Raw genomic sequence first — 57,671 nt, forward strand, 5'->3', positions numbered from 1 at the left:
TGGGAGAAATCGTCAGCGATGTGTTTCATCCGCTGGTAATTTTGTTAATAGCAGCGGCTGGTTATTTATGGTTTAGAAAGAGGCAGGACTCATGAAATACGTTAAAGGATTTTTCCTCTTTTTATTAGTTGTTATCATTCTGATTTTTGCATACTTTGGAACAATGAAAATTGTTAAAAAAGTTGAATATCCTACTTTGTTCGGCTATGGCAATGCAATCGTAATTTCCGGCAGTATGGAGCCGAACATTTCAGTCAATGATTTAGTGATCACCAAAAAGCAGCCAACTTACAACAAAGATGAAGTTATCTTGTTCCATTCCAATACAGCACTGGTAACACACCGAATTGTTGAGGTAAAAGAGGCGCGCTATCTTACGCAAGGTGATGCGAATAACACAGTAGATGAGTGGCTGGATAAAAGCCAGATAGAAGGCAAAGTTATTTTTGTCATTCCAGCAGTAGGCTTTATCCAAGAATTTTTTTCAACGAAATTAGGAACCATGGGCTTAATGCTGCTCGTTTGCTTTGCGATTATTTTTGCATTCGATGACCATGACGCTGCTAAAACAAAAAAAAGAAGACCGAAACATGTTAAAACATGAAGAGCTTGATTTTATCTTTTATATTACATACAGACTTTTAATTACTAATAGTTAATAAACAAATACTGACTGCAAGGAGAATAAGATGAGATTTCAACGAATAAAGAATCAAAAATTTAAAGATAGCTTGTTTTATCTTATCATTTTTTGTATTGTTGTCATTTGCTTGATTTCAATAACTTCTCCAGCTTTTGCGAAGCTTACAGCCTCTAAAAGTGCGCAAGATAAAGCAAGATTAATCTATTTTCAGCCGACTATTAAAGGCTATGATATTACTAACACAAATTATGCTGAACTTAAAGATTCGAATAGTATTGAATTTGACCAGCAAAAAACTAGCAGAAATTTTCAATTTAGCGTGCTTAATACAAGTGAGGCAGTGATTCATGTCACAGCTATTGAATTAACAAATGCTAGTGGGCTTGAGCTGCCTGATTATGAGATTACATCGGAAACAGATTTTTATTTATCTTCAGGAGAAACAAAATACATTTATATGAATATCAATAGCGCTCAGCCTAGCTATTTTTATGATATTCAAGAAGAATTACATTTGGAATTTATTGCCGAGCAAGTGGATTAAGGATGTGATCGTATGATAAATAAAAAGAGAAAATTATCTTTGTTAGTCCTTTTATTAGTTCTTTGTACTATTTTAACGTATCCAACTGTGAAGGCGAAATTTACTAAGCGTAGAACGTTTTCGTTTTCTGCCGTTACAAAAGAACTACCATTTGAAAGTGTAGCTTTTAATTATACGGGTTCTATAGAAATATACACCCTTCCAAAAGACGGCTATTATGTTTTTCAGGTTTGGGGAGCAAATGGTGGCAGCAGTAGTAATGGTTATAGCGGCGGTAACGGCGATTACTTTACAGTAATGGGTTCTTTTGTAGCCAATCAAAAGATAAACGTCACAGCCGGTGGTCCCGGATACAATGGTTCGGGAGCAACGGGTGGTGCAGGTGGTTACAATGGTGGCGGAAATGGTGGCGATGGTGGCGTATTTGCCAGTTCAGCAGGTGGAGGCGGAGCTGGAGCTACGACGATTTCGTTAAATAATCTCAATAACCGCATCATCATTGCCGGTGGCGGCGCAGGTGGTGGCGCAGGTGGAAACGGCGCCGTAACTTCTGGTGGGAATGCAGGCTTAGGTATTTTTACTGCATTTACACAAGGAAATTACTCTGGTTATTTTAGACCTGGTGAGGCTGGCGTAGGAAGCGGCAGTGTAATCGGCGGAAACTTTGCTGGTGGCGGTGGCTCCACTGTAGGCGGTAAAACTTATGGTGGTGTTATTGACCTGAGTTTTTCTCAAGGGAAAGACGGAGCTGAAGGGGTTGGTGGCGATGCCGGTCACTGGGGCGGCGGCGGTGGCGGCGGCTTCTATGGCGGTGGCGGAGCTAGCTCAACCAACATTATCAGTGGCGGCGGCGGAGCAGGTTCATCGTTTTACAGCGATGTAGTTTCGCAAAGTTTGCCAGTTGTTGTAATTGCTAAACTACCGGGGCTTGTCGATTTTCCAACTAAGCCACGAAATGCTGGAGGCTATGTCATCGTTTCATATATTGGTGATAAATTACCTTAGATGTGCAAAAAAAATACAAAAGGAACGAATGAAGCAAACTTACTTTCATTCGTTCCTGTTTTTTTGATTAAAAACAAACAGCTGCCTATCGTTATATAAAGAATGGTTGGTATGATTTGGTTGATTTGCTATTTTTAGCTAAATTGTGAGTTGATAAGCAGCTGTTTGAAGAGTATGTGTTCTGCAAGCACATGCTCTTTTTTATAGTGTCTGCTTTTTATAAAACGGACACTATCAGGACTAAAAGACTGGATTAAATCGTACTTCAGCCAAAACACTCCGGATAAAATGGGAAATATCGTTGTAAAGTATCTTTGATTTTGTACATATTGACTCAGCTCGCCTTTTTTGGAGTGGAGTAGTTAAAGTAGGTGATCGTTTACTTCCAGTCTTTCAGCTTGTAAACATTGGCAGGTAACAATGAAAAAGGGTATTGGAAAAAAGGATACCAATGTTTACGATATAAAAAGAGCGAAAAAAAGCGATATTGGTCACCAACCAATACCGCGCAAAAGTTCAACGAATTTGCATCCACTATAACTCATTCACTAATTATGAAAAAAACACTAGTATTTCTTACAAAAATTAGGTAAAATGAAATAGTCGATGTACATTGACTTAGGCAACTTGTATGATCAGTTCTGGCTGATTGTACAGGGCTCTGTAAGAGGATTGCTGTCCTTTTGCAGAGTGCCTTTTTTATTTGTTTTCGCTCTAATTACCAAAAAATATTATCAACACAAAAAAATGATATTAGTCAGAAACTAATACCATGAGAAGCGTTCGCTAAATAAATATCAACAAATTCTATATATGTGCAAAAAACACTAGAATTTTTTTCTAACATTTAGTACAATAGAATCAGTCAATAGAAATATTGACGAGGCAAAACTTGTATTATTAGTTCTGGCTGATAATACAGGGCTCTGCGGGATGATTGCTGTCCTCCTGCAGGGCGCCTTTTTTTATTTGTATTGTAATATTATCTTAACTTAAAGGTTAGACTATAGTCAATAAGATATTGCGAAATAGTAAAAAAAGATTGCAAAGAGTAAAAAAGTACGCTCTAACTTTCCTTTAACAGCGCTGTTTTAGGTGAAAAAAATTTTTACATCATCAAAAAGAGTAAAATTTTACTATGGAATAGTTTGAATTAGCTGCAGTTAGTTGAGCGCTGTAATCTTTTGTTTCATATAAAGAAATTGCAGCCCCAACAGTACTGTCATCAATAAAACAAAAGGAATATCAACGATCACAAGGTAATGAGTTGAGGAATGTAGCACTTCTTTCACCCACCAGACCGCTCTTTTATAAAACTGCAGATAGAGATAATTTCCACAAATAATGCCGCAAATACCGCCAAAAGCCAAAATTATCGCAATTGGAGCAAAAAATTCACCAGTGATTTTTAATGCTGAACTACCTAGGTAAGCTTTGATCTGCAGCTCGTCTTTTTCCAATAAGAATTGCTTTTGCAGAAATGAAAATAAATAAAAGGCGACAAATACAAGCATCGCAAGACAGATAATCAGGAATGCAAATTTTAGAATTCCTAAAAAGCTAATCAACGTTTGATCTGTATTATTTTCCAATAAAGCGTTGATGGGATTGCTGTTTTTTAAGGGATTTTCTTTTTCATTGCTTTCAAGCTGAAGCAAAGTCACCCAGCCTCTGGCCAATAAAATGAAAGACAAGGAGTAAAGCATGCCAAAGCTCAATCTAAGTAATGCTGTTCCTTTTTGGCGAAGGATCGTTAAGCCGGCCTCTTCTATAACATACCCAAGTTTATCCATAACGTTCTCCTTTTATCCTGTTTATAGCGTTTGAACACCGTCAATCGTAGTGGTATAGTTGAAATTCTTCAATTAATTGAATCAATTTTTCGGCATAATCTGGATCGGTGGCATAACCGCCGTTTTGTAAAGCTAAAGCTGCTTCTTTGTAATTTTTACTCGTCTTAATGGCCTTGTAGGAATCCCCCTTTAAAAAATCCATATGATCTGCCATGGACTGTTGGATGGTTTCATACTTTTTAAAGGAATCATCAATTGTTATTCGCTGGCCATCAACGTATTCATCAGTAGGCATTACACTTGTTTGTTCTTTATACTCGCCTTTAATACCAAACAGATTATTTGCTTCGGTTGCGAGTTCACTACGACCCCAATCCGATTCTAAAATCGCTTGGGCAATCGTAATACTGGCAAATAAATGTGTTTTCTTTTGCAACTGTTTCGCCTCGTCAGCGATTTCTTCGATAAATTCCTGTTGATAAGCTGTTTCAGGATCAAGCGGTTCTTCTTTTGGTTTAAAAATGAAAAAAAGACTTGTAAAGGAAAGAAGCAAAATTAGCAGTATTGGAATCAGATTTTTTTTTGAGTAAACAACTGGATTCATAAATACCCCTCTTTTCTTTTTTCAGTTGTTTCCAGTATAGTGGTCAAATGTTACAAAAGGATGCCAAAAAAATTAATAATTATTGGACTTTTATAAGAAATACGTCAATTTGATTAAAAGTGAGGGCAATAAATTTACCGATCGTGCTAAGACAAACAGATTGTTTTACAAGCCTGAGGCTAATATAGTATGATCATTTTTGTGAATACCTATAGGGGTATATTTTAAGTAGGTTTATCTATGTATCAATCAATCATGGTCGATGAATTTGAACAGCTGGAAAAGCGCAATAAATTAGCGATTATCGACGTCAGAGAAGAAGACGAATTTGAAGCAGGACATATTAAAGGGGCGAAAAATTTTCCTCTCAGTACACTGCAGGAATCCGCTGAAAAATTAAATCCCGAACAACCTTATTATGTGATTTGTCATTCTGGCGGACGTTCGCAAATGGCCTGCGAATATTTGGCTGCTTCTGGTTATCAGGTGACGAATGTAATGGGCGGAATGTCTGCATGGAAAGGTACTGTAACAGATGAAATGTGATCCTAAATTAGCCAATCGTCTAAAGCGTTCAGAAGGACAAATTCGCGGTGTACTGAAAATGATGGACGAGGGCAAAGAATGTGGGGAAGTGGTCACACAATTATTGGCTGTTCGTTCCAGTATTGATAAAGTTATCGGACTGGTGGTTACTGAAAATATTAAACACTGTTTAACAGATGAAAAGCTTGATATTACTGATGAAGAGCTAGGGAAAGCGTTGGAAATGATTGTTAAAACCAGATAACTTAGCTGTGGGCGGGAAAAAACTAAAAAACAGTTTTTTTCCGCCCACTACTTACGAATAAACGGTGGCCCAAAGTCAGGTTCTTCGGCAATTTCATAAAATTCGATCAATATAAAAAGCATATTGTTCGTCTTTTACTCCAATTGCTCGAACCTAAACGACTTTTGGATCAACCTCTTTTTCATGTGATGCATGACTAAAAAAATGAAAAAGATGTGCTTGTTCGCTTGTAAAAAGAACATATGTTTGGTATCCTGTTACTCATAGGGAGGGATAAGTATGCAGGCATCATTTAACGTAATCAAATGGGATGAACAGCCAATAAGCGAAGACAGAGACGATTTTCCAATCACGCAGGTTCATGCTGAATATGAGCTGGAAGGTGATTTGATCGGCAAGGCATGGGTGGAATATTTACTTTATTATCTGGACAGTAATTTGGAAGACGGACATTTGGCAACTGCCAGAATTGCGGGATTTCTTCATTTTGAAGGCCAATATAAGGGAAAAACAGGAACCTTTACGGCGGCCGAAAAAGGAATATTTGATAAAGGCTTACTGGACTCTCCTGGTATGATTATTAAGGCTGGCGGACAGTTGCAGGCCTTAACAGGCTCTTATCAATATGATTTTATGAAAGATCAAAGCAAGCTGCGCCTTGATTTTAAAGAGATTCACTAAAGTGAGGAAACATAAACGCTTGACTGAAAGAATTAGTAAATAATTAAGCTGCTTTTTACCAAAAGAATTCTCTGCCTTCGTCTTGAAAAGTCTTCTAATTATTGAGATAATGGCTAGGAAAAGAGGGATTCTATGGGACAAATCTGGCTGGAGCGCTTACTGCGTTGGCAGGCAAAGCTTCAAAAGCTGTTAATAGGTCGTTATGCACGTATGGATCAGCTGAACCGTTTTTTGCTGCGTGTCTGTCTGATATTATTAATAGTGAATCTGTTCTTACCGACCACCAGTGCATTTTGGTTAGCTGCAGCTTTACTTATTTGGATGAATTTTCGCTTTTTTTCCAAAAAAATTTATCCAAGGCTGAATGAAAATACGCGTTTTTTAACGAAGCAAAAGCAGCTCAGCAATTATTTTCAACGTAAAAAGACACAATTCGAAGCACGCAAGACCTATAAATATTTCAAATGCCCTTCCTGCAAGCAGCAATTACGCGCACCAAAAGGAAAAGGCAAGATTAAAGTAACTTGTTCAAGCTGTAAGCACCAATTTTATAAAAACGTCTAAGCAGTTTTAAGCCGCTTAGGCGTTTTTGTGTCAAAAGCGAACATTCCTGTTTTTTCTTTACGCGATATTCAGCTTTTTAGTTAACTGCTGAACAAGTTATGCTATAATGAAAAAAACTATTTAGGAGGTAACTGCATGCGCGCAATTTTAACTGTTATAGGAAAAGACAAGGTAGGAATTATTGCTGGAGTGAGCCAAAAGTTAGCAGCATTAAATATTAATATTCTTGATGTATCTCAAACAATTATGGATAGCTATTTTACAATGATGATGGTCTTAGCAATTTCAAAAGAAAATAATGATCTTGAGCAAATTCGTTCAGAGCTTAATCAGTTAGGAACACAATTGGGCGTAACGATCAGCATCCAAAATGAAGAAATTTTCAATACGATGCACAAATTATAAACAACGATGAAAAGAATAATCAGCTTTAGGAAGAGGAGAGAAACTGTTGGAGACAAATCAAATTTTGGAAACAATCCGCATGATCGAAGAAGAAAACTTGGATATTCGTACGATTACGTTGGGCATTTCTTTACTGGATTGTATTGACAGCGACAGTGATCGTGCGTGCCAGAAAATTTACAACAAAATTACACGCTTAGCAAAAAATCTGGTGAAGGTAGGAACGGAAATAGAAGCAGAATACGGTATTCCGATTATCAACAAGCGCATTTCAGTGACACCGATCGGAATTATTGCGGCTGCCAGCCCAGATAAAGACTACGTTAAATACGCGAAGGCGCTGGATCAAGCTGCTCAAACCGTAGGTGTCAACTTTATCGGCGGTTTTAGTGCTTTAGTTGAAAAAGGCTATCAGCATGGCGATGATATCTTAATTAATTCCATTCCTCAGGCGTTGGCTGAAACAGAATTTGTCTGTTCTTCGGTAAATATTGGATCGACCCGGGCCGGCATCAATATGGATGCTGTTCGTCATATGGGCTACGTGATTAAAGAAACCGCTGAAAAATCAGAGATGGGCTGCGCTAAATTAGTGGTCTTTGCTAATGCCGTTGAGGATAATCCTTTTATGGCCGGCGCTTTTCATGGCGTAGGCGAAGCGGATTGTGTGATTAACGTTGGAGTTAGTGGACCGGGCGTTGTCAAACGTGCGCTGGAAAAGGTTAAAGGCGAACCTTTTGATGTGGTTGCTGAAGTTGTTAAGCAGACCGCTTTTAAGATTACACGTATGGGCCAGCTGGTTGGTAAAATTGCTTCTGAACGTTTAAACGTTCCCTTTGGCATTGTCGATCTTTCCTTGGCGCCGACGCCGGCAGTGGGTGACAGTGTCGCTTATATTCTTGAAGAAATGGGCTTGGAAAGTGTCGGAACTCACGGAACAACCGCTGCGTTAGCTTTATTAAATGATGCGGTTAAAAAAGGTGGCGTAATGGCTTGTAATCACGTAGGCGGCTTGTCGGGCGCGTTCATTCCAGTCTCAGAAGATGCCGGAATGATTGCAGCGGTAAATAATGGCGCATTGAATTTGGAAAAGCTAGAAGCGATGACGGCGATTTGTTCTGTTGGGTTGGACATGATTGCCATTCCAGGCGAAACCTCCGCTGAAACGATTGCGGCGATGATTGCTGATGAAGCAGCCATTGGTGTGATTAATCATAAGACAACGGCAGTCAGAATTATTCCGGCAAAGGGAACTGCAGTTGGTGATATGGTGGAATTCGGCGGATTATTGGGGCGTGCGCCTGTCATGGAAGTGAATCACTATGGCTCGACAGACTTTATCTTGCGTGGTGGTCGAATCCCGGCACCTATTCATTCCTTTAAGAACTGATCCAGCTTGTTGAACTTTTTGACTAAAAAGAAGTATGGTATAATAAAGCCAATGATCTTTATTAAATAAAAAAGGAGTTAACAATCGTGGAAATCAAACGTCAGCAAGAAGTCGTAGAGGCTTTTCATTATGATATGCGTACACAAGAAATGGGCGAAGTTGAAACAGACCTAAGAGTCGGCTTTTCGCCCATTGAATCAAAAGATGAAGCTTATCCAAAGGAAAATTCAATCATCGCTGCCCGCTTGGAATTTCGGTTAGTTTTTGATGAGTACATTTTATCAGGCTCTGTCAGCCAAATTAATCATATTATCAATCATAGAATCGAAAAACAAGAGGATATCAGTCAGCAGGAAGTAGATGAGCTGGTTAGTCCGTTATTCAATATTGTGCAGCGAATGGCTTACGAAATTACTGAAATTGCGCTGGATAAACCTGGTATTCAGTTAAATTTCCAATCTTCTGAAGCCGAATAGTAAAATAGCAAGAGCTGGTGATAGCTTCAAACTATCGCGAGCTCTTTTTTTTATCAATAGCCAGACAAAAAAGTACACGAAAAGTGACTAAATCAGTTACAATATAGCTATCACTGAAAATAGCTTTTTTATTTTTAGGGAAACTGTTGAAGAATAGTTTCCGGGAACCTTTACTTCCTTTGATGGACTTGTCATTTATATTATTTAGCTTCACGGGATTGTGTAGCTTATAAATTTAGGAGGGAAAAAAATGACAACACTCATCACTGTTTTAGTGGTACTGGCCTTTGTTTTAGTGTTATATGGCTTTTATCGTATGCAGGTAAAACATATGAAGTTTTCAACTCGTGTGTTTGCTGCTTTGGGTGTCGGTATCGTTTTAGGTGCAATCATTCAATTCGCATTCGGTACACAAGATAAAGTCACAACACAAGCAATGGAATGGATCGGTATTGTAGGTAATGGTTATGTAGCGTTTTTACAAATGCTCGTAATCCCTTTGGTTTTTGTTTCCATCGTTGGTGCATTTACCAAAATGAAAGAATCCAAGCAATTAGGGAAAATCAGCTTTAATGTACTGGCAACACTTTTAGGTACAACTGCTGTGGCTGCTCTGGTTGGTATTGGAACGACTATTTTGTTTGGATTGCAGGGAGCAAAATTTACGGAAGGAACAGCAGAAACGGCACGAATTGCAGAACTTGCGACTCGACAGGAAACCGTTGAAAATCTGTCAATTCCTCAACAAATTTTATCCTTTATTCCAAGAAACGTGTTCGCAGATTTTGCCGGAACACGTCCAACGAGTACGATTGGTGTCGTTATTTTTGCTGCTTTTGTCGGTGTTGCCTATTTAGGGGTAAAACGCAAAGCACCAAAAGAAGGCGAATTTTTCGCTAATCTTATTGACAGTCTTTATAAAATCACGATGCGTATTGTAACGTTGGTATTGCGTTTAACTCCGTACGGGGTGTTGGCGCTAATGACCAATGTTGTTGCGACAAGTGATTTTGTAGCTATTCTTAACTTAGGAAAATTTGTACTGGCTTCATACACTGCGTTAATCATTGTGATGTTGATTCACTTATTGATTTTAGTTGTTGTTAAGGTAAATCCTGTAAATTATTTGAAAAAAGCCTTCCCGGTTTTAAGCTTTGCCTTTACATCAAGATCCAGTGCTGGAGCATTACCTTTAAATATCGAAACACAAACCAAAGCCTTGGGTGTGGATGATGCAACGGCTAATTTCGCAGCAAGCTTCGGGTTATCCATTGGTCAAAATGGCTGTGCAGGCGTATATCCTGCGATGCTAGCAACGATTATCGCACCGTCAGCGGGAATAAATGTCTTTAGCTTAGAATTCATTTTAATGTTGACTGCAATTGTTACAATCAGCTCCTTTGGCGTTGCCGGTGTCGGTGGCGGAGCAACCTTTGCTTCATTAATCGTTTTAGGTGCGATGAACTTGCCTGTAGCGATTGTTGGCTTGGTGATCTCTGTTGAACCATTAATTGATATGGCAAGAACAGCTGTGAATGTCAGCGACAGTATGGTTGCCGGAATTGTGACAAGCTCTCGCATTCACGAACTTGATCGAAATGTCTTAAATGACAGCAACATGGTTATTGAAGAAAATGCATAAATGAGAATTAAATAAAATAAGAGACGATGTCAAAACGAATAATATGTTTTGATATCGTCTCTTTTTGCGAACAAGCGGCAGTCAAAAGATAGAGTTTTCGACAATGATATGCTAATTATTCGAACCTTAACGACTTTGGTCTAAGCTATTTGCTTAATGCCAATCTACAATTAGACCGACGCTGATTTTTTTAATCGGAATCGTTAGACGAATGTTCACTTTAGCTGAAAAGGAAACACAGTGGCAAGGTGCAAGGTTTTTGATCTGTTTTTCTTCAAAATATTCAATTGTTTTCATTCATTGTTCCTCCTCGTCAAACAAATGACATCCGCCTAAAATACCTAAGATCCGTAACCTTTTTTAGTATAAAATGATTTTCATTCATCTTACCATAAGCTATAATAAATAAGAATTTCTTTTTAAAAAGAACAGAGAGAAGAGGGAATAGATGTTTACGAATCAAGTGAAAATTATGTTGTATGTGACAAATGTGGAAGAATCCAGTCAATTCTGGCAAAAAATCGGCTTTGTTGAAAAAGAACGGGAAGCGGTAGATGGTACTTTAGTAGTGGAGATCGCCCAAAGTCAGGAGGCTGAAAGCAGTATCGTGTTGTACGACTTAGCCTTTATTCAGGAGCATTCACCAGAGGTTGCGGGTAATGCGCCATCGTTAATGTTCTTTTCAGATGATGTTCTGAAATTATATCAATCAATGAAAGAAGCTGGTGTTCAGGTGGGAGAACTGGTTCAGCTGCCCACTGGCTTGGTCTTTAATTTTGCCGACAACGATGAAAATTATTTTGCAGTGTCAGGACAGTAGCTCACTCGGAAACTCTAAAAAGCCTTCAGCGTAAAATTGCTGAAGGTTTTTTTATGGAAAAAATAAATACAATCATTTGTAAATGAAATCAGTCTTAAGAAGGATCAACGGCGGCTAAAACCTATGTTATATTAAAGTTGTTATATAAAAAGGGGGAAAAATTGTGACAAAAAAATTAACGAGTTTTCATTTAAAAGTAATTGCTATTATTGCCATGCTTTTGAATCATATGGGCAGTGGCTGGGGGATTAATGAAATTTCACCTCCGTTATTTTTCTTTACAGAGTTTATTGGAAAGCTGACCTTTCCGATTATGGCTTTCTTGTTGGTTGAAGGATATCATTATACGCGAAATGTGAAAAAGTATGCGCTACGTTTGTTTATTTTTTGCCTGCTATCCAGTTATCCGTTTCATCTTTTGTTTTATCCAAACTATCCGTATGTTCCTCTTGAGTTAGTCAATAATATTTTCTTTACGTTACTCATGGGCTTGTTATTGATTATTTCATGTGAAAAGACCACAAGCACGCTAGAACATGTTTTGTTAGTAATCGGTTTTTCAGTTGCGACGATTATGTCTGATTGGAACCTTGTGGGTGTTTTAATGATTTACGGGTTTTACCGTATCAAAAAGCCAAGTGCCAAAAAGATTATTCCACCACTTTATACAACAGGTGTGCTCTTTTTAATTATGTTTTTGACTTATCTTCTTTCAAAAGGTCAGGCTATGCCATGGTATGAACCAATTACTACTTTAGGCACTTTAGGAATGATTCCATTGCTCTTAAGCTATGATGGTACACGGGGCTATTCACCGAATTGGGTCAAATGGGGTTTCTATTTATTCTATCCTTTGCATATGATTCTCCTAGTTTTAATCAGAAGCTTTATGTAGCGCACGAACATGTGTAATAGTCTACAAGCAGTTTTCTCGCTTTTCTCTATTTGATTTCTATATACTAAAAATGTCTGAACAAATTTAGCTATTCGGCATTTTTATACAGAAATGAAAAGCGAGAAAAGAGGAGAAGAAACATGGACTATCGCGTATTGCTTTACTACAAATATACGTCAATTGAAAATCCGGAAGAATTTGCAAAGGAGCATTTGGCTTTTTGTAAATCATTAAATTTAAAAGGTAGAATTTTGGTGGCAAATGAAGGAATTAACGGGACGCTTTCTGGAACGGTTGCAGAAACAGATCGCTATATGGAGGCTCTTTTAGCAGATGAACGTTTTAAGGATACGTATTTTAAAATAGACGAAGCTCCTGAAAATGCGTTTCGCAAAATGTTTGTCCGTCCTAGAAAAGAATTGGTTTCTTTACATTTAGAAGAAGATGTAAATCCGCTTGAGCTGACAGGAAAATATTTAGAGCCGGCGGAATTTAAAGAAGCTTTGCTGGATGAAGAAACGATTGTGCTGGATGCCCGTAATGACTATGAATATGATCTAGGTCATTTTAGAGGTGCTGTTCGACCGGATATTCGTAATTTTCGTGAATTACCACAATGGATCAGAGACAACAAAGAGCAATTTATGAACAAAAAGATCGTCACTTACTGCACCGGCGGCATCCGCTGTGAGAAATTTTCCGGCTGGCTGTTAAAAGAAGGTTTTGAAGATGTAGCCCAGCTTCATGGAGGGATCGCTGTGTATGGGAAGGATCCTGCTACGAAAGGCGAGCTGTGGGATGGCAAAATGTATGTATTTGATGAAAGAATCAGTGTAGAAATCAATCAGGTGGATAAAAAAATCGTGGGTAAAGACTGGTTTGACGGCACGCCCTGCGAACGCTATATTAACTGTGCCAATCCCTACTGCAACAAGCAAATTTTAGCTTCTGAAGCAAATGAAGCGAGATATCTAGGCAGCTGCTCCGACGAATGCCGACATCATCCGGCAAACCGTTACGCAGCCAATCATGGCTTAAGTGAAGAAGAGGTTGCGAAAAGATTAGCAGCACTGACTGCAGTTACTAAGTAAAGACAGCAAAAAGAGCATGAAAGAGACGAGTGGAAAGTATCTCTTTCATGCTCTTTTTTATAACAAGAAATAAAAGATGCCAATAAAAACGACTAAAAACGCCGCATTCACCCAAGTAAATTGAGCCAAAAAGCTTTTACTGCGCTGCGGATAATATTCTCGATAGACTTTAAAGCCGATCAGATTAGCTAAGGAAGCGATCAATGTGCCGAGACCGCCCACATTTACACCCCAAAATAACGCTTGTGCCTGAGTCGTGAACGGTGCAATCAAGATCGCCGCCGGAACATTACTGATTCCTTGGCTGACAATGATACTGCCGAAAAAGGTGCCCTGACTCGTGGTAAATAATCTCTTGATTAAGGCAGAAATCCATTCCAGCTGAGAAAAATTACCAACTGCAATAAAGAAAAAGACGAAGGTCCACAGTAAACGATAGTCCACCTGTTTCACAGTTTTCGGCTGATAGCTGGCTAAGAGCACGGTCGTCAGTGGAATTACAATCAAATAAGAGCAGACATTGAACACACTTAAAAGAATGAATACACCAATAATCGTTAAAAAGCTGAGCTTCTTTTTATCTAACTCAGGAAAAGCTGTTTGCTGAGTTGGTATTGTTTCTTTTTTTACAAAGAAAAAAGCTAGACTTAAAATAAGCAGAGAAAACAACAGTAAAGGCAAAGCCCAACGAAAAAATGCTCCAGCTGACAGCTTATAATAAGAAAATAGAAACAAGTTCTGCGGATTGCCGACGGGGAAAAAGCTGCTGCCTAAATTTGCAGCAATAATCAATATGACAGCCCCAAAGGCCTTGTTTTTAAGCATCGGTAATTTTCGAGTAATCATTAAATAAATTGGCATTAAGGTCAGAATGGCCACATCATTGGTTAAAAGCATCGAACTAAAAAAGGCCAGCAAAGTAATATTTCTGATCAAGCTTCTGGTCGTTTTCGATAAATCAATCAATTTTTCAGCAAAGTAAGTTAAAACACCAAGCTGCTCAATATTTTTAACTAATAGCATTAAGCCGAACAAACAAAAAATTACTTTAAAATCAATCGAAGCCAAGCTGAACGTTCCAAAAAAGCAGCTGAGAACAGCCACAAAAAAAGCAATAGTAAAGAGCCAGTCATTTTTAAAATATGCGCTGATTCGCTTGATAAACTCACCTCCAAAAAGATAAAACTCCTTTACAAATGTACTTTATAACGAAAAATTACGCAAGTAAGATTCGTTGAAAAAAAATGAACGAAAAGTGCGTGGCAACTTTTCGCTCATTTTTTTGATCCAATTAAATATTAAGTACTTTATCCAAGAAGTCCTTGGTTCGTTCATTTTGCGGATTGCCGAAGATTTGTTCAGGCGTTCCATCCTCAAGGAAATTACCGTCATCAATAAACATGACACGATTAGCCACTTCCTTAGCAAAGCCCATTTCATGCGTGACAATAACCATCGTCATGCCTTGCTTCGCTAGCTTCTTCATTACATTCAACACATCGCCGACCATTTCCGGGTCAAGCGCTGAGGTTGGTTCATCAAACAGCATAATATCCGGATTCATTGCCAAGGCTCTGGCAATCGCTACCCGCTGCTTTTGACCACCTGAAAGAGATTCGGGGTAGCTGTCTTTTTTATCTGCTAAACCAACGCTGTCTAAAAGCTTAAGTGCTTTTTCCTTAGCTTCTTCTTTTGACAAACGACCTAAGTCGGTTGGTGCCAAGACAATATTTTCCATAATAGACAAATGTGGAAATAGATTAAAATGCTGGAAAACCATGCCGATATGCTGGCGAATTTTATTAATATTGGTGCTTTTATCTGTTAAGTTCGCGCCATCAATGATGATGTCGCCGCTGGTTGCTTCTTCCAATTGGTTTAAACAACGCAGGAAGGTACTTTTTCCAGAACCGGAAGGGCCGATGATACAAACTACGTCTCCTTCACGAATAGATACGTTAATGTCATTCAAGACAGTATGCTCACCATATTTTTTGACTAAATGTTCAACTAAGATCTTTTCAGCCATTTACTTCACCTTCTTTTCTAAAACTTTTGCGAATTTGGTTAAAGCTGTGATTAAAATGAGATACATCATAGCGATGATAAAGTAAACCATGGTACTTTGCAAATTACGTGCCACGATAATTTTCCCTGTTTGCAGCAATTCAATCAAGCCGATCGCTGAAAGAATGGTCGTATCTTTTAATGAAATAACAAACTGGTTCACGAAGGATGGCAGCATAATTTTAATTGCTTGCGGTAAAATGATCTTTTGCATCGTGCGATTATAAGAAAGTCCCAAGCTGCGAGAAGCCTCCATTTGTCCTGTTGGTACGGCATTAATACCGCCACGGACAATCTCCGAAATATAAGCGCTGGCGTTTAAGGTCAAAGTAATAATTCCGGCAAGAAAAACAGGAATGTTAAAGCCTAAAATCCCCGGTAAACCGAAGTAAATGAAGAAGGCCAACACCATTAATGGAATCCCGCGAATAATATCGACATAAACGGTTGAAATCATACGCAACACTTTGGATGGAGAAGCACTGAACAAGCCGAAAAGAACACCGACAATCAGTGCAAGGATAAATGAAATCAAGGTTAATTGAATCGTCATCCATAAGCCGTTTAATAGACGTTTCCAATTATTTTGAATCATACCGACAAAGGTTGATTCGTCGACCGTTTTTTCTTCACTGCCGTCTTTAATATACTTACCGACGATTTTGTCGTATTCGCCTGTTCGTTTTAGTTCGGCAAGACCTTCGTTAAACATTTGGATCAATTCTGGATTTTTACCTTTTTTTACAGCGAAGCCATATTTTCCGCCTTCTTCACGTGGGATGGGAGTAATTAGCGGCTGCTTTTGGGCAACACCGTAACCGATGACTGGATAATCATCCATCATTGCATCAATTTCACCAATTTCAAGTGCGCTGTATAAGGCATCTGTTGTATCAAGGTATTTCACAGAATAGCCGTATTTATCTTTATTCGCTTCAAGAAAATCTGCACTTTCGGTGCCGATTTTTGCCCCGACCTTTTTATTTTTTAAATCTTCATAAGACTTGATTTTGTCGTTGCCTTTTTTCACTGCGATTTGAATACCGCTGTTAAAGTATGGAGTAGAGAAATCAAAGGATTTTTCCCGTTCCTCGGTAATGGTCATGCCGGCGATCATTGCATCAGCTTGACCGGATTCCACTGCTTGTACTGCTGAACTAAAGCCGATAAATTTGAATTCAATGTTGAAGCCTTGGAGTTCAGCGATTCGTTTCACTAAATCTACATCAATACCTTCATATTCACCATCTGAATTTTGAAATTCAAAAGGAGCGAAGGTTGAATCACTTGCGATAACGTAATTATCTTTTTTAGGTTGAATCTTTTTCATTTTTCCATCGGCTGGTTCATTGCCGGTAGAAATGTAGTCTGCAATAATTTCATCATACTTGCCGGATTCTTTTAAGTTTTTCAAGCCAGCATTGAATTTTTTCAATAATTCTTTGTTTTGCCCTTTTTTCACAGCGAAACCATAAGAGCTGCCGGTTTCCTTATCACCGACTAATTGTAGCTTTTGTCCATTGGTAATGGCATAGCCTAAGACAGGATAGTCGTCAAAAATGGCGTCTGCTTCACCGTTTTCCAAGGCTTGGTATAAGCCGGTGGCATCATCAAAGTTTTTAATTTTATAGTCGTACTTGTCTTGATTTTTCTCAATGAAGGTCGCGCTTTCGGTGCCAACCTTAGCAGCAACCGTTTTTCCTTTTAGATCTTTATAATTTTTGATTTGATCATTGCCTTTTTTGACCGCCATTTGCAAACCGCTGTCAAAGTAGGGTTCTGAAAAGTCAAATGATTTTTTGCGTTCATCGGTAATACTCATACCTGCGATCATTCCGTCAATCTGGTTTGACTGTACCGCTTGAATTGCACTATCAAAGCCTAGTGGTTTGTGGACCACCTTAAAGTCCTGATCTTCAGCAATAGCATGAAGTAAGTCAATATCGATTCCGATATATTTTCCCTCAGAATCTTGAAATTCAAAAGGAGCAAAGGTTAAATCAGTTCCTATATTATATGTTTTTTCCTCAGCGTGAGCCGACTGCCCCAGTGTAAATGTCAGTAGACTTGCCATTACGGCAACGAATGAAAGTAAAAAGTGTTTACTTTTCATAAAATACCTCCTCTATTTGCATATTGAATAATTATATAGTAAAAATCAGGAGGAATACAAGCTTTTAGCTATGTAAAATTAAAAAAAACCATTATTCCTTACATCTTATGTTAGCATATATAACACGGAATCATTTTGAACGTTCAGCTTATATATAGGAAAGAACTAAAAAATTACCCTTAAAAATTTAACATACGCAATTAATTCAAAAACTAGCGAAAATATGTTCGGTATGTTAAAATGAACAAAGAAGTGATCAAATTTTTTTGAATCCTTTTTTTGATTACTGTAAAGAACTTTAGTAAAGAAGGAGGACGTCAGATGATAGAAAGAGAAACCTCCAATACGTTTGACTTAGTATCAAAATATCAGCCCGACGGCGATCAGCCGGAAGCGATTAATCGCTTGGTTGAAGGCGTCGAAGGCGGCGAAAAAGCTCAGATTTTGTTGGGTGCTACAGGAACAGGAAAAACATTTACGATTTCTAATGTAATTAAAGAAGTGAACAAGCCAACATTAGTCATCGCTCATAACAAAACCCTAGCTGGACAGCTTTATGGAGAATTTAAAGAATTCTTTCCCAATAATGCGGTCGAGTATTTTGTTAGTTATTATGATTATTATCAACCGGAGGCCTATGTGCCTTCCAGTGATACCTACATTGAAAAAGATGCCAGTATCAATGACGAGATCGATAAGCTACGTCACTCTGCAACTAGCTCTTTGCTTGAGCGCAATGATGTTATTGTGGTCGCGTCGGTTTCATGTATCTTCGGTTTAGGAGATCCGAAGGAATATAGCGAACAAGTGGTTTCAATTCGTGTTGGGATGGAAATGGAACGGAACCAGCTGTTGACTAGTTTAATCAACATTCAATTTGAACGAAATGATATAGATTTTCAACGTGGCCGTTTCCGTGTGCGTGGCGATGTAGTCGAGATTTTTCCGGCATCGCGTGACGAGCATGCGTTAAGAGTCGAGTTTTTCGGCGATGAGATTGAGCGAATTAGAGAAGTGGATGCATTAACGGGTGAAATTATCGGAGAAACAGAGCATGTTGCGATTTTTCCGGCCACTCACTTTGTGACGAATGAAGATCATATGGAGCATGCGATTGCCCAGATTCAGGCAGAACTGGATGAGCGTTTGGCTGTTTTGCGTAGTGAAAATAAATTGCTTGAAGCACAGCGCTTAGAGCAGCGGACCAATTATGATATCGAGATGATGCGGGAAATGGGCTATACGTCAGGCATCGAAAATTATTCCCGACATATGGATGGCCGTTCTGAAGGGGAACCACCTTATACACTACTGGACTTTTTCCCGGATGATTTTTTGTTAGTTATTGATGAATCACACGTAACTATGCCGCAAATTCGCGGGATGTATAATGGCGACCGGGCGAGAAAACAAATGCTGGTGGATTATGGCTTCCGATTGCCAAGTGCACTGGATAACCGACCGTTACGTTTAGAAGAATTTGAAGAGCATGTTCATCAAGTGGTGTATGTGTCAGCAACACCAGGACCTTATGAGCATGAACAAACCGATACAGTAATTCAACAAATTATCCGTCCGACGGGTCTGTTGGATCCATTGATTGAAGTTCGTCCGATTATGGGACAAATTGATGATCTAGTCGGAGAAATCCATGAACGGGTTGCCAAGGATCAGCGGGTCTTTGTCACCACTTTAACCAAAAAAATGGCTGAAGATTTGGCCGATTACTTTAAGGAATTGGGCATCAAAGTGAAATATCTGCACAGTGACATTAAGACTTTGGAACGTACCGAGATTATTCGTGATTTACGTTTGGGTGAATTTGATGTGCTGATTGGTATTAACCTGCTTCGAGAGGGCTTGGATGTGCCGGAAGTTTCCTTAATTGCCATTTTAGATGCAGATAAGGAAGGCTTCTTAAGAAGTGAGCGTTCTCTTGTCCAAACAATTGGCCGAGCTGCTCGTAATTCAGATGGCCGTGTCATCATGTACGCCGATAAGATTACCGATTCCATGCAACGGGCGATGGACGAAACTGCGCGTCGTCGTTCCATTCAAGAACAGTATAATGAAGAACATGGAATTGTACCAAAAACGATCATTAAAGAAATTAGAGATTTGATTTCGATTTCTAAAACCGCTGATAAAGAAGAAGGCTTCAAGCTTGATAAGTCTTATCATGAGTTAAGTCGTCAAGAAAAAGCGGACTTACTAATGAAATTAGAAAGAGAAATGAGAGATGCTGCTAAAGCATTGGACTTCGAGACGGCAGCTACACTTAGAGATACAATTTTAGAATTAAAAGCAGCAGAATAGTTGCTGTAAATCGGAAGTACAAGTGATTTGCAAGGGTATGTATTAGAAGGAGAGAAATAATGGCAAATGATAAAATCGTTATACACGGCGCGCGTGCACATAACCTAAAAAATGTTGATGTGACAATACCGCGTGACAAAATGGTGGTTGTTACAGGCTTGTCTGGTTCAGGTAAAAGCTCATTGGCTTTTGATACTTTGTATGCGGAAGGACAACGTAGATATGTAGAAAGCTTGTCTGCTTATGCCAGACAATTTTTAGGGCAAATGGATAAACCGGATGTAGACAGTATTGATGGCTTGAGTCCGGCAATTTCCATTGACCAGAAAACAACCAGTAAAAACCCACGTTCGACCGTGGGAACAGTGACAGAAATTAATGATTATTTACGCCTGCTTTTTGCAAGAGTAGGGCATCCGATTTGTCCGAATGATCATATTGAAATTTCCAGTCAATCCGTGGAACAAATGGTCGATAAGGTATTGGATTTACCTGAAAAAACCAAAGTTCAGATTCTTGCGCCTGTGGTTGCTAAGAAAAAAGGTCAACACAAAAAAGTTTTTGAAATGATTCAGCGGGAAGGCTATGTTCGCATGCGGGTAGATGGCGAAACCTATGATGTGAGTGAAGCACCTGAGCTTGAAAAAAATAAAAAGCATGATATTGCGATTGTTATTGACCGAATCGTCGTGAAAGAAGGTATCCGTTCTCGTTTATTTGATTCCTTTGAAGCGGCTCTTCGTTTGGCAGACGGCTATGCGCTGGTTGATGTGATTGACGGCGAAGAAATGCTCTTTAGTGAACACTATGCCTGTCCGTATTGCGGCTTTACTGTGGGCGAATTAGAACCGCGTTTGTTTTCTTTTAACGCGCCATTTGGAGCGTGTCCGGATTGTGATGGCTTAGGCATGAAGCTAGAGGTTGACCGTGATTTAGTGATTCCTGATCCAACAAAAACCTTGCGTGAAGGAGCTATCCTTCCTTGGAACCCTATCAGCTCTCAATATTATCCACAAATGTTGGAGCAAGCAGCAAATAGCTTCAATATTGATATGGATACGCCTTTTAATGAATTGCCGGAAGAACATCAAGAGATTATTTTAAACGGCTCGAACGGAGAGCTATTCCATTTTCACTATGAAAATGATTTTGGCGGAGTTCGGGACGTAGAGGTACCGTTCGAAGGTGTATTACTAAACATTAAACGTCGCTACCAAGAAACCAACAGTGACTTTACAAGAGATCAAATGCGTTTATATATGACTGAACTAACGTGTCAAACCTGTAATGGCTACCGCTTAAATCCACAAGCCTTGTCTGTCAAAATTGACAACACTAATATTGGTCAAGTAACTGAATTAGCGATTAAAAAGGCTATTGATTTCTTTGAAACCCTTAACTTATCTGAACAAGAGCAGACCATCGCCAAACCCATTTTAAAGGAAGTCAAAGACCGTTTGAATTTCTTAAGAAATGTCGGCTTGGATTACTTGACGCTAAGCCGGGCGGCGGGAACACTTTCCGGGGGAGAAGCCCAGCGGATTCGTTTAGCTACCCAAATTGGTTCTAATCTTTCTGGCGTTTTATATATTTTAGATGAACCTTCAATTGGGCTACACCAACGCGATAATGATCGCTTGATTGAATCATTGAAAAAAATGCGTGATTTGGGGAATACCTTAATTATCGTCGAACATGATGAAGATACAATGCGGGCGTCAGATTATCTGATTGATGTCGGTCCGGGCGCTGGCCATTTAGGTGGAGAAATCGTGGCTCATGGAACGCCGGATGAGGTTGCTAAGAACAAAGAGTCATTGACAGGACAGTATCTTTCCGGTAAAAAAGTCATTCCTGTGCCAAAAGAAAGACGCAAAGGCAACGGCAAAAAAATCAAAGTTACCGGCGCTACTGAGAACAATTTGAAAAATGTGACGGTAGAATTTCCATTAGGTGAATTTGTTGCTGTTACCGGTGTATCTGGTTCAGGGAAAAGTACCTTGGTCAATCAGATACTAAAAAAAGCCCTCGCTCAAAAAATTAATCGTAATTCTAATAAACCAGGTAAGCATAAAAGCATTACGGGATACAATAACATTGAAAAAATTATCGATATTGATCAAAGCCCTATTGGCCGGACGCCGAGAAGTAATCCGGCAACCTATACTAGTGTCTTCGATGATATCCGTGATCTTTTTGCTAAAACTAATGAAGCCAAAGTACGAGGCTACAAAAAAGGTCGCTTTAGCTTTAACGTCAAAGGTGGCCGTTGTGAAGCTTGTCGCGGCGATGGAATTATCAAAATAGAAATGCACTTTTTACCTGATGTGTACGTTCCTTGTGAGGTTTGTCATGGCAAACGCTATAACTCCGAAACTTTGGAAGTTCACTACAAAGGGAAAAATATTGCCGATATTTTAGATATGACGGTGGAAGATGCGGTTGAGTTTTTCCAACCAATTCCTAAAATTCACAGAAAACTAAAAACAATCGTGGATGTCGGCTTGGGCTATGTCACTTTAGGGCAGCCGGCCACAACTCTTTCCGGTGGGGAAGCGCAACGGATGAAGCTAGCTAGTGAGCTTCACAAAAATTCCAACGGTAAGAATTTTTATATCTTAGACGAGCCGACAACCGGGTTGCATACGGATGATATTGCCCGGCTGCTAAAAGTTTTAGAAAGATTAGTCGATGCTGGCAATACGGTGTTAGTCATTGAGCATAATCTAGATGTTATTAAATCCGCAGATCATGTGATTGATTTAGGTCCGGAAGGCGGAGACGGCGGCGGCACTATTGTCGGAATCGGTACACCAGAAGAAATTGCGCAGATTAAAGATAGTTATACAGGAAAATATTTGAAAAATGTTCTCTAATTGGTCTACTCCTTTTCAGAACTATTCTCAACAAAAGTAAAGAAAACCTGAAATTTAGAACTATTTTAGTGAACGCTATTGATTTCAATTCTTCTTTGAAGTAAAATCACAGACAGATAGATATATCGTTCAACCTAATTGGTATATATCTTTCTTCCTATAAGTATTCCGTTCAAAAAGGGAAAGACACAGCCTTCAAATTATGAAGGCTGTGTTTTTTAATGCAATTTTGTAAAAAAGATGAAAAAATAAAATGAATTGTGAATGTAATTGTGCTTTTTTGGTAGTTTTTATTAAGAATATCTGAAAAAAACGATAAAAATAAATTTATTTAGTCGTATTTAATATTTATTTAATAAAAATCATGCTATCCTATACCTACGAAAAGAATCTGGAGGAATGATTTTTTATGGAAAAAAGAGAAGTTAAAATTGGCACCCATTATGTTTGTCATGGTTCGAACTTTTCGTGGTTTTTTGTCGGAGAAGCAATTTCCAAAAAAGAGAAAAATGTCCAAGTAAGAGTCATTAAGTGCCACCCTTCTGATCGCTCAAGTATTCAGAGTGATGATCCAATTTTAAATTTGGATTATTTAAATGTAATTGAAGATGCCTAATTTTAAAGAGCTGCGGCTCTTTTTTTGTTAAATCAACGCCCGACAGCTGTTATTTACAATCGAGCCCCAATGTTATACAATGAGCTAACTACCAAAAAGGAAGAAAAGGATCTTATGAAAAATAATAAAAAAGCGCTACTGGTCATAGGGATAATTTTAGTAGTTGGACTTGTTTCATTTGCTATTAAGGAGCTTATACCAACAAAAACAATTACGTTTGGAACAAGCCGCAAGATCTCAAGTCTATCAAAAACAGAATTGCAGGAGGCGACAGATATTCCCTTAGACGTACAAAATATAGAGAATATGCAGCAGGCTTTAACACAGGCAAACGTTTGGAAAAAATTGGGGTATACGGAAACAGAAGCTTCAAAAATCGCCCAACGATTTAAAGAAAGTCAAAAACAGGCACAAGGGATATTAAGTGAGCTTGCGAATAAGCAAGCAACCTCTTTAAAAGTTATTATTATTGAAAAATCTCAGCAAATGAAGGTTTCAATCGGAACGATGTGAGCCTTTGAAGTAGAAGATAACTCAAAATAAATGAATACGAGGAAGTAACGTCGTTTATTATAATTGTCAATTAAGGATCATGTAATCTTTTCTGCAGGATTGCGATCCTTTTTTTATGGAAAAAATAAGAAGTATTTTAAAAGCTTTCTTTGATACGCCCGGAATGTTATAATAAATAAAATGTGTAAAAAGGAGCGCTATACTATGGTTGATAATTTACAATTAGTTATCATTACTGGAATGAGCGGAGCAGGTAAAACTGTAGCTATTCAAAGTTTTGAAGATATGGGATATTTTTGTATTGATAATATGCCGCCAAGTTTAATTCCTAAATTTTGGGAACTAATTAAAGAGTCCGGCAAAGTCACAAAAATTGCTTTAGTCATTGATTTGCGTTCAAGAACATTTTTCCGGGAAATTCAAGATATGCTAGTTGAATTAGAAAATACGAATTTAATAGATACTACAATCATGTTTTTAGATGCAACCGACGAAGAATTAGTTTCACGTTATAAGGAAACACGACGAGCGCATCCTTTAGCAATGGACGGTTTAATTACCGAAGGGATTCGTAAGGAACGTGCGATTTTAGAAGAAATTAAAGGGGATGCTCAGGTTGTCATCGATACAACGAGGTTATCGCCTAGACAATTAAGAGAACGAATTAATGAAGAGTTTAAAACAAGGGATACTCACGAATTTCGTGTTGAAATGGTGTCTTTCGGCTTTAAATACGGCTTGCCGATTGATGCGGATATCGTGATGGATGTACGCTTTTTACCAAACCCGCATTACATTCCAGAGCTGAAACCTCTAACTGGACAGGATCAGTCGGTGTATGATTATGTAATGAGCTTTCCTGAAACGGAGGCCTTTTATACCCGCTTTATTGATTTGCTGAAAAATGTCATGCCCGGCTATGAAAAAGAAGGAAAATCCAGCGTAACGATTGCCATCGGCTGTACTGGCGGTCAGCATCGTTCAGTTGCCTTGACAGAGCGTGTTGGTAACGAGCTGAAAAAAGATTACCATGTCAATATCACACATCGCGATAAAGGAAAGCGGAAAGAGACGGTGAACCGTTCATGAAGATGAAAACTTACCGCATTCGCAAGCCTAAAATTGTCGTAGTCGGCGGAGGAACGGGTTTACCTGTTATTTTAAAAAGTTTGCGCAATCAAAGTGCTGAAATCACTGCTGTTGTAACCGTGGCTGACGATGGCGGCAGCAGCGGCGCTATTCGAGAGTCCATGAATATGACTCCGCCGGGCGATTTAAGAAATGTTCTTGTGGCGCTTTCGGATATGCCGCAGCTCTATGAGGATATTTTTCAATATCGTTTCAACAAAAATGATAAATATTTTGCCAATCATGCCATCGGTAATTTAATTATTGCCGCTGTTTCAGAAATGCGCGGCAGTACATATGAAGCGATTCAGCTCTTGTCAAAAATGATGCATGTGGACGGGCATATCTATCCTTCTTCTGAAAGACCTTTAACGCTGCATGCTGTTTTCAAAGACGGCACTGTTGCAGTCGGTGAATCAAATATCGCAGTTGACCGTAAAACGATCGATCATGTTTTTGTGACTAATACTAATGATGAAGAACAGCCGAAAGCGGCCCGCAAAGTAGTTAAAGCGATTGAAGAAGCAGATATGATTGTATTAGGACCGGGAAGTATGTTTACCAGTATTTTGCCGAATCTGGTCATCAGTGAAATCGGCGAAGCGATCATCAATGCGACTGGTGAGGTCGTTTATATTTGTAATATTATGACGCAAAAAGGGGAAACCGAGCATTTTAGTGATGCCGATCATGTTTGTGTACTGCATGAGCATTTAAAGAATAAATTTGTTGATACGGTTTTAGTTAATACGGAAAAGGTGCCGGAGGGCTACATGGATCCGGAGATTTATGACGAATACCTTGTACAAGTGGAGCATGATTTCCAAAAGCTGAGGGATGAGGGCTGCCGCGTTATTTCGACGGACTTTTTAAAGCTGAGAGATGGCGGCGTTTTTCACGACGGAGATAAAGTCGTCGATGAGCTCTTTCGGATTGTTTTTGGTGCGAAGTATTAGGTTTTTTAGAAAGGGGGAGGCAAAATGTCTTTTGCCTCAGACGTAAAAAAAGAGCTGACCACCTTGGAGGTTCATCGTGAGCATGCAAGAGCAGAGTTGGCCGCTTTGATTCGGATGAACGGCTCTTTAAGTATTGTGAATCAGCAATTTGTACTCAATGTGCAGACTGAAAATGCCGCCATTGCCAGACGTATTTATTCACTTTTGAAAGATCATTATGACGTTCGAGCGGAATTGCTGGTGCGCAAAAAAATGAAGCTGAAGAAGAATAACGTGTATATCGTTCGTTTAAAACAAGGAACCAAAGATGTGCTGGCGGATTTAGATATTTTGGATAATCTGGTTTTTAATACGCAAGTGTCGGACGATATTATGGGGAATGCGCAAAAGATGCGTTCTTATTTAAGAGGAGCGTTTATGGCTTCCGGGTCAGTGAATAATCCGGAAACTAGCCGCTATCATTTAGAGATTTTTTCTATTTATGAAGAGCATAATGAGGATATTTGCCGAATGCTTAATTATTATGATTTGAATGCCAGAACCTTGGAACGGCGCAACGGCTATATTTCTTATCTGAAGGGCGCTGAACGTATCGCGGACTTTTTAACTCTGATTGGCGCCACAAATTCTATGTTGAAGTTTGAAGACGTACGGATTGTTCGTGATATGCGGAATTCGGTTAATCGGCTTGTGAACTGTGAAACAGCAAATTTGAATAAAACAATTGATGCAGCCTCCAGACAGATTGAAAATATTCAGTATATTGAACGAACGGTAGGACTGACTGCTTTGCCGGAAAAATTACAGGAAATTGCCGAGCTGCGCTTGGAGTATCCGGAAGTTAGTTTGAAAGAACTTGGAGAGATGATTCCTTCCGGAGCTATTTCAAAATCTGGTATAAACCACCGTATTCGCAAAATCAATGAATTTGCTGATAAGCTGCGCGAGAAAAGTGCTTAATAAAAAAATTCTTGGAAGCCCTACTCGAGCTTCCAAGAATTTTTTTATTTACCTTCTAAATAACTGATAAGTTCTTCTTTAGTAACTGATTCGTCAAAAATGTGTTCGCCAATCACAATTGTTGGAACGAATCTAATGTTTGCAGCCTGTGCTTCTGCAATAATTGCTTGGCTGACAGCTGCATCACCTTTTTCTGGAAGTTGTAAATTATCTTCAGCGTAGACTGCGACATCCTCTAGAGAAAGATCGCCCCATTCATTTTGAGTATCATACATTTGTTTTAGATCTGTTAAAGCTTTTTCGGGTAAATCATAATTAATATGGTGGTGCATGACATTTCCGCGTTGTAAGCTTTCTTTTTCCTTGTCAAAAAGCTTGATGATCCGTTGCACTTTACCAGCTTTGACATAATCGTTTAAAAGCTCAAAAGAGTCTTCAAACCATTTTTTGCAGTAAGGGCAGCGCACATTCATAAATTCCACCATTTTAATGGGTGCCTCGTCACTGCCGCTGTTTAATCCATTTTTAGTTGTTACTTTTTGAGCATCAATAACTGAAATATCCATTTATAAACCTTCCTTTCACTTCTTTTAATATTAGTTTAGACCTTTTTGCCTTAAGTTTAAATAAAAATGCCTAAATTCGCTAAGAAATTTAGGCACTTGTTGTTTTTATTAGCTTAAAGAGCTGCTGTTTTCCATAACTTCATCGATTAAGCCATATTCTTTCGCTTGTTGCGCAGTCATGAAGTTGTCGCGATCTGTATCACGTTCAATGACTTCTAAGGGTTGGCCTGTGCGTTCAGCGAGAATCTTGTTCAAGCGATCACGTGTGTCTAAGATATGTTTGGCTGCAATTTCAATCTCCGTTGCTTGACCTTGAGCTCCGCCAAGTGGTTGGTGGATCATGATTTCAGCGTTCGGTAAAGCGAAGCGTTTGCCTTTTTGACCGGCTGTTAATAAGAAGCTGCCCATTGAAGCTGCCATTCCTAAAACGATCGTTTGCACGTCGGCTTTCACAAAATTCATTGTATCAAAAATTGCTAAACCAGCAGAAACGCTGCCGCCTGGTGAGTTAATGTAAATGTAAATGTCTTTTTCAGAGTCCTGTGCATCCAAAAATAATAATTGAGCAATCACTGAGTTAGCGACGTTATCGTCGATTGGTCCGCTTAACATGATAATTCTATCTTTTAATAAACGTGAATAAATGTCATAAGCTCTTTCTCCACGAGATGACTGTTCAATGACTGTTGGTATTAAATTCATAGTATATTCCTCCTATATAAAAGCTCTTAAATCATTTTATCACAAAGCAAATGGGATTGCTTAAAAAAAGTATACTTCATTGGTCAAAAAAGGTCAACTTCAATGCACCAAAAAGCGATGCAGAAGAAACAGCTTATCAGAAAGAGCTAGTTGTGTAAAAGTATCTTTTTCATTTTTGTTTTTCTTTCGTTCACAGACGTGACTGTGTTATACTAAATAAAGAATTGAATGGAGTGAGGAATGCAGAATGTTTGTTTTTATTGCAGGAATGACAGGTGTACTGATTGGTGCAGCGATTGTGTCTGTAGCAGTTGCTTTACGTGTCTCTTATGAAGAGCGCAAAGCCGTCCAGTATCGTGAGTTGGAACATTACGTAAAAGAGATCGAAACATTGAATTTATTAAATAAGAAGATCAATGAAATTTTACAAAAAAGAGATATTTATGTAGATAAATCAGTAAATTTTATTTCAATGGATGATTGTTATATTAGCATTGATGATTTTATTTATCTAGAATCATTTTCGGCACAAAATAATTTTTACTTACCAACATTTCTGGTGGAAGAATTCTTTAAAAAAATTGCCCATCGAAAAGTTATTTTGACTCCTGATGAAGTGATTGCTATGGGGGGCAGCACGTATAAAGGCGGCAGAGCTATTTTAGAAAACTTTTCAGAAGAGCTGCTTACGACGATTGAAGATAAAAAAAGTCAAATGAAACGCTTGTCCAACAAACCATTGTATTACTTCCAAAAAGGATAAAATCAAAACTGTGTAAACTCATTTTGAGCATACACAGTTTTTTATATTAATAGAGCCCAATTCTTCTGTACTCTATTTTTTGAATTTTCTGAACTTTTTTATTAAATTTTATTGACATTCTCATTTTTTAGGTTTATAGTTAACAAAAGCTTTTGAATATCACATGCTATTTTAATCTTTTATAGATTTTTGACGAGGAGACCATTGCCATGAAGAAGATAAACGATCATGTATTAGTCATTATTTTATCGTATAGGACTTAGAACACTGAGATTTTTCGCAGATGTTTGAGTCCTGTTTGTCTTTGGTAAATGGGATTCTTACTAAAGCATCCCATTTATTGATGGGATGCTTTTTTTGTAGAAAACTTTAGTAAAGAAATAGCCAAGGGAAAAATTATCTTAGAAAATAACGTACAATTTTTTCTGAAAATGACGAAAATGGAGTGGATGAACATGCGTAGTGACCAAATAAAAAAAGGAATTGAAGCGGCACCGGCCAGAAGTTTACTGTATGCAACTGGGCAAGTAAAAAATGCAAAGGATATGGATAAGCCTTTTATCGCAATTTGTAATTCGTATATTGATATTGTTCCGGGGCATGTCCATTTAAGAGAGCTGGCGGATGTTGCCAAGGAAGCAATCAGAGAAGCAGGCGGTATTCCTTTTGAGTTTAATACGATTGGCGTAGATGACGGGATTGCTATGGGTCATATTGGAATGCGCTATTCTTTACCCAGCAGAGAAATTATTGCTGATGCAGCAGAAACAGTCATTAACGCTCACTGGTTTGACGGTGTTTTTTACATTCCAAACTGCGACAAAATCACTCCCGGAATGCTGATGGCTAGTGTTCGGACAAATGTTCCAGCGATTTTTTGCTCAGGCGGTCCAATGAAAGCCGGTGTTGATCCAAGAGGGCATACCACGACTCTTTCTTCCATGTTTGAAGCAGTTGGCACCTTTAAAGAAGGCAAAATGACCGAAGAAGAGTTTAACTTCATGGAACAAAATGCCTGTCCAACTTGTGGTTCTTGTGCAGGGATGTTTACGGCGAATTCAATGAATTGCTTGATGGAGGTTTTAGGTCTAGCACTGCCGGGTAACGGGACAATTCTAGCTGTTTCTGAAGAACGAAAAGAACTGGTTAGAAAATCGGCCTTCCATTTAATGGACTTAGTGAAAAAGCAAATCAAGCCAAGAGACATTGTTACTAAAGAAGCGATTGATGATGCCTTTGCTTTAGATATGGCAATGGGCGGTTCGACAAATACGGTTTTACATACTTTGGCGATTGCAAATGAAGCGGAAATTGACTATAACTTGGAAGAAGTCAATGAAATTGCTAAACGTGTTCCATATCTATCCAAAATTGCTCCATCTTCTGCTTACTCCATGCACGATGTTCATGAAGCTGGCGGTGTGCCGGCAATTATGAAAGAGCTGGTGGATTTAGGTGATGCGATTCATCCGGATCGGATCACGGTTACCGGCAAAACGATTCGTGAAAACGTACAGGATGCGGTCATTAAGAATCCGGAGGTCATTCATCCTAAGGAAAACCCCTACAGTCCAGTTGGCGGTTTATCTATTCTTTACGGTAACATCGCCCCGAAAGGCAGCGTCATTAAAGTTGGCGGAGTTGATCCTTCCATCAAGAAATTCGTTGGAAAAGCGATTTGCTTTAGCTCACATGATGAAGCTGTAGCAGCGATCGATGACCATACAGTTAAAAAAGGGCATGTGGTCGTTATTCGTTATGAAGGACCTAAAGGCGGTCCAGGCATGCCGGAAATGCTGGCACCTACCTCAAGTATTGTCGGCAGAGGCTTAGGAAAAGATGTGGCACTGATTACTGACGGCCGTTTTTCAGGGGCGACTCGAGGCATTGCTGTTGGGCATATTTCACCGGAAGCAGCTGCTGGCGGACCCATTGCGTTGGTTCAAGACGGTGATGAAATTGAGATTGATTTGACGAATCGAACATTGGAACTGCACGTAACAGAAGAAGAATTAGCAAAAAGAAGAGACCAGCTGCCCAAGTTTAAAGCGAAAGTAAAAACAGGATACTTGGCGCGTTATACGGCATTGGTAACGTCTGCACATACAGGGGGAATCATGCAGATTCCTGAAGATTTGTTAGATTAAGGAGGGAAGCTTGTGATAAAACAGCAAAAAAAGGTAAAAAATGGCTCAAGAATTTTGATTGATGCATTATTGAAGCAAGAGGTTGATTTGGTGTTTGGTTATCCCGGTGGTGCTGTGCTTCCACTTTATGATGCGCTTTACGATGGCGAAATTAAACATATTTTGACTAGACATGAGCAAGGGGCTGTTCATGCAGCGGAGGGATATGCCAAAGCAACCGGCAAACCAGGCGTAGTTATCGTAACCAGCGGTCCGGGTGCAACTAATATTTTAACCGGAATAGCAGATGCAATGAGTGATTCGGTGCCGTTAGTCATTTTCACTGGACAAGTAATAACAGATGGGATTGGCAAGGATGCATTTCAAGAAGCAGATGTAGTAGGACTGACAATGCCGATCACAAAAAATAATTATCAGGTTCGCAGTACCAGTGACTTGCCGCGAATTATCGCAGAAGCCTTTCACATTGCAACAACCGGCCGCAAAGGACCTGTGGTTATCGATTTACCAAAAGATATTACAATTAAAGAAGCAGAAGTAAAAGAGGAAGTAAAGCTGCATTTGCCTAGCTATCAGCCGACGATTAAACCAAATAAGCTGCAGGTTAAAAAGCTGATGCAGGCTTTGGCACAAGCTAAAAAACCGCTGCTTCTAATAGGTGCAGGTGTCCTGCATGCAGATGCTACTCAGGAATTAAATGAATTGATCAATAAATATGAAATTCCCGCACTTAGCTCACTCTTGGGTTTAGGGGCAGTACCAACTGAAAATGAACTTTTTTTAGGCATGGGAGGAATGCATGGTTCTTTTGCGGCAAATATGGCTTTAACGGATTGTGATTTGCTAATAAATATTGGCTCTCGCTTTGATGATCGTCTAGCGAGTGCACCGCAGGAATTTGCTCCGAATGCGAAAATTGCTCATATCGATATTGATCCGGCCGAAATCGGTAAAATTATCGATACCCAAATTCCGATTGTGGCGGATGCCAAAGAAACCTTAAAGGAAATGTTGAAAACCAATATTACCTGCACAGATACAACGGATTGGAAAAAGCTTAATGCAGCGCGGAAGAATCGTCATCCATTTAAATACGATAAAGAACAGCAAGCAGAAATCAAACCGCAAAAGGTCATTGAATTTATTGGTCAACTAACGAATGGTGAGGCGATTGTCGCAACCGATGTAGGACAGCACCAAATGTGGACGGCACAATTTTATCCGTTTAAAAATGCCAATCAACTGGTAACCAGCGGCGGTCTGGGAACCATGGGCTACGGCGTACCGGCCGCGATTGGTGCAAAGCTGGGTTGTCCGGATAAAGAAGTTGTTTTGTTTGTAGGCGACGGCGGCTTCCAAATGACGAATCAAGAATTAGCTATTTTAAATCACTATAATATTCCCATCAAAATCGTTATTTTGAATAATCAGTCATTAGGAATGGTTCGTCAATGGCAGGAAAGCTTTTTTAACGGTCGTTGTTCAGAATCAGTTTTCGCAACACAGCCGGATTTTGTTAAAATGGCGGAAGCGTATCACATTAAAGGGGTTCGACTTTCTAACCCAGCTACTGTGGAAGCAGATCTGACAGAGGCTTTTAAAGAAGAAGACTCTGTCCTGATTGAGGTAATGGTTTCTCCGTCAGAACACGTATTGCCAATGGTTCCGGCCGGTAAGCCAAATTATCAGATGCTGGGGGTGGAGTAAATGAGACGAATCATTACAGCAACAGTCAATAATAATTCCGGTGTTTTAAATCGCTTTAGCGGCGTGTTAACTAGACGGCAGGTCAACATTGACAGTATTTCTGTCGGTCCGACTGAGCATGAGCATGTTTCCAGAATAACTGTCATTGTGCAAGTCGCAGACTTAAACGAAAGTGAACAGGTAACCAAGCAGTTAAATAAACAAATCGACGTGATTAAGGTATCTGATATTACAGATGAGCCACACTTAGAAAGAGAGCTGGCGCTAGTCAAGGTAAACGCTCCGGCTGCTGTTCGGGCTGAGCTATTTTCTGTGATTGATCCTTTTAGAGCCAATGTCATCGATGTCGGCAGCAAAACAGTCGTCATTCAAGTGACCGGCACGAGCGAAAAAATTAGTGCATTTGTGGATGTCGTCGCTCCTTATGGCATCAAACAGCTGGCAAGAACCGGCGTTACAGGATTTACAAGAGGCAACAACTAAAAACAGGTCTTAAAGCAATCGCTTATAAGCATAAAAAAATTGGAGGTTTTTATTCATGGCAAAAGTATATTATGACAACTCAGTAGAAAAAAATCATTTGGAAGGGAAAACAGTTGCAGTTATCGGTTATGGATCGCAGGGGCACGCACATGCGCAAAACTTGCGGGACAATGGCAATCAAGTCATCATTGGGATTCGTGAAGGAAAATCCGCGGAAGCCGCCCGCAATGACGGTTTCGACGTATTTACAGTAGCAGAAGCATCTAAAAAAGCAGATATCGTTATGATTTTAGCGCCGGATGAAATTCAAGGGACGCTTTATGATAACGAAATTGCACCAAATTTGGAAGCCGGCAATGCTTTAGCCTTTGGACATGGGTTCAATATCCATTTTGATGTAATCAAGCCACCAAAAGATGTGGATGTTTTCTTAGTTGCTCCTAAAGGGCCAGGACACCTTGTACGTCGTACCTTTACTGAAGGCTTTGCGGTACCGGCACTCTTTGGTATTTATCAGGATGCTACTGGTAATGCCAGCAATGTAGCGTTGTCCTATGCAAAAGGGATTGGCGCAACACGTGTAGGCGTATTGGAAACAACCTTTAAAGAAGAAACAGAAACAGATTTGTTCGGCGAGCAGGCTGTCTTGTGCGGTGGCTTAACCAGCTTAATCGAAGCAGGCTTTGAAACCTTGACAGAAGCCGGTTATCAGCCGGAATTGGCTTACTTTGAAGTTTGTCATGAATTAAAACTAATCGTAGATCTAATTTATGAAGGAGGTTTTGAGAAAATGCGCAATTCAATCTCAAATACTGCGGAATATGGCGATTATGTTTCAGGACCGCGTGTGGTTACAGCCGAAACAAAAGCGAATATGAAAGAGGTCTTAACGGATATTCAAAATGGTAAATTTGCCAAAGGCTTTATCGATGACAATAAAAACGGCTTTAAAGAATTCAAGCAAATGCGCAAAGACAACGCTGGACATCCAATTGAAAAAGTCGGTGCGGAATTACGTAAAATGATGCCATTTGTTTCAAGAGAAGACTAAATCAAGTCTCAATCACAAAGATAGATGAGTGCTGAAAAGGAGGTTGAGCCAAAAGTCGTTTAGGTTCGAGCAAGTGGAGTAAAAGACGACCAATATGCTTTTTATATTGATCGGCTTTTATAAAATTGCCGAAGAACCTGACTTTCGGCCACCGTTTATTCGTAAGTAGTGAGCGTGAGACAAAAGTAAATAACACTTTTGCTTCACGCTCTAAGTACGAATAAACGGCGGAAGCAGAAGCAACTCTAGCTGCGCGTCGATCACATCAATCTCTAAGTGCTAAAGCACTAAGAATTGAAGGCCTTCGGAAATAAGCCGAAATTGCTGACAACCACGAAGAGTGAAGTGATTCGATGCTTATCAGTACCTACTTGGTGCTGACAACCACGAAGAGTAAAACGATTCGATGCTTGACAGTACCTACTTGGTGCTGACAACCACGAAGAGTAAAGCGATTCGATGTTTGACAGTACCTACTTGGTGCTGACAACCACGAAGAGTGAAGTGATTCGATGCTTGACAGTACCTACTTGGTGCTGACAACCACGAAGAGTGAAGTGATTCGATGACGAACGTACCTTCTCTTGGTTCTCGGAGTTTAACGCTTCTGTCCCAGCCTCACTATATAAATCGCAACAGCAGTTTCAGTGAAAGGTGGGAAGCATTTGTTAAAACTGACGAAAGAAAAAATTGATGAAGCGTATGACGTATTAAAAGAGGTGGTGACAAAAACACCTTTACAATATGATTTGCAATTATCGCAAAAATATCAGTGCAATGTGTATTTAAAACGGGAAGATTTACAGAAGGTTCGTTCATTTAAATTAAGAGGCGCGTATTATGCTATTAAGCAAACGGCGCCGGAAGTTCTAAAAAACGGTGTAGTTTGCGCTAGTGCTGGCAATCATGCGCAGGGAGTTGCCTACACTTGTCACGAAATGAAAGTGCCGGCCACTATTTTTATGCCGACGACGACTCCACAGCAAAAAGTGTCGCAGGTGAAGTTTTTTGGCGGCGAGCAGGTAACGGTTCAATTAATTGGCGATACCTTTGATGCCTCCGCCAAAGCGGCAAAAGAATTTGCTCAAAACCAACAGCAGGCTTTTATAGATCCGTTTAATGATCTGGATATCATGGCAGGTCAAGGAACTGTAGCGGTAGAAATTTTTCAGGAAGCACGTGGGCAATTTCAAGTGGATTATCTGTTCTCAGCGATTGGCGGAGGCGGCTTAATCAGCGGCGTGGCTGCCTATACAAAAAATCAAAGTCCGAATACTAAGGTAGTTGGCGTTGAACCTTTAGGCGCACAATCCATGCAGGCAGCTTTTAAAGAAGGAGCGCCAGTAATGCTGGAGAAAATTGAAAAATTCGTAGACGGTGCTGCAGTAAAGCAGGTAGGGGAGCTTAACTATGCGCATGCAACGGAATATGTCGATCAGCTGCTGGCAGTGGATGAAGGTCAGGTCTGTACAACGATTTTGGATTTATACACTAAGCAAGCAATTGTAGTGGAGCCTGCAGGGGCATTAAGTGTTTCTGCTTTAGAACAAATGAAAGAAGAAATCAAAGGCAAAAATGTGGTTTGTATTATCAGCGGCGGTAATAATGATATTAATCGCATGGAAGAAATTGAAGAGCGTTCCTTGATTTTCGAAGGCTTAAAGCATTACTTTGTCATCAATTTTCCACAACGCCCCGGCGCACTGAGAGAATTTGTAACGGATATTTTGGGGCCGGATGATGATATTACCCGATTTGAATATACAAAAAAAGTTAATCGTGGGACTGGACCGGTAATTTTGGGAATTTTATTAAAAGAAAGGCAAGAGCTACCTAACTTACTGAAAAAAATTGCAACTTTCGATCCAAATTATATTGATTTAAGTCAAAATCCTTCGTTATATGCTTTATTGGTTTAATATAATTTTTCAACCAAAAAAATAAAAATATCGAGTAGCTTGCTAAGAAAATATTTTTTAGCAGTTCCTCGATTTTTTTTGTATAAAATTATCTTAAATTTGCTTAAAATGTAAAAAATTGAAGAGAGAGTTCTTGCCATTTGAGCGGAAAGAACGTATATTTAATTTACTACATTAAATCAGTCAAACAACAACTACGACTGTCAAAGAACATGAGCCAGATAGAAATTTTTTCACTTCAAATGACCACCTTTTTTCGGTCAGTTATTTTCATTTTTCTATCCTCGAACATTTATAAGTCATGATTTCTTTGTTCAAAATTTACTCGAAACATAAACATTAGAATATTAGTAAAGTTGGAATATAAATGAATAATAAAAAAAGGTTGGAAAATCGCCGCTACATCACCGGATTTGACGGAATTCGGACAATTGCTGTGATCGGCGTCATTTTCTATCACCTATTTCCTAACATAATGCGCGGGGGCTATCTTGGCGTTCCCATTTTTTTTGCAGTTTCCGGATATTTAATTACCGATTTATTGAGGCAAGAATGGCTTCAAAATGAAACAATTGACATCAAAGGCTTTTATATTCGTCGAATGAAACGTCTTTATCCAGGCTTGATCGCTATGCTGGTGATCGCATCGGCTTACATTGGACTTTTTCAAAGAGATTTATTGAACAATTTACGCAGTGAAGTTGCCAGTAGTGTTTTGTATTATAATAACTGGTGGCAGATTTTCCGAGGCTTTTCTTATTTTGATCGATTCACTTCCCAGTCGCCGTTTACCCACATTTGGTCGTTGGCAGTGGAAGCACAGAACTACTTGATTTGGCCTTTACTTTTTATTTTACTGAAACGTTACGTCAAAAACAGCGGCAAAATCTTTGGCTTGGTCATGGGTGGCACGGTTATTTCAGCTCTTTTAATGGCAGCTCTTTATACACCGGGCGCTGACCCGACCAGAGTTTATTATGGAACGGATACGCGTCTGTTTTCTATATTAATGGGTGCAGGTCTGGCATTTGTATGGCCAAGCTCCCGTTTAAAAAGTGAGATACCGCTAAAAGCAAAAAATTTGCTGAACGGCGTGGGTCTTGGCTCATTAGTGATTCTTTTGCTCAGCTTTCTCTTTTTAGCTGATCATTACTCATTTGTTTATTATGGTGGTATCTTTTTGGTTAGTATTTTTGCTACTTTACTGGTCGCCGTAACTGCTCATCCTGGCGCTGATCTGAATCGCTGGTTGACCAATCCGGTTTTCACTTGGATCGGTAAAAGAAGTTATGGCATTTATCTTTATCAATTTCCAGTGATGATCTTTTACGAAGCAAAAATTACTAATCTGAGCGACTATGTCTTATTGCATTCGATTATTGAACTTGCTTTGATTTTGGGAATCAGCGAACTTTCTTATCGTTTTATTGAAAAACCATTGGGAAAGTTTTACTACAAATATACTTGGCTGGCAATAAAAGATTTCCTGAAAAAGCCATGGCTGAACGCTAATAAAATAACCGCAGTCGTTGGCGTCGTGTTATCCTGCTTTGCGCTTTATGCCTTAGCTGTTGCACCCTCCAATGAAGTAACCGCTCAACAACAGCAATTACAAAAAAGTATTGAAGAAAATAAGAAAAAAGCCGACGAACGAAAAGCAGCTGAAAAAGCGAAAAACGAAGGAAAAACTGTTGAGTCAACCAATCAGTCAACTACCGCACCGGAAGCGAACTTTGACTTGACGCCAGCAGAAAACAAAAAAGCGCAATCGATGGAAATTACAGCATTTGGTGATTCAGTAATTTTGGATGCCGCCGCCGGTTTACAGGAAATTTTTCCTAAAATGATCGTAGATGGCGAGGTCGGCAGACAGCTTTATACAAGCTCACCTATAATTGAAAAATTAAACAAAGATAAACTTTTAAAAGATAATGTTTTGGTAGGTTTAGGAACAAATGGATCATTTACAGAGGCTCAATTTGATGAGTTTATGGCGGCAATCGGTTCAAAGCGCAAAGTGTTTTGGATCAATGTTCGAGTTCCAACAAGGCGCTGGCAAAATGAAGTGAACAGCATGTTGGAGAATATGAAGAAGAAGTATAAGAACTTAACAGTCATTAATTGGTATGACTACAGTAATGCTCACGACGAATGGTTTTACGATGATCGCGTTCATCCTAATGTAGACGGTCAAGTGAAGTATTCAAGCTTTATTGCAAAGCAGTTAGTAAAATAATTCTTTAAGGAACAGACGTGTAAAGAGACAGTTCATTCTTGCTGTTTGATAAAATGTAGGTTGGATTTTCGACAATTGATTTCACTGATAAAGAATCAGGGGCAACGCTTAATGAAGGGCGTTCTTCTTGATTCTTTTTTAGTGTATAATAACAATAAAAAAGGAGGAGAGAAGTGAACATGATAGTGCATCACTTTTGTATTCAAACCAATGATTATGAAAAGAGTCTTACTTTTTATCAAGAGCTTCTAGGCTTTAAATTAGTTAATGAGACGAAAAATTTTCATGAGCGTCAGTATAATACTTGGCTTCAGCATGATGATTTATACATAGAACTGCAAACTGGCAAGCAAACGCAGCAGCTCGCTTCTTTTAACAAAGAAACAGAGGGGCTTGCTCATATTTGTTTTTATGTGGAGGACTTGCAGCAACTACAGCAGAAGCTGGAAAAGCAGGGCGCCCATTTTTTAAAGAAACAAAATAAAGCAATTTATTACGTAGAGGGCGGAGCGTTGTTTAAAATAAAAGCCCCGGAAGGAACAATTATCGAATTCAGAGATAGTTTAATTATTTAAAAAGAGCAAGTGCATAAAAAAAAATAAACAGCGTAAGCAGATGCTACCGCTGTTTATTTTAAAATCAATTGATAAGCATAGCGTTCGCCGTCAGGAACCGGTAATAAAATTTCTCCTTGAAAAGAAAAGCCAGTCTTTTTAATCAGCCGCTGCATGGCTTTATTTTTCGGATGTGTATCAATCCGAATATCGAGATGATTTGCCAGTCGGGCGGCAGTGAGCAGCTGGTTTATTAAGAGTACAGCTAAGCCTTGCCCTTGAAAGGCCGAACCAAGTGCTATGCGGTGAAAGACTGCATAAGAGTTCGAAGTGACTTGCCAGCTATTTAACGCTTCATAAGGTGGCTCGCTTTCTGTGGATATTACACCTAAGCCGACAATTGATTCCTCATGAACCAACACGTAGCAGCGCCCGAGCCGAATATCTTGTTTGATCACAGTTTCGCTGGGGCCTTCACCGTTTTGCCATTGAGGCACCTGATTATCCTGCAGCAGCAGCCGTGCTTCAGTAATAATCGCCATGATTGCTGTTAAATCACACTGTTCCGCTTTTTTTAAGTAGGTAGCCATACAATCAGCCTTTCATATTATTGATGGTTTTCAGGTTTTAACTGATAAATTTTTGATGGTCGCCCAATTCCAACAGGCCGTTCTCCAATTTCTTCGAAGTGCTGCAGCATTGCCTTTTTAAAATTAGAATGGTCAATTGTCTTATAATCAACGCCAGAAAATTTTGCAAACACTTTACGTGCTTCAGTAATGGTAAAATCTTTGCCTAGGACTTGGAGGACTTGAGGATCATGCTCCATCTTATTAGCTACGCGGTTGAAGGCCTTTAAAATAATTTCACTGTGGTCAAAGGCCAGCGTATCTTTGCCAGTCGATTGTTTGGTTTTTAAGTCTAAAATAATTTCTACTTCACCATTGGTCAAAAAGAGCGTGTCTGCTTTCCGTTCCATTGTAACCCAGCGTACTTCCTTCGCGTCATCTCCAGCAATTAAAGGCTCTTCCCCAATAAAAGCCAAGTAGCTCACTGTAACGACCCAGCCGCGTGGATCGCGATCTGGACGACTAAAGCTATGGAGCTGTTCAATATTGTCCTTAGAAATAATTACGCCAGTTTCTTCTTTGGTTTCACGTAACACACTTTCTCCTGTGGATTCATTTCGATTAACGAAGCCGCCAGGTAGGGCCCAGGAATTTCTATAGGGATGGCCTTTTCTTTTAATTAATAGAATTTTTAGCTGATCTTCTTCTTTGTTATAACACATCAAAACAATATCTACCGTGAGAGAAGGCTTTTCATATTCAGGAAGTTCTTGTTGATGATACCAGTTTAAAAAGTCGGCTTCACTTGCTTCTTGTTCATAATACTGCTTTTCTGCTTCCTTAGAATTAAAATGGCGCAAAGTGATTCATCCTCTCTTGTATAGATAAAAGTAATTTTTACTTTATTGTATCATTATAAGCTAGAAAAACAACCTAATACTTCATTTACTAAAAAAAATCTATTGAAGAAAAGAGTGGATTGTTCTTTTGGTTAACTTGTTTTATTTTCAGGTTGACAAACTCCTTGATAAATTGTATTTTAATTGATAACAACGAAAAAAATTAGATGTGGAGTGGAAGTATTGAAAACAAAAGAAATCACCCGAATTGCCCTTATGGTTAGTATTATTATTGTTTTAGGTTTTTTTCCGCCAATTCCGATTAGTCTTTTGCCGGTACCGATTGTCATTCAAAACGCAGGCATTATGCTGTGCGGTTTATTGCTCGGAAAGAAAAATGGAACAATTGCTGTACTGCTCTTTTTACTATTGGTCGCCCTAGGCTTGCCGATTTTAGCCGGCGGTCGGGGAGGACTGGCGGTGTTTTTTAATATTACTGCGGGCTATATTTATGCTTATCCATTTTCGGTCTTTCTCATTGGCTGGGTGAGTGAAAAGTTTAATGTGAAAAATCAACATTTAGGGTACGGTTTTATTATTACCTTTGTATTTGGAGCCTTATTTATAGATATTTGTGGTGCTATAGGTGTCAGCGTACTGTCAGGAGTAGGGCTTTTACAAAGCTTGACGGGTAGTTTGGCTTTTATTCCGGGAGACGCTATTAAGGCATTTGTAGCAGCGCTCATTGCCCAACGTCTATCCAAAATGTTAACCTAGGTCAATTAAAACAAAGAGCAGGCTCAAAAGTAACCATTACTCTTGAACCTGCTTTTTCTTTTATTGCGTTAATTCTAATAATTTGTTCTTTAAATCTTCTTCCATATGTCCCAGCTCAATTTCAGCAGCACGGCGTTTTTCTTTTCCTTCTTGTTGAATACGCAAGGTTTCTTGGATGGTTTCAACCAAGTCATTTTGCGTTTTTTGTAAGGTTTCGATATCAACAATACCGCGTTCATTTTCTTTCGCTGTTTCAATAGCTGAAATTTTCAGCATTTCAGAATTCTTCTTAAGAAGATCATTGGTTGTTTCAGAAACTTGTCGTTGCGCGGTAACAGCATCCTTTTGACGTAAAAGAGTTAGCGCAATGACCACTTGGTTTTTCCAAAGCGGAATGGCTGTATTGATGGACGCTTGAATTTTTTCTGCCAAAGCTTGATTAGTATTTTGAATTAAACGAATTTGCGGTGCTTGCTGAATAGTAATTTGACGTGCTAAACGCAGGTCATGGGTTCGTTTATCCAAACGATCTAAAAATTGAGTATAGTCATTGGCGATTTGAACGTCCATCTGGTCACCGGTTTCTTCAGCTTTTTTCATCGCTTCAGGAATCGTAATTGTCTGCATTTCTTCCATTTTTAGTTCGCCGGCGGCAATATAAATATTCAGCGCATCAAAATAATCTTTGTTCTTATTATATAACTGTTCAAGCATAAGGTTGTCTTTTAATAGCCCATTTTTTTCTTTTTCCAGTTTGACCGCAATTTTGTCAATTTGTGCGCCGATTTTTTGATACTTGGCCGTGATTTCGTAAATGGATTGTTTTACTTTACCAAACATCTTTTGAAAAATATTTCCTTCACCGGCACGTAGTTCATCTGGGTTGGCTTCGTTCAGGCGATACATTAAATCAGTTAAAGAATCACCAACGGGACCGATATCCTGTGCCTGTACGTGATTTAACATGGATTGGGAAAATTCACTTAGTTTAGTTTGGGCAGCAGATCCATAGGTAATTACCGCTTGAGCATCTTGAGTGTCAATTTTTGCAGCTAATTCTCTTGCTTGAGCCTGACGGTCTTCAGGTAGCTTATCGACTAAACGATCGGCTTTTTGCTGTTCCTGCAGCGCAGAAATTTCACTTTGCTGAGTGGCCGTCAACGAATCAACCGGTGTCGCAAACGGATTATTTAATAAATCGTCTAAGGTATCATTTACCGGGGTAATGTCTTTTACTTTATCTTCCATAAAAATTCCTCCATTATTTTAAAAGCTGCTCGAAGAATAAATACTTAATAGAAAATAGGCAAACATGCTGTAAGCTCACTACTTTTCACATGCTTGACCTATTTTGCTGACAACCATTTTAAATGAGAAAGTTCTTAAGCATCCTCTTTTGGTTCATTATCTCTTTTTAAGCTGTTTTTGGCAACGGATATCTCAACATCCAAGTCCTCTAAATCATCAGCCACAAATTGTTCATAGTCTTTTTTAATCAATTTTGAGACTTGATCAATTACTTGAGAGCTTTCTTCTAGTTTTTCATATGTTTGCTTGTTTTTAATTTCGTGGTCATTGATTTCTAAATATTTACCAGTTAAATCAACTAAGTTCGGCAAATGTGTGTAAAGAAAGTGATTCGCCAAGTGCAGTTTTTTCGGTTCTTTTACTAATTCTTTGAACATCGCTTTTGATACACGCAGAGTATCGTTACGCAAGTCAATTGCACGTAGCTTAGTAGAGGCATTCATATTTTTTTGTAGTTGAACAATTTGTTTTTTCGCAGTATTCATGGTATCACGGAAAAAAGTAATCTCTTGTTCCGACATTCCCAGCTGGGTGTAATGTTCTTCTTTTGTTTTTGTAAGAACAGGCAGCTGCTCTTCTTTGGTTGTTCTTTTTGAACCAGTAAAGAAAAGAACAACCAAAAGAACAGCGAAAAATACTGCAGCGACAAATTTAGTGTGCATTAAACAGGTTAAAAAGAAAACCCCTAAAACGATGCATGCAATTATTTTAATTGTATTGCCAATTTTCATTTATATTCCCTCCAATCAGTCATCGAAAGTCACTTCTGCTATATAGGTATTTTAGCACAATCTCACCCAGAAAGAATATCAGTCCAAAGGTTGATTTTAAGATTTAGCAAAATTATAAGAATTATCGAGTAAAATCAGTGAATTTTTCCTACTTGCGATGTAGACGGTGCTGATAACGTTCATTTAAAAAAAATTGAAAGAAAGGTGAGAAAAAAAGTGGATCGTGCGTTATAATAGTAGAAAATAAAAAGAATAAAAGGAGAAACAGCGTGAAAAATAAGAAGGTCATTACTCTGTTATTCTTGGGTTTGGTGCTCACTGGATGCTCGAAACGTGAGGTTGTTGATGATGAGATAGAAGACGTATACATAGATGAACCAAGTTCCACAGTAGAGGAATCAACCTCTTATGGAAATGATGAATTTTACGAGCCCTTAGAAAGCACGACGAGTGAAACAAAAGCTGAAAGTACTAAAGAAACAGAGCAAACCAAAGAAAAAACGGATGAATCAAAAGGAAAGTTAGAAGTTGTCAAAACAAAAAACGGTAATTTCAAAGTGAATTTAACCTCCGGCTGGAAAAAAACTGCAGCAAAAGAATTGAGTGACAATGCAGACGTAAGCTTGAAAAATGAAGCGAAACAAGCCTATTACATGGTTCTTAGTCAATCGAAAGACGATTTTGAAGATTTTGAGAGCTTCAAAAATACGATTGATCTTTCTGATTTGGGAGAAATTTCCGATGAGAAAACAGAAGAGGTTAATTATAACACTCTAACAGGTGAACGCAGAACCTTTACGGCCAAAAAAGACAACGTAGAAGTTTATTATATTTATGACCTGATGGAAGGCAGCGATCATTACTTACAGTGTATAAGCTGGACTTTAAACAGTGATAAGCAAAAGAATGAAGCTGAATTAATAAAATTGATGAAATCATTAGTTGAAATTCCGGAATAAAGTAATGCATAAGCTTGAAGCGAACAATTTACAATGTTTGCTTTAAGCTTATGCTGCGATAGGAACAATAAACAGTCAGGCTGGTTCAGCGCAAAAAAAGTTTAGTAATCATTGAACAGCTCTTTATGAAAGGCAGGGTCGTTAAGAAAATCTTCACAATCCGGAAATATAAGTGCGAAATGACAAAGATTATTGTATTATATTCATAGAAAGATTGGTGAACTGTATGATGAATTTTGAGGATTTTGAAGAAAAAACAATTTCCAGAAAAGAGATATTCAAAGGTCAAATCATTGAAGTTGTTGTAGATGAAGTGCAATTACCAAACGGTGGAACGGCTTCTAGGGAGCTGGTTTTTCACCCGGGAGCGGTAGCAGTTATTCCGATTACTAATGACAATCAGATGATTATGATTAAGCAATTCAGAAAGCCTATGGAAAAAGTAATCTTAGAAATTCCAGCTGGTAAAATTGATCCCGGAGAACATGATCAGCCGGAAGCAGCGGCTAAAAGAGAATTGGAAGAAGAAACAGGCTTACAGGCAGGACAATTTTCTTATGTTGCTTCTATGTATGTTTCGCCTGGCTTTGCGGATGAATTATTGCATATTTATTTTGCGCAGCAATTGGCAAAGGTTCCAAATCCTCGTCCGCAAGATGATGATGAGGTATTAGAATTACATAAGGTTACACTCGATGAAGCCAAAGCAGCCATCGCTAGCGGTTTGATCTGTGATGCAAAAACGATTTTTGCGGTACAGTACTGGGAGCTGCAGCAGTTAAAAGCAGCTAAGGAGGATAAGGAATGAGTAAAGGTCCGCTGGTTACTCGGGCAAACTTACGTAAACGTCGTGAAGAGGCTGAAAAGCAAGCTCAAAAACAACTGGAATTAGAGCAAAAAGCAGCTGATAAAGAGTACCGAAAGAAAGAAAAAGAAATTTCAAGTTTCTATCGAAAAGAGCGCAAAAAACAAAAAGAAATTACGAAGTCACGTTCAGCGGAGCAAAGTAGAATTCGCGAACGCAGCCATACACTGACTAAAGCAATTATTGTGGTGGCGATTTTACTGGCAATTGTAATTTTTATTGTTTTGAATCTATAGAAAAGAGGAAATTATCATGAAAATTGGTATTATTGGCGCAATGGATCAAGAAGTAAAAATTTTAAAGGAGCATTTAACGGATACACGTTCGTGGGAACGCGCTGGAGCATTGTTTATCTCCGGATCTTTAGGACGTCATGAAGTGATTGTCGTACGCTCCGGCATCGGCAAAGTGCTATCTGCGGTAACGACGACTTTATTGATTCATCAATATGGCGTAAATATGGTGATTAATACAGGATCAGCCGGCGGTATTGGCCAAGGGTTAGCCGTAGGTGATTTAGTCATTGGTGAAAAGCTTGCATACTTTGATGTAGACGTGACAGGTTTCGGCTATCAACCGGGACAGCTGCCGGGAATGCCTTTGTATTATGAATCAAGCGACTATTTGAAGCTGGAAATTAAAAAAGCGGCTGAAAAGACTGGCATTGCCACACATTCCGGTTTAATTGTTACAGGAGATTCCTTTGTTAACGACCGCGAAAAAGTAAACCGTATTTTGCAGGATTTTCCGAATGCATTAGCATGTGAAATGGAAGGGGCTGCAATTGCTCAAGCGGCTGCGCAGTTTAATATTCCATTTTTAGTGGTACGGGCAATTAGCGATACAGCGGATCATGAGGCTTCTCAAACTTTTGATGAATTTATTGAAGAAGCGGGTGAAAAATCGGCACAGATGGTGATTCATTTTGTCGAGCATTTAGTTTAGTCAGGAGGAACAGCGATGAAAGCCTTAATTTCAATTGATTATACAAATGATTTCGTGGCTTCAAATGGTGCTTTAACAACAGGGGAAGCCGGACAAGCCATTGAAAAAGCATTATTGGCTGTTACGGAATTGTTTACTCAAAATAATGATTTTGTTGTATATGCAATTGATCGACATGAAGCTGATGATTCGTATCATCCGGAGAACCGCTTATTTCCGCCGCATAATCTGGCTGGAACAGCCGGGCGAAAGCTTTACGGCAGACTTGCCGACTATTATGAACAGAGTAAAGGGCAAGCAAATGTTTATTGGCTGGACAAGCGTCATTATTCAGCGTTTAGCGGTACTGATTTGGATATACGTTTACGTGAGCGGAGAATTACTGAACTGCATCTTGTGGGTGTTTGTACAGATATCTGTGTTTTACACACGGCGGTTGATGCTTATAATTTAGGCTATCAGCTTTTTATCCATAAAGATGCAGTTGCCAGCTTTGACGGTACAGGGCATCAGTGGGCGTTAAAGCATTTTGAACAGACGTTGGGTGCTACTATCGTCGAATAATTAACAAAAACTGACTGGATTCGCTAAAAAAGCTAGCGGACAGTCAGTTTTTTTGCGTAAAAGAGTAGTTAAAAGGTCGCTATTTTTGTATTAATCAAGAGTTCAAAGCTATAATAAACAGGAAGGATAAAAGGGGCAATCAAAGAAGAATGGAAGTGACCAAGAATGGTTAATAAAAAAGAAATTTCAGAATTTGAATTGCTCTATGACTTGATTTTTGCTTATGCATTCAGCCGAGTGGCAACAGTCATGCTGGTTCCTGTAAATCAGTTCATAACTTTTCAGAGTATTGGTCAGTTTTTGCTGGTGTCCCTTGTTTTTTGGACAATCTGGTCTTATCAGATTGTGTTTGCCAATCGGTTTTCGGTTAAGAATAAATTGACTCCGTTATTTTTATTTTTTGACATGTTTTGGGTGTTGGTCTTATCCCAAGCGCTTAGCATGGATATGGCACAAACACATGTAACCTTTGCAAGCGCAACTTCAATTTTATTCTTTAGTATGGCTGTTCAGTATTATTTAAAAATGCGGACTACTAATGATGTCGCTTTAAAAAATCTTTGTTTTCAATTAGTTATTATGCTTAGTCTTACTGGCGGAATTGGGTTTATCACTATTTTCCCTTGGGGAGGTTTTACTGCCAGGAGTTCAATTTACGGTTTTTCCGTCCTGATTGCCGCGATCTTTCCCATTACATTAAAAAAGATGCTGGCGGAGGTAACGGTTAATTTTGGCGATTTGACGGAAAGATATAGTTTAGCAACGTTGTTTTTATTTGGAGCAGCAGTGATTGCTGTAGGGCAGACAATTATTTTTGATCAAATCGGTTTAGGAAATATCTTATTCTTTTTAATGATATTGGGATTGTTGCTTTTTTATCATACAATTTATAAAACCGGGATAGATCGACAAAGTCATACAGGTGGGTTAGTCTTAATTTATTCGCATTACTTTATTTTTATCGGTTTAGGCTTAATCGTTGTTCTTTATGAAAAATACCTTAGTGGCACCATTCAGTCCTTGTTCTTTGTAATAACTGCTGCTCTCAGCCTAGCGCTATTTTTAGGCGGAATAATTATAAATATGATTATTTATAGTAAAAGGGAGCATAATTATTTGGCCTTTATCAGTAAAAATATTCTCTTCTTTATCGCTTGGATTGCCCTAAGTTTGTTGATTCAAGAGATTGTTTGGCTATTTATGATAGTTACTATTTTGTTTTTATTATTCTTCCTGTATAAAGTGAAACGAGAAATGGCAGAGTAGAAAAATCTGGTTTTTGGTCATCGTTTATTCGTACTCAGAGCGTGAAGCAAAAGTGTTATTAACTTTTGTCTCACGCTCGTCTATTTGGATATATTTCCATGCGGATGTATCCTTGCTCATCTTCTGGTTCGTTCTGGTTTTTCAAGGTAAAGCCTTGGTTAAGATAAAATTGCTTCGCTGTTCTTGAGGCTGGAACTTCGATACGATCGGCTCTAAGAAAAAATTCATCTTGTTTGAGCATGTCCATAAGTAATGAACCGATACCTTTACGATGCTTGTCAGGATGAACAAATACGCTTAAAATAATACTTTCTGTAACTGAACCCCAGTACGGACAAATTGTTCCAGTTCCTATAATCTGATCGCGGCTTTCTGCAACATAGGTATGTGCATAACGAGCCTGCTCACAAAGCTTATCTGGAGTGTATTCTGCGACCAGTTTTTCCATCTGTGCGAAGGGATAATCCAAGCTGTTCACTTCAAGAAAATTACGATGTAAAAGCTGTGCAACCGCAGCAGCATCTAATGGTTGAAAACGTCTAATTTGAATGGTCATAGTGTGCTCCTTTTTCTTTTAGGTAGGCAATCTTTTGTAGGCGTGTTAGTTTTTTAAAGGCATATTCGGCTTTGGTTGCTTCACTGCGGCTGGCGAAGGTCTCGACATGAATCATCTCTAAAGGACGACGTGAAGGCAAGCGAGTGTATTTTGCACCGATGCCATCATTGTGTTCCTTTAAGCGCCGATCAGGATCAGTCGTATAGCCGCCGTAAAAGGTTTGGTCCTTACAATAGAGCACGTAAAAGTAATGACTATTTGCCATATAACATCGCCTGCATTTCCGGAGAATATTGCTGCTGTTCATCGTAGATGAATAGCGGCGGTAAAACACGAAAGCCGGCTTTTTTGCCTTGTTTAATACCTTCTATTAATAACGTATTAGCTTCTTTGCCGATTTTGGGGTAAACAAAGCGTACACGTTTAGGGGCAATATCGGCGGTTGCCATTGCCTGAAGAATATCTAGAAAACGATCCGGACGATGAACCATGGCCAGACGTCCATTAGTTTTAAGTAATTTAGCCGAAACCTCGACGACTTCATTCAAGCTTGTCTGAATTTCATGGCGGGCAATAGCTAAATATGGATTCGGATTTTTTTGACTAGCCGGCAGCTCTTTGAAATAAGGAGGATTGCAAAGAACGAGATCACATGAATCAGGTTTAACGACAGTTGCAGCTTGCTTTAAGTCCAGTTCGATCATTTTCAGCTGTTCCTCCAGCTGGTTCAACTGAATACTACGGTTGCCCATATCCGCCAGACGAGCCTGCAGTTCGATTTGAATAATACGTGCTTGTGTTTTGCGGCTGGCAAACAAACCAACAGCACCATTACCGGCACACAGATCAACAATAGTTCCTTTTTTGGGATAAGCTGGAAAATTTGCAAGTAAAACCGCGTCTATTGAAAAGGAGAAAACCTCCTTGCTTTGGATGATTTGAATAGCATCCGCATATAATTGATCAATCCGTTCACCTGGTAGTAGCATGTTTATTTCAGTCCTTTAATCGATTAGTAGTTGCTTGACTAAGTAATATTTAGTAGTTCCTGCAAAGGGAGTGTCCGCTAATTGCCCAAACACACGATAGCCAAATTTTTCGTAAAAGGCTTTGGCCTGATAGTCCTGCGTATGAATAGTAATCTGGCTAGAGCCGCAATCTGCAGCAAAAGCCTCGGCTTTTTGCAAGAGTTTGGTACCATAGCCTTTTGAACGAGCTTCTTTGTTTAATGCCAGCAAGGAAATGTGTGTTGTGTTCATCCACTTATTCGCTGTGATGCCACCAATATAATGACCATCCTCATAAAGAGCACATGAAAAGCTGGTATTTTCTTCGGCGGGCACCTTTTTTTCTGCCTCCTGCTGTTCAGAAAGCAACGCGATAAGACGTTTTTCATTTTCGGCAAGAGTCAGCTGTTTGAATTCAAGCATAAAGACTTCTCCTTTTCCTTCGATTATATAGCAGTTATTCCAAAATAAAAAGCTCTTTTGTAGAAGCTCGGGCGTCGTTGTATTATACTACGATTAAGATTAAAAGAAACCTCTGAAAAAGACTTGTCAAAAAGCCTCATTTTCGGCATACTTAAAGCTAGTGAAAAAGAAAGGAAGAAAGCTATGTTTTTTACATTTATGCGCGGAATTGTCCGAGTGATTTTATTTATAATCAATGGTAATGCGCACTATGAAAAGAAAGACCGCATTCCTCAAAATGAAAATTACATATTAGTGGCGCCGCATAGAACTTGGTGGGAGCCATTGTATTTAGCAGTTGGCGGTTCACCGAAGAAGTTCAGTTTTATGGCCAAAAAGGAATTATTCAAAAATCCCATTTTGAGCTTTATTTTACGACATGCCAATGCCTTTGCTGTAGATCGTGAAAAACCTGGTCCAAGTGCCATTAAAACACCAGTAAAATTATTAAAAAATACGGAATTGAGCTTAATTATGTTTCCAAGCGGTACGCGCCATTCTTCTGAATTAAAAGGCGGCGTTGCTTTGATCGCTAAGATGGCTAAGGTACCAATTGTTCCAGCAGTTTATCAAGGACCGCTGACTTTGAAGGATTTATTTAAACGTCGTCGAGTGACAGTCAGATTTGGCGCACCGATTGATGTCAGTGACATTCAAAAGATGGATAAGGACGGCATCGCTGAAGTCGAACGTAGAATGCAGACAGCCTTTAACCAGCTGGATCAGGAAATTGATCCAAATTTTAAATATGAAGCTTAAGCACAAAAAAATAAAACGTGTATCTTACTGAAAAATCATTCGTTGATTTTTTTGTTAAGATACATTTTTTTTATAAAAATATAATACCTTTCAGGGATATATTTTGCTGTAAATTTGTTATAATAGTAAGAAGGACTTTTTTAGGTGGTGGAATCATGCGTTTTTTACATACAGCAGACTGGCATATCGGCAAAAAGCTACACGGCTATGATTTATTGGAAGAACAAAAGGCTGCTTTTGAACAAATTCTGGCAATTGCTAAAGCGGAAAAAGTAGAGGCGATCGTTGTCGCAGGCGATTTATATGACCGTTCTGTTCCGGCTGTTGAAGCGATTGAGGTCTTTAATCAAATGATTATTAAAATGAATTTACAGGAGAAATATCCTGTTTTGGCTATTTCCGGAAATCATGATAGCAGCGTGCGTCTGGAGACAGGGGGACCTTGGTTTGCGCAGTCGAATTTTCATTTGAATACGCAGCTGATACAAGCGTTTCAGCCTATTGAAATGAATAACACGCAGTTTTTCCTATTGCCTTATTTTGAACCAATTTCGGCACGTATCTATTTTGAAAATGAAGCCATCCGCACCATCGAGCAAGCAATGAAAGCAGTCATTAATGAAATGACCAAACAATTTAAACCTGATATGGCGCATGTACTGGTCAGTCATTTTTTTGTTGCTGGCAGTGAGAAATCCGATTCTGAAACGAAATTAATGGTCGGCGGTTTAGATACTGTACCGGTTTCACTTTTAGAGGTCTTTGATTATACTGCATTGGGTCATCTACATGGAAAAAATGCCCTGCAGGCACCCAAAGCGCGGTATAGTGGTTCACCGCTAAAATTTTCATTGTCGGAAAAAAATCAGCAAAAGGGCGTCTTTATTGTTGACGTGACGCCTGGCCATACGGAGTTTACGTTTAAAGAATTAACACCTTTCAGAGATATTGTTCAAATTGAAGGGGCGTTTAAGGAAATAACAGCACCGGCTTTTTATGAATCAATCAATCGGGAGGATTATCTGCATATTCAACTGACGGACCGCGCAATTATCCCGAATATGATGAATCAATTAAGACAGATTTATCCGCGAATTATTGGTGTGGAGCGCTTATTTGGCAGAGAAACGAAGTCTCAAGGAGAAGCCAGACAGACCCTTAAAACTTTAGAGCCGGTGGCACTGGTCGATCAATTTTTTACAGAGGTTACCGGTGAAGTGTTAAGCGTGCAGCAGCAATCATGGCTAAAGGAGCATTTAGCCGCGATTCATCAAGAAGAAAGAGGGAAATAAGTTGAAGCCATTGACATTGACCTTAAAAAACTTTGGTCCGTATATTAATGAAACCATTGATTTCAATAAATTTGATGCGGCTTCATTATTTTTAATTAGCGGTAAAACCGGCTCGGGAAAAACCACGATTTTTGATGGAATGAGCTATGCTTTGTTTGGCGAAAGCTCTGGAAAATTAAGACAAGGAAAGGAAATGCGCTCAACCTTTGCCGACCCTTCAGAACCGACAGAGGTATGCTTAACCTTCTCCCATAGTGATCACATTTACGAAATTAGTCGTAAGCCGGAGCAAACCTTATTCAAAAAGCGCGGTGCTGGTACGCGCGTACAGGCCGCCAAGATTTCATTAGTGGTTAAGGATTGCAATGGAAAAGAACTGCGAGAATACACGAAAAGACGGGAAGTCGATCAATGTATTGAAGAGCTGCTGCATTTGGATGCGAATCAGTTTGCCCAAATCGTTCTTTTACCGCAGGGTGAGTTTCGGACTTTTTTAATTGCCAACAGTAATGATAAAGAAAAAGTGCTGCGTAATTTGTTCGGTACTCAGTTATACCAAGAAGTAACGGAGCGCTTAAAAGAACAATTAAAAACCTTAAATAAAGAAATTGAAAAAACCAGACAGACGATTTCGGCCAAGCTTGATCAATTAACGTGGGAAGCAGCCAAGCCGGAAGAGGCAACGATAGAAGAGCTGCTGAAGGCGTTGGAAACAGAGCAAAACCAGCGTCTGACTCAACAAAGCCAAGCAAAAGAAGACTTGCGACAATTGGAAAAGCAAAAACAAGCCAAGGAGCAGGAAAAATATGCATTGGACGAATTAAACAACAGCTTTACTAAACTAGCACAATTGAAAGAAGAAAAAAACAAACTGGAACAGCAAAAACCAGCATTTGATCAGCTACGTGCTGAAATCAAGGAGCTGGAATGGAGCCAAGGTCATCAGGCGCTTGTTGAAAAAATGGATGAAAAAGCGGCACTGGTTCATTCTTATCAACAGCAGCTGACAGATAACGAAAAAGACCAGTCAGCTTTGTCACAGCAGCTACAGCAATGGCAGCAAAAACAAGTGGCGCATCAAGCACAAGCAACAACGATCGAAGAAATGAAAAAACAAGTAAATAAAATCCAGTTTCAGCTACCTTTATTCGCAGAAAAAGAAGAGCTGCAGCTAGAAATCACTCAAGCCGCCGTTACTCTTGAGCAAGCTGCAAACCAACGCACTGCTTTGCAGAAACAGCAGCAAGGATTAGCTGAAAAATATCAAAAATTAAAAGCAATTATTGAAAATCAGGTGACGCTTGAAAAGCAAAAGCTAATGTTAGAAAAGCAGCAAGAACAATGGTTGAAGCTGGCTGAGTTGATACAGCAGCAAGAGCAGCTGTATGACAAAATGCAGATGTTAAAAAAACAGCAAACAGCGACCGCTTCAGAGCAAGCAGCAGCCACCAAACGGCAAGCGGAGCTGCAGCGAAAAGTCAAAAAACAAAAGAGTTTATGGGCTAAAATGCAGATTAGTCGGTTGAGCTTGCTCTTGGTTGAGGGCGAACCTTGTCCTGTTTGTGGCGCTTTAGAGCATCCACAGCAAAGTCAGCCGCATGAATTTTCACTTGAAGAAATCAAAGAGAGTGAAGAACAGCTGAATGCAACAGAAGCGCTGGTTCAAGCACAAGAACAGCTGCTTGCCAAGCTACAGGCTCAACTGGAGCAGCTTCAGCATTCAGAGCAAGAACTGGTTCAGGAACAAAAGCTGCAGGCTGAAAAAATTGCAGCACAGCTGACGACAATCAAAGCTGTAGAAGAGCTTCCCGCTACTTTTACGACAGAGCTGGAAGAGGTTGCACAAATCCTTGCTAAGCTGAAAAGAGAAATAGCCGATTTAGTTCAAGAGCTTGCGCATACAACCGCTGCAGAAGCCGAAATTAATACCGTTCAGGATGAATTAACCCAGTTGCAAGCTAAAATTACGGAACAGGACACACTGGTGGCCGAACAAAGTCAAGCGCAACAAAATCGTTTGACTAAAGAAAAAGTACTTTCTCAACAATTACCGGATAGCACACTTGCAGAGGTCACAACGAAAATGCAGCAGCTTGAACAACAACTTAGTCAGTGGGAAACAGCCAAGCTGGAAATTAGCGAGCAACTGACCGTTTTAAATGAACAACAATTAGTCTTAAAAAATAGTGCAGCTCATCTTGAAAAAGAGCGACAAAGCAATCAAAAAGAACAGGAGGCGCTGAAACAAAAGCTGACAAAAATTTTAGCGAATTCTGATGTTGCATTGGATGAAGCAGCTTTGCGCCAACGGATCAATGAGCTGGTTACTTTGGAAAATAAACAAGCGGAATTAGCGGCTTTTGATAAAAAGTATGAACAGCTAACGTTTCAATTAACAGATTTAGCAGCCTCATTAAAAAATAAAGAGTTGCCGGAGCTTGCGAATCTGAATGACGAAATTAAAGAGCTGACCGAAACAATTGAACAAAAAGAAGCGGCTTACTATAAACGGCAGGAAAAAATGCAAACCAATGCTGCCATTCAAAAGCAGGTATCAGCATTGATTGCCGCTATAGATGAACAATGGGAAGAAGTGACTGCGCTACATCAATTAGCTACAACTGTGAACGGGGATAATCCGCGCAAAACTAGCTTAGAGCGTTATGTGCTGCAAACTTATCTGCAAGGAGTACTGGAGGTTGCGAATCAGCGCTTAAGCCTGTTAACGAAAAATCGGTATCAGTTTGAGCTAAATCAGGATTCCGGCAGCTATAAAAACCAGACAGGACTGGAGATTAATGTCTATGATGACAATGCGGGAACATGTCGCAGTGCGCATACATTATCCGGTGGCGAAAGCTTTATTGCGGCTTTGGCGTTGGCACTTTCTCTTGCGGAAGTGATTCAAGAGCAAGCCGGCGGTGTACTGATTGAAGCACTCTTCATCGACGAAGGCTTTGGCTCCTTAGATGATGAAGCGTTGGAAATGGCAATGGAGGCCTTAGAAACAATCGAAAGTGAAGGAAGAATGATCGGAATAATTAGTCATGTGAATGAATTAAAAGCACGAATTCCACAGCAACTTAAAATTAAGACAAACGGAAATGGGCAAAGTAAGGTTGCCTATCAAACAACCTAAAAGGCAGGAGGTGAAACGAATGAAATGGAGTATTCCAGAACGAATTGTAGAGCGCGGCCGTGAGTATATGAAGGAAGGCCGGGTGCTTTCCATTGATCAAGATACACAACAAAAGCTTTGGCACGCGGAAGTATTGGGCAAAGAGCTTTACCATGTAGAATTGGATGGAACGACAAAGGAAAATGACCGGTGTGAATGTCCTTACTGGCAGGATCATGGCTATTGTAAACATACTGTTGCGGTAGAATTATCTCTACGGCAAAAAGGCCTTTCTCGGATTATTAAAGAAGATCAGTCGGTTTTTGAAAAACGAGCTGTTTCTGTTTCGGAAATGTTTACCAAGGGCTTTGCCAAGCTGGCGCAAACAGAAGCAGAGGAACGAATTTTGCCGTTGGCGGTAGAATTTGTTGTTGATGTAATCGAAACAAATAATTTTTATCCGGATCTGTCTGTTTTGGGGATATCGCTAAGGCTTGGACATCAGGGCATTAAGCCTAAAACCTACATTATAAAAAACATTGGCGAGTTTTTTCAAACCTTTCAAAAGGAAGGTGTTTTCCTCATTAATAAGCAGCACCGCTTTGAATTGAAAAAGGCCGCTTTTGAGCTGACCACCAGAGAGGTGCTGGAGCAATTAGCCGAGATTTATCAAACGGGACAGTTGCTAGGCTCAAACGGACTACAGGTAAAAGGGAAAATAGACAAACGTTATGTGATTTTGCCGATTGACCAAAGTCGTCCGTTGTTGGAAAAAATGAGTAAAACCGCTGCTTTTCAGTTTAATGACGGGCAAAAAAAATACCGTACGCTGACCTTTAGTGAAGAAGCCTTGCCCATTCATTTTGCTATAAGCAAAAGAGGTGCAGAGGACTATCAATTAACCATCGAAGATCAGCTGACGACCTTTCTATCTCATTATCGCTGGGGCTTTAAAAAAGAAACGATTTATCGCTTTAACCAAGAGCAGGTCAGTATATATTCCACCTTGCTGCAGCTGCTGAAAAGAGTGGAAAAACCGGAAATTATCTATGAAAAAGCAAGTGTGTCCGATTTATTCAGTTCTGTGGTTCCTTTATTGAAAAAAATCGGTTCTGTTACTGTCAGTGAAGAGGTAGAACAAGAGGTTGTTACTTACCCGCTGGAAACGATGTTTATTTTTCGCAAGATTAAGGGCATGATTAAGGTAAGGGTCGATTTTACCTATGGCTCTGTCGTTTTTTCAACGGACAAAAAACATTCTGTACCCTCTGCCAATGGTCAAGAGGTTGTACGCAATATCAAAAAAGAACAAAAGGTATTGGAGCAGCTGCAAACCTTTGGCTATCAGCTGACAGAAGACGGTTATGAGAAGAAGCTGCCTGTGGGTGAAAGATTGTACTACTTTTTTAAAGCTGAAATTCCCGCGTTTCGTCGTTTAGGTGATGTTCGGATGGGAAATAAGCTAAGAGAGCTATTTCTTGATGCAGATCAGCACCAACCGCAGATTGCCGTTTCAGATTCCGATTCTTGGCTAGATGTCCGTTTTGATATTACCGGGATTGACGAGCATGAAATTGATGCTGTGTTGGCTAGCCTATTGCGAAATGATCGCTTTTATACCTTGGAGTCCGGAGAAGTACTGTCATTTGATTCTGAAGAATTTCAGCAGACAAGCGAAGTGCTGGCAAGATTGCGTAAAAACATGAAAAATGTGCAGGGACATATTCAAATACCTAAAAATCAGGGCTTAATGCTGGAAAATCTGTTGGAGGATCATCAGCAGGCGCATTTTTCCGCTTCTTTTAAAGAAATGGTTGAAAATCTGACTCATCCCGAAAAATTTCAAGCGGAGCTGCCCCAAGGAATTCAGGCGACATTGCGTTCTTATCAAAAAGAGGGCTTCAAATGGCTGAAAATGCTTAGTCATTATCAATTTGGCGGAATTTTAGCCGACGAAATGGGTTTAGGGAAAACCTTGCAGACGATCACGTATCTATTATCGGAAAAAGAAGCTCAGGCGCAGGGTATTGCTTTAATTGTAGCTCCGGCCAGCTTGATTTATAACTGGTCAGCTGAATTGAAGAAATTTGCTCCGACTCTGAAAGCTGTGGTAGTAGCAGGTAATAAAAATGAGCGAGAACGACTGGCTGCACAGCAGGATTTAGACGTGATCATTACTTCTTATGCTAGTTTAAGACAAGATGTTGAGCTGTATCAAACTCTAAATATGGGCTATTTAATTTTAGATGAAGCACAGATGGTTAAAAACAGCAGCACAAAAACGGCACAGGCGTTGAAAAGTTTAACGATACCGCAGCGTTTTGCATTAAGCGGAACACCGATTGAAAATAATTTGGATGAGTTGTGGTCCATTTTTCAAATGATTTTGCCAGGTTTATTTCCAACGCGTACGTTGTTTAGAGCGATGAAGCCGGAAGAAGTGGCTAAAATGATTCAGCCGTTTATTTTACGGAGAGATAAGAAAACCGTGCTGGATGATTTACCGGAAAAAATTGAAAGTAATCTTTACAGTGTTTTGACGGAAGAACAAAAAACGGTTTATTTAGCTTATTTGAAACAAATGCAGGAAGACGTTAAAGGCATGAATCAGGATGTCTTTAAGAAGAATCGTTTGAGC

57 protein-coding genes (2 of these 57 running past the window's edge) are annotated in these 57,671 nt (G+C 39.3%); 41 read left to right on the plus strand and 16 right to left on the minus strand.

What is annotated here, in order from left to right:
* The 4 genes from ABH902_RS02910 to ABH902_RS02925 form a co-directional block, all read left to right on the plus strand.
* Positions 1 to 95, plus strand: the 3' portion of a protein-coding gene (locus ABH902_RS02910) for a hypothetical protein (RefSeq protein ID WP_404589059.1). 784 nt of this gene lie to the left of the window's left edge; 95 of the gene's 879 nt are visible here — the last part of the coding sequence; its start codon lies beyond the left edge, outside the window; the stop codon is at positions 93 to 95.
* Positions 92 to 604, plus strand: coding sequence for a signal peptidase I (locus ABH902_RS02915; RefSeq protein ID WP_404589060.1), 513 nt, complete (start codon positions 92 to 94; stop codon positions 602 to 604). The genes ABH902_RS02910 and ABH902_RS02915 overlap by 4 nt, the downstream gene beginning before the upstream one ends.
* 85 nt (positions 605 to 689) lie before the next feature.
* Positions 690 to 1,187 carry a hypothetical protein gene (locus ABH902_RS02920; RefSeq protein WP_404589062.1) on the plus strand — a complete coding sequence of 166 codons (498 nt, stop codon included), beginning with the start codon at positions 690 to 692 and terminating at the stop codon, positions 1,185 to 1,187.
* A 12-nt stretch (positions 1,188 to 1,199) separates the two neighbouring features.
* Entirely contained in the window at positions 1,200 to 2,192 is a 993-nt protein-coding gene (locus ABH902_RS02925) for a glycine-rich protein (protein ID WP_404589063.1), read from the plus strand.
* A 1,163-nt stretch (positions 2,193 to 3,355) separates the two neighbouring features.
* Here ABH902_RS02925 and ABH902_RS02930 read toward each other — a convergent pair.
* Together ABH902_RS02930 and ABH902_RS02935 are read right to left on the minus strand one after the other, a co-directional pair.
* Positions 3,356 to 3,985, minus strand: a complete 630-nt coding sequence (locus ABH902_RS02930; RefSeq protein ID WP_404589064.1) for a hypothetical protein — start codon at positions 3,983 to 3,985, stop codon at positions 3,356 to 3,358.
* A gap of 40 nt (positions 3,986 to 4,025) precedes the next feature.
* Entirely contained in the window at positions 4,026 to 4,589 is a 564-nt protein-coding gene (locus tag ABH902_RS02935) for a glycoside hydrolase family 73 protein (RefSeq protein ID WP_404589066.1), read from the minus strand.
* 240 nt (positions 4,590 to 4,829) lie between these two features.
* Here ABH902_RS02935 and ABH902_RS02940 point away from each other — a divergent pair, with 240 nt between their 5' ends.
* The 8 genes from ABH902_RS02940 to ABH902_RS02975 all read left to right on the plus strand — a co-directional run bounded on the left by ABH902_RS02940 (position 4,830) and on the right by ABH902_RS02975 (position 10,537).
* The gene (locus tag ABH902_RS02940) at positions 4,830 to 5,135 is read left to right on the plus strand and encodes a rhodanese-like domain-containing protein (RefSeq protein WP_404589067.1); all 306 of its coding nucleotides are present in this window, start codon (positions 4,830 to 4,832) and stop codon (positions 5,133 to 5,135) included.
* The gene (locus tag ABH902_RS02945) at positions 5,125 to 5,379 is read left to right on the plus strand and encodes a metal-sensitive transcriptional regulator (protein ID WP_404589068.1); all 255 of its coding nucleotides are present in this window, start codon (positions 5,125 to 5,127) and stop codon (positions 5,377 to 5,379) included. Before ABH902_RS02940 ends, ABH902_RS02945 begins: the two co-directional genes overlap by 11 nt.
* A gap of 279 nt (positions 5,380 to 5,658) precedes the next feature.
* A complete protein-coding gene (locus tag ABH902_RS02950) occupies positions 5,659 to 6,060 on the plus strand; it encodes a DUF3224 domain-containing protein (RefSeq protein ID WP_404589070.1) in 402 nt (133 codons plus the stop codon).
* Between the two features lie 132 nt (positions 6,061 to 6,192).
* On the plus strand, positions 6,193 to 6,624 hold the full coding sequence (locus tag ABH902_RS02955) for a hypothetical protein (protein WP_404589071.1): 432 nt from the start codon (positions 6,193 to 6,195) through the stop codon (positions 6,622 to 6,624).
* A 135-nt stretch (positions 6,625 to 6,759) separates the two neighbouring features.
* Positions 6,760 to 7,029 (plus strand): ACT domain-containing protein, encoded by a 270-nt coding sequence (locus ABH902_RS02960; RefSeq protein ID WP_404589072.1) that lies wholly within the window; start codon positions 6,760 to 6,762, stop codon positions 7,027 to 7,029.
* Positions 7,030 to 7,075: 46 nt separating this feature from the next.
* On the plus strand, positions 7,076 to 8,419 hold the full coding sequence (locus ABH902_RS02965; protein WP_404589073.1) for a PFL family protein: 1,344 nt from the start codon (positions 7,076 to 7,078) through the stop codon (positions 8,417 to 8,419).
* Between the two features lie 86 nt (positions 8,420 to 8,505).
* Positions 8,506 to 8,895: a DUF1149 family protein gene (locus ABH902_RS02970; RefSeq protein ID WP_404589074.1), complete on the plus strand. Its 390-nt coding sequence runs from the start codon at positions 8,506 to 8,508 to the stop codon at positions 8,893 to 8,895.
* Between the two features lie 250 nt (positions 8,896 to 9,145).
* Positions 9,146 to 10,537, plus strand: a complete 1,392-nt coding sequence (locus ABH902_RS02975; RefSeq protein ID WP_404589076.1) for an L-cystine transporter — start codon at positions 9,146 to 9,148, stop codon at positions 10,535 to 10,537.
* 153 nt (positions 10,538 to 10,690) lie between these two features.
* Here the strand turns inward: ABH902_RS02975 and ABH902_RS02980 are convergent, their stop codons facing one another.
* Positions 10,691 to 10,834, minus strand: coding sequence for a hypothetical protein (locus tag ABH902_RS02980; protein ID WP_404589077.1), 144 nt, complete (start codon positions 10,832 to 10,834; stop codon positions 10,691 to 10,693).
* Between the two features lie 151 nt (positions 10,835 to 10,985).
* Between ABH902_RS02980 and ABH902_RS02985 the strand changes: the two genes are divergently transcribed.
* The 3 genes from ABH902_RS02985 (at position 10,986) to ABH902_RS02995 (ending at position 13,343) form a co-directional block, all read left to right on the plus strand.
* The gene (locus tag ABH902_RS02985; protein ID WP_404589079.1) at positions 10,986 to 11,357 is read left to right on the plus strand and encodes a VOC family protein; all 372 of its coding nucleotides are present in this window, start codon (positions 10,986 to 10,988) and stop codon (positions 11,355 to 11,357) included.
* A 163-nt stretch (positions 11,358 to 11,520) separates the two neighbouring features.
* The gene (locus ABH902_RS02990; RefSeq protein WP_404589081.1) at positions 11,521 to 12,252 is read left to right on the plus strand and encodes a TraX family protein; all 732 of its coding nucleotides are present in this window, start codon (positions 11,521 to 11,523) and stop codon (positions 12,250 to 12,252) included.
* Positions 12,253 to 12,392: 140 nt separating this feature from the next.
* Positions 12,393 to 13,343 (plus strand): rhodanese-related sulfurtransferase, encoded by a 951-nt coding sequence (locus tag ABH902_RS02995; protein ID WP_404589083.1) that lies wholly within the window; start codon positions 12,393 to 12,395, stop codon positions 13,341 to 13,343.
* Positions 13,344 to 13,400: 57 nt separating this feature from the next.
* Here ABH902_RS02995 and ABH902_RS03000 read toward each other — a convergent pair whose 3' ends face one another.
* The 3 genes from ABH902_RS03000 to ABH902_RS03010 all read right to left on the minus strand — a co-directional run bounded on the left by ABH902_RS03000 (position 13,401) and on the right by ABH902_RS03010 (position 17,523).
* A complete protein-coding gene (locus ABH902_RS03000; protein ID WP_404589084.1) occupies positions 13,401 to 14,447 on the minus strand; it encodes an SLC13 family permease in 1,047 nt (348 codons plus the stop codon).
* A gap of 187 nt (positions 14,448 to 14,634) precedes the next feature.
* Entirely contained in the window at positions 14,635 to 15,372 is a 738-nt protein-coding gene (locus ABH902_RS03005) for an amino acid ABC transporter ATP-binding protein (RefSeq protein WP_404589086.1), read from the minus strand.
* The gene (locus tag ABH902_RS03010; protein WP_404589088.1) at positions 15,373 to 17,523 is read right to left on the minus strand and encodes an amino acid ABC transporter substrate-binding protein/permease; all 2,151 of its coding nucleotides are present in this window, start codon (positions 17,521 to 17,523) and stop codon (positions 15,373 to 15,375) included.
* A gap of 321 nt (positions 17,524 to 17,844) precedes the next feature.
* Here ABH902_RS03010 and uvrB point away from each other — a divergent pair, with 321 nt between their 5' ends.
* The 7 genes from uvrB to whiA all read left to right on the plus strand — a co-directional run bounded on the left by uvrB (position 17,845) and on the right by whiA (position 26,888).
* Positions 17,845 to 19,839: an excinuclease ABC subunit UvrB gene (uvrB, locus tag ABH902_RS03015; RefSeq protein ID WP_404589089.1), complete on the plus strand. Its 1,995-nt coding sequence runs from the start codon at positions 17,845 to 17,847 to the stop codon at positions 19,837 to 19,839.
* Between the two features lie 59 nt (positions 19,840 to 19,898).
* Complete coding sequence (uvrA, locus tag ABH902_RS03020; RefSeq protein WP_404589091.1) at positions 19,899 to 22,715, plus strand: excinuclease ABC subunit UvrA; 2,817 nt, start codon at positions 19,899 to 19,901, stop codon at positions 22,713 to 22,715.
* Between the two features lie 409 nt (positions 22,716 to 23,124).
* Positions 23,125 to 23,331: a hypothetical protein gene (locus ABH902_RS03025; RefSeq protein ID WP_404589093.1), complete on the plus strand. Its 207-nt coding sequence runs from the start codon at positions 23,125 to 23,127 to the stop codon at positions 23,329 to 23,331.
* A 114-nt stretch (positions 23,332 to 23,445) separates the two neighbouring features.
* Positions 23,446 to 23,844, plus strand: a complete 399-nt coding sequence (locus tag ABH902_RS03030; protein WP_404589095.1) for a hypothetical protein — start codon at positions 23,446 to 23,448, stop codon at positions 23,842 to 23,844.
* 204 nt (positions 23,845 to 24,048) lie between these two features.
* On the plus strand, positions 24,049 to 24,933 hold the full coding sequence (gene rapZ, locus ABH902_RS03035; protein WP_404589097.1) for an RNase adapter RapZ: 885 nt from the start codon (positions 24,049 to 24,051) through the stop codon (positions 24,931 to 24,933).
* Positions 24,930 to 25,928 carry a uridine diphosphate-N-acetylglucosamine-binding protein YvcK gene (yvcK, locus tag ABH902_RS03040; RefSeq protein ID WP_404589098.1) on the plus strand — a complete coding sequence of 333 codons (999 nt, stop codon included), beginning with the start codon at positions 24,930 to 24,932 and terminating at the stop codon, positions 25,926 to 25,928. The genes rapZ and yvcK overlap by 4 nt, the downstream gene beginning before the upstream one ends.
* Before the next feature lie 24 nt (positions 25,929 to 25,952).
* Positions 25,953 to 26,888: a DNA-binding protein WhiA gene (gene whiA / locus ABH902_RS03045; protein WP_404589100.1), complete on the plus strand. Its 936-nt coding sequence runs from the start codon at positions 25,953 to 25,955 to the stop codon at positions 26,886 to 26,888.
* A gap of 44 nt (positions 26,889 to 26,932) precedes the next feature.
* Here the strand turns inward: whiA and ABH902_RS03050 are convergent, their stop codons facing one another.
* Together ABH902_RS03050 and clpP are read right to left on the minus strand one after the other, a co-directional pair.
* The gene (locus ABH902_RS03050; RefSeq protein ID WP_404589102.1) at positions 26,933 to 27,454 is read right to left on the minus strand and encodes a thioredoxin domain-containing protein; all 522 of its coding nucleotides are present in this window, start codon (positions 27,452 to 27,454) and stop codon (positions 26,933 to 26,935) included.
* A 108-nt stretch (positions 27,455 to 27,562) separates the two neighbouring features.
* Positions 27,563 to 28,156: an ATP-dependent Clp endopeptidase proteolytic subunit ClpP gene (clpP, locus tag ABH902_RS03055; RefSeq protein WP_404589103.1), complete on the minus strand. Its 594-nt coding sequence runs from the start codon at positions 28,154 to 28,156 to the stop codon at positions 27,563 to 27,565.
* Between the two features lie 247 nt (positions 28,157 to 28,403).
* Here clpP and ABH902_RS03060 point away from each other — a divergent pair, with 247 nt between their 5' ends.
* The 8 genes from ABH902_RS03060 to ABH902_RS03095 all read left to right on the plus strand — a co-directional run bounded on the left by ABH902_RS03060 (position 28,404) and on the right by ABH902_RS03095 (position 39,037).
* Positions 28,404 to 28,919: a hypothetical protein gene (locus tag ABH902_RS03060; RefSeq protein ID WP_404589105.1), complete on the plus strand. Its 516-nt coding sequence runs from the start codon at positions 28,404 to 28,406 to the stop codon at positions 28,917 to 28,919.
* A gap of 455 nt (positions 28,920 to 29,374) precedes the next feature.
* Positions 29,375 to 31,066 carry a dihydroxy-acid dehydratase gene (gene ilvD / locus ABH902_RS03065; protein WP_404589107.1) on the plus strand — a complete coding sequence of 564 codons (1,692 nt, stop codon included), beginning with the start codon at positions 29,375 to 29,377 and terminating at the stop codon, positions 31,064 to 31,066.
* 12 nt (positions 31,067 to 31,078) lie between these two features.
* Positions 31,079 to 32,773: a biosynthetic-type acetolactate synthase large subunit gene (gene ilvB, locus ABH902_RS03070; protein WP_404589109.1), complete on the plus strand. Its 1,695-nt coding sequence runs from the start codon at positions 31,079 to 31,081 to the stop codon at positions 32,771 to 32,773.
* On the plus strand, positions 32,774 to 33,256 hold the full coding sequence (gene ilvN, locus ABH902_RS03075) for an acetolactate synthase small subunit (protein WP_404589111.1): 483 nt from the start codon (positions 32,774 to 32,776) through the stop codon (positions 33,254 to 33,256).
* Between the two features lie 55 nt (positions 33,257 to 33,311).
* Positions 33,312 to 34,307, plus strand: coding sequence for a ketol-acid reductoisomerase (gene ilvC / locus ABH902_RS03080; RefSeq protein ID WP_404589113.1), 996 nt, complete (start codon positions 33,312 to 33,314; stop codon positions 34,305 to 34,307).
* Between the two features lie 665 nt (positions 34,308 to 34,972).
* Positions 34,973 to 36,226 carry a threonine ammonia-lyase IlvA gene (gene ilvA, locus ABH902_RS03085; RefSeq protein ID WP_404589115.1) on the plus strand — a complete coding sequence of 418 codons (1,254 nt, stop codon included), beginning with the start codon at positions 34,973 to 34,975 and terminating at the stop codon, positions 36,224 to 36,226.
* 367 nt (positions 36,227 to 36,593) lie between these two features.
* The gene (locus ABH902_RS03090) at positions 36,594 to 38,462 is read left to right on the plus strand and encodes an acyltransferase family protein (RefSeq protein ID WP_404589117.1); all 1,869 of its coding nucleotides are present in this window, start codon (positions 36,594 to 36,596) and stop codon (positions 38,460 to 38,462) included.
* A 179-nt stretch (positions 38,463 to 38,641) separates the two neighbouring features.
* On the plus strand, positions 38,642 to 39,037 hold the full coding sequence (locus ABH902_RS03095) for a VOC family protein (protein WP_404589202.1): 396 nt from the start codon (positions 38,642 to 38,644) through the stop codon (positions 39,035 to 39,037).
* Between the two features lie 53 nt (positions 39,038 to 39,090).
* Here ABH902_RS03095 and ABH902_RS03100 read toward each other — a convergent pair whose 3' ends face one another.
* Both ABH902_RS03100 and ABH902_RS03105 read right to left on the minus strand, forming a co-directional pair.
* Complete coding sequence (locus ABH902_RS03100; protein ID WP_404589119.1) at positions 39,091 to 39,606, minus strand: GNAT family N-acetyltransferase; 516 nt, start codon at positions 39,604 to 39,606, stop codon at positions 39,091 to 39,093.
* A 17-nt stretch (positions 39,607 to 39,623) separates the two neighbouring features.
* The gene (locus tag ABH902_RS03105; protein WP_404589121.1) at positions 39,624 to 40,445 is read right to left on the minus strand and encodes an NUDIX domain-containing protein; all 822 of its coding nucleotides are present in this window, start codon (positions 40,443 to 40,445) and stop codon (positions 39,624 to 39,626) included.
* Positions 40,446 to 40,667: 222 nt separating this feature from the next.
* On the opposite strand from ABH902_RS03105, the gene ABH902_RS03110 reads away from it, so the two are divergent.
* A complete protein-coding gene (locus ABH902_RS03110) occupies positions 40,668 to 41,201 on the plus strand; it encodes a biotin transporter BioY (protein WP_404589123.1) in 534 nt (177 codons plus the stop codon).
* A 60-nt stretch (positions 41,202 to 41,261) separates the two neighbouring features.
* On the opposite strand, the gene ABH902_RS03115 is transcribed toward ABH902_RS03110, so the two are convergent.
* Entirely contained in the window at positions 41,262 to 42,449 is a 1,188-nt protein-coding gene (locus ABH902_RS03115; RefSeq protein ID WP_404589125.1) for a toxic anion resistance protein, read from the minus strand.
* Between the two features lie 134 nt (positions 42,450 to 42,583).
* Complete coding sequence (locus ABH902_RS03120) at positions 42,584 to 43,240, minus strand: 5-bromo-4-chloroindolyl phosphate hydrolysis family protein (RefSeq protein WP_404589127.1); 657 nt, start codon at positions 43,238 to 43,240, stop codon at positions 42,584 to 42,586.
* A gap of 269 nt (positions 43,241 to 43,509) precedes the next feature.
* On the opposite strand from ABH902_RS03120, the gene ABH902_RS03125 reads away from it, so the two are divergent.
* The 6 genes from ABH902_RS03125 (at position 43,510) to ABH902_RS03150 (ending at position 47,839) form a co-directional block, all read left to right on the plus strand.
* Positions 43,510 to 44,199 carry a hypothetical protein gene (locus tag ABH902_RS03125; protein WP_404589129.1) on the plus strand — a complete coding sequence of 230 codons (690 nt, stop codon included), beginning with the start codon at positions 43,510 to 43,512 and terminating at the stop codon, positions 44,197 to 44,199.
* Between the two features lie 226 nt (positions 44,200 to 44,425).
* Positions 44,426 to 45,007 carry an NUDIX hydrolase gene (locus tag ABH902_RS03130; protein ID WP_404589131.1) on the plus strand — a complete coding sequence of 194 codons (582 nt, stop codon included), beginning with the start codon at positions 44,426 to 44,428 and terminating at the stop codon, positions 45,005 to 45,007.
* Complete coding sequence (gene macP / locus ABH902_RS03135; RefSeq protein WP_404589133.1) at positions 45,004 to 45,300, plus strand: cell wall synthase accessory phosphoprotein MacP; 297 nt, start codon at positions 45,004 to 45,006, stop codon at positions 45,298 to 45,300. Before ABH902_RS03130 ends, macP begins: the two co-directional genes overlap by 4 nt.
* 16 nt (positions 45,301 to 45,316) lie before the next feature.
* Positions 45,317 to 46,009, plus strand: coding sequence for a 5'-methylthioadenosine/adenosylhomocysteine nucleosidase (locus ABH902_RS03140; RefSeq protein WP_404589135.1), 693 nt, complete (start codon positions 45,317 to 45,319; stop codon positions 46,007 to 46,009).
* A gap of 15 nt (positions 46,010 to 46,024) precedes the next feature.
* Positions 46,025 to 46,573: a cysteine hydrolase family protein gene (locus ABH902_RS03145; RefSeq protein ID WP_404589137.1), complete on the plus strand. Its 549-nt coding sequence runs from the start codon at positions 46,025 to 46,027 to the stop codon at positions 46,571 to 46,573.
* 165 nt (positions 46,574 to 46,738) lie between these two features.
* On the plus strand, positions 46,739 to 47,839 hold the full coding sequence (locus ABH902_RS03150) for a low temperature requirement protein A (protein WP_404589139.1): 1,101 nt from the start codon (positions 46,739 to 46,741) through the stop codon (positions 47,837 to 47,839).
* Between the two features lie 70 nt (positions 47,840 to 47,909).
* On the opposite strand, the gene ABH902_RS03155 is transcribed toward ABH902_RS03150, so the two are convergent.
* From ABH902_RS03155 to ABH902_RS03170, 4 genes are read right to left on the minus strand one after another with little or no spacing between them, the layout of a single operon-like run.
* Entirely contained in the window at positions 47,910 to 48,395 is a 486-nt protein-coding gene (locus ABH902_RS03155; RefSeq protein ID WP_404589141.1) for a GNAT family N-acetyltransferase, read from the minus strand.
* Positions 48,379 to 48,660 carry a GIY-YIG nuclease family protein gene (locus ABH902_RS03160; RefSeq protein ID WP_404589143.1) on the minus strand — a complete coding sequence of 94 codons (282 nt, stop codon included), beginning with the start codon at positions 48,658 to 48,660 and terminating at the stop codon, positions 48,379 to 48,381. Before ABH902_RS03160 ends, ABH902_RS03155 begins: the two co-directional genes overlap by 17 nt.
* Entirely contained in the window at positions 48,650 to 49,384 is a 735-nt protein-coding gene (locus ABH902_RS03165) for a tRNA1(Val) (adenine(37)-N6)-methyltransferase (RefSeq protein ID WP_404589144.1), read from the minus strand. Before ABH902_RS03165 ends, ABH902_RS03160 begins: the two co-directional genes overlap by 11 nt.
* A gap of 15 nt (positions 49,385 to 49,399) precedes the next feature.
* Entirely contained in the window at positions 49,400 to 49,825 is a 426-nt protein-coding gene (locus ABH902_RS03170) for a GNAT family N-acetyltransferase (protein WP_404589145.1), read from the minus strand.
* Between the two features lie 183 nt (positions 49,826 to 50,008).
* Between ABH902_RS03170 and ABH902_RS03175 the strand changes: the two genes are divergently transcribed.
* From ABH902_RS03175 to ABH902_RS03190, 4 genes are all read left to right on the plus strand, one after another.
* Positions 50,009 to 50,623, plus strand: coding sequence for a lysophospholipid acyltransferase family protein (locus ABH902_RS03175; RefSeq protein WP_404589146.1), 615 nt, complete (start codon positions 50,009 to 50,011; stop codon positions 50,621 to 50,623).
* A gap of 155 nt (positions 50,624 to 50,778) precedes the next feature.
* Positions 50,779 to 51,915 (plus strand): exonuclease SbcCD subunit D, encoded by a 1,137-nt coding sequence (locus ABH902_RS03180; protein WP_404589147.1) that lies wholly within the window; start codon positions 50,779 to 50,781, stop codon positions 51,913 to 51,915.
* 1 nt (position 51,916) lies between these two features.
* Complete coding sequence (locus ABH902_RS03185; RefSeq protein ID WP_404589148.1) at positions 51,917 to 55,054, plus strand: AAA family ATPase; 3,138 nt, start codon at positions 51,917 to 51,919, stop codon at positions 55,052 to 55,054.
* A gap of 19 nt (positions 55,055 to 55,073) precedes the next feature.
* On the plus strand, positions 55,074 to 57,671 hold the 5' portion of the coding sequence (locus ABH902_RS03190; protein WP_404589149.1) for an SNF2 helicase associated domain-containing protein. It continues 594 nt past the right edge of the window; only the first 2,598 of its 3,192 coding nucleotides appear in the window; the start codon lies at positions 55,074 to 55,076; its stop codon lies beyond the right edge, outside the window.

The organism is Enterococcus sp. UD-01 (genome assembly GCF_044909655.1).
Lineage (GTDB): Bacteria > Bacillota > Bacilli > Lactobacillales > Enterococcaceae > Enterococcus_L.

Excerpts from the sequence above, each read along its gene's own strand:
- ABH902_RS03115 (WP_404589125.1), bottom strand. The coding sequence starts at position 42,449 with ATGGAAGATAAAGTAAAAGACATTACCCCGGTAAATGATACCTTAGAC.
- uvrA (WP_404589091.1), top strand. The coding sequence starts at position 19,899 with ATGGCAAATGATAAAATCGTTATACACGGCGCGCGTGCACATAACCTA.
- ABH902_RS03050 (WP_404589102.1), bottom strand. The coding sequence starts at position 27,454 with ATGGATATTTCAGTTATTGATGCTCAAAAAGTAACAACTAAAAATGGA.
- ABH902_RS02925 (WP_404589063.1), top strand. The coding sequence starts at position 1,200 with ATGATAAATAAAAAGAGAAAATTATCTTTGTTAGTCCTTTTATTAGTT.
- rapZ (WP_404589097.1), top strand. The coding sequence starts at position 24,049 with ATGGTTGATAATTTACAATTAGTTATCATTACTGGAATGAGCGGAGCA.
- ABH902_RS03005 (WP_404589086.1), bottom strand. The coding sequence starts at position 15,372 with ATGGCTGAAAAGATCTTAGTTGAACATTTAGTCAAAAAATATGGTGAG.
- ABH902_RS02955 (WP_404589071.1), top strand. The coding sequence starts at position 6,193 with ATGGGACAAATCTGGCTGGAGCGCTTACTGCGTTGGCAGGCAAAGCTT.
- ABH902_RS03165 (WP_404589144.1), bottom strand. The coding sequence starts at position 49,384 with ATGCTACTACCAGGTGAACGGATTGATCAATTATATGCGGATGCTATT.
- ABH902_RS02995 (WP_404589083.1), top strand. The coding sequence starts at position 12,393 with ATGGACTATCGCGTATTGCTTTACTACAAATATACGTCAATTGAAAAT.
- ABH902_RS03145 (WP_404589137.1), top strand. The coding sequence starts at position 46,025 with ATGAAAGCCTTAATTTCAATTGATTATACAAATGATTTCGTGGCTTCA.
- ABH902_RS02935 (WP_404589066.1), bottom strand. The coding sequence starts at position 4,589 with ATGAATCCAGTTGTTTACTCAAAAAAAAATCTGATTCCAATACTGCTA.
- ABH902_RS02915 (WP_404589060.1), top strand. The coding sequence starts at position 92 with ATGAAATACGTTAAAGGATTTTTCCTCTTTTTATTAGTTGTTATCATT.
- ABH902_RS03155 (WP_404589141.1), bottom strand. The coding sequence starts at position 48,395 with ATGACCATTCAAATTAGACGTTTTCAACCATTAGATGCTGCTGCGGTT.
- ABH902_RS03095 (WP_404589202.1), top strand. The coding sequence starts at position 38,642 with ATGATAGTGCATCACTTTTGTATTCAAACCAATGATTATGAAAAGAGT.
- ABH902_RS03140 (WP_404589135.1), top strand. The coding sequence starts at position 45,317 with ATGAAAATTGGTATTATTGGCGCAATGGATCAAGAAGTAAAAATTTTA.
- macP (WP_404589133.1), top strand. The coding sequence starts at position 45,004 with ATGAGTAAAGGTCCGCTGGTTACTCGGGCAAACTTACGTAAACGTCGT.
- ABH902_RS03150 (WP_404589139.1), top strand. The coding sequence starts at position 46,739 with ATGGTTAATAAAAAAGAAATTTCAGAATTTGAATTGCTCTATGACTTG.
- ABH902_RS03175 (WP_404589146.1), top strand. The coding sequence starts at position 50,009 with ATGTTTTTTACATTTATGCGCGGAATTGTCCGAGTGATTTTATTTATA.
- uvrB (WP_404589089.1), top strand. The coding sequence starts at position 17,845 with ATGATAGAAAGAGAAACCTCCAATACGTTTGACTTAGTATCAAAATAT.
- ABH902_RS03180 (WP_404589147.1), top strand. The coding sequence starts at position 50,779 with ATGCGTTTTTTACATACAGCAGACTGGCATATCGGCAAAAAGCTACAC.
- ABH902_RS03030 (WP_404589095.1), top strand. The coding sequence starts at position 23,446 with ATGAAAAATAATAAAAAAGCGCTACTGGTCATAGGGATAATTTTAGTA.
- ABH902_RS03160 (WP_404589143.1), bottom strand. The coding sequence starts at position 48,660 with ATGGCAAATAGTCATTACTTTTACGTGCTCTATTGTAAGGACCAAACC.
- ABH902_RS02985 (WP_404589079.1), top strand. The coding sequence starts at position 10,986 with ATGTTTACGAATCAAGTGAAAATTATGTTGTATGTGACAAATGTGGAA.
- ilvN (WP_404589111.1), top strand. The coding sequence starts at position 32,774 with ATGAGACGAATCATTACAGCAACAGTCAATAATAATTCCGGTGTTTTA.
- whiA (WP_404589100.1), top strand. The coding sequence starts at position 25,953 with ATGTCTTTTGCCTCAGACGTAAAAAAAGAGCTGACCACCTTGGAGGTT.
- ABH902_RS03025 (WP_404589093.1), top strand. The coding sequence starts at position 23,125 with ATGGAAAAAAGAGAAGTTAAAATTGGCACCCATTATGTTTGTCATGGT.
- ABH902_RS02950 (WP_404589070.1), top strand. The coding sequence starts at position 5,659 with ATGCAGGCATCATTTAACGTAATCAAATGGGATGAACAGCCAATAAGC.
- yvcK (WP_404589098.1), top strand. The coding sequence starts at position 24,930 with ATGAAGATGAAAACTTACCGCATTCGCAAGCCTAAAATTGTCGTAGTC.
- ilvD (WP_404589107.1), top strand. The coding sequence starts at position 29,375 with ATGCGTAGTGACCAAATAAAAAAAGGAATTGAAGCGGCACCGGCCAGA.
- ABH902_RS03060 (WP_404589105.1), top strand. The coding sequence starts at position 28,404 with ATGTTTGTTTTTATTGCAGGAATGACAGGTGTACTGATTGGTGCAGCG.
- ABH902_RS03170 (WP_404589145.1), bottom strand. The coding sequence starts at position 49,825 with ATGCTTGAATTCAAACAGCTGACTCTTGCCGAAAATGAAAAACGTCTT.
- clpP (WP_404589103.1), bottom strand. The coding sequence starts at position 28,156 with ATGAATTTAATACCAACAGTCATTGAACAGTCATCTCGTGGAGAAAGA.
- ilvC (WP_404589113.1), top strand. The coding sequence starts at position 33,312 with ATGGCAAAAGTATATTATGACAACTCAGTAGAAAAAAATCATTTGGAA.
- ABH902_RS02945 (WP_404589068.1), top strand. The coding sequence starts at position 5,125 with ATGAAATGTGATCCTAAATTAGCCAATCGTCTAAAGCGTTCAGAAGGA.
- ABH902_RS03090 (WP_404589117.1), top strand. The coding sequence starts at position 36,594 with ATGAATAATAAAAAAAGGTTGGAAAATCGCCGCTACATCACCGGATTT.
- ABH902_RS02980 (WP_404589077.1), bottom strand. The coding sequence starts at position 10,834 with ATGAAAACAATTGAATATTTTGAAGAAAAACAGATCAAAAACCTTGCA.
- ABH902_RS02960 (WP_404589072.1), top strand. The coding sequence starts at position 6,760 with ATGCGCGCAATTTTAACTGTTATAGGAAAAGACAAGGTAGGAATTATT.
- ABH902_RS03120 (WP_404589127.1), bottom strand. The coding sequence starts at position 43,240 with ATGAAAATTGGCAATACAATTAAAATAATTGCATGCATCGTTTTAGGG.
- ABH902_RS02930 (WP_404589064.1), bottom strand. The coding sequence starts at position 3,985 with ATGGATAAACTTGGGTATGTTATAGAAGAGGCCGGCTTAACGATCCTT.
- ABH902_RS02920 (WP_404589062.1), top strand. The coding sequence starts at position 690 with ATGAGATTTCAACGAATAAAGAATCAAAAATTTAAAGATAGCTTGTTT.
- ABH902_RS03100 (WP_404589119.1), bottom strand. The coding sequence starts at position 39,606 with ATGGCTACCTACTTAAAAAAAGCGGAACAGTGTGATTTAACAGCAATC.
- ABH902_RS03130 (WP_404589131.1), top strand. The coding sequence starts at position 44,426 with ATGATGAATTTTGAGGATTTTGAAGAAAAAACAATTTCCAGAAAAGAG.
- ABH902_RS02940 (WP_404589067.1), top strand. The coding sequence starts at position 4,830 with ATGTATCAATCAATCATGGTCGATGAATTTGAACAGCTGGAAAAGCGC.
- ABH902_RS03010 (WP_404589088.1), bottom strand. The coding sequence starts at position 17,523 with ATGAAAAGTAAACACTTTTTACTTTCATTCGTTGCCGTAATGGCAAGT.
- ABH902_RS02975 (WP_404589076.1), top strand. The coding sequence starts at position 9,146 with ATGACAACACTCATCACTGTTTTAGTGGTACTGGCCTTTGTTTTAGTG.